Annotated in this window: 50 protein-coding genes (2 of these 50 only partly in view); 23 read left to right on the top strand and 27 right to left on the bottom strand. The window is 40.5% G+C overall.

The genetic code is table 11. The features are described 5' to 3' along the window. Nucleotides 1-403, top strand: partial view of a M48 family metallopeptidase gene (locus tag ACYQ28_RS03205; RefSeq protein ID WP_460048036.1) — the end only. The gene continues 1,088 nt to the left of window position 1, outside the view; 403 of the gene's 1,491 nt are visible here — the last part of the coding sequence; the start codon falls outside the window, past its left edge; it ends in the stop codon at nt 401-403. A gap of 49 nt (nt 404-452) precedes the next feature. On the opposite strand, the gene ACYQ28_RS03200 is transcribed toward ACYQ28_RS03205, so the two are convergent. Then, a complete protein-coding gene (locus ACYQ28_RS03200; protein ID WP_460048034.1) occupies nt 453-686 on the bottom strand; it encodes a SlyX family protein in 234 nt (77 codons plus the stop codon). Between the two features lie 226 nt (nt 687-912). Between ACYQ28_RS03200 and ACYQ28_RS03195 the strand changes: the two genes are divergently transcribed. The 9 genes from ACYQ28_RS03195 to ACYQ28_RS03155 all read left to right on the top strand — a co-directional run bounded on the left by ACYQ28_RS03195 (nt 913) and on the right by ACYQ28_RS03155 (nt 11,059). Beyond that, the gene (locus ACYQ28_RS03195) at nt 913-1,842 is read left to right on the top strand and encodes a UDP-2,3-diacylglucosamine diphosphatase (protein WP_460048033.1); all 930 of its coding nucleotides are present in this window, start codon (nt 913-915) and stop codon (nt 1,840-1,842) included. A gap of 836 nt (nt 1,843-2,678) precedes the next feature. Further along, the gene (locus ACYQ28_RS03190) at nt 2,679-3,437 is read left to right on the top strand and encodes a DUF975 family protein (protein ID WP_460048031.1); all 759 of its coding nucleotides are present in this window, start codon (nt 2,679-2,681) and stop codon (nt 3,435-3,437) included. A 16-nt stretch (nt 3,438-3,453) separates the two neighbouring features. After that, nucleotides 3,454-4,143: an RDD family protein gene (locus ACYQ28_RS03185; RefSeq protein ID WP_460048029.1), complete on the top strand. Its 690-nt coding sequence runs from the start codon at nt 3,454-3,456 to the stop codon at nt 4,141-4,143. Next, nucleotides 4,140-5,174: a stage II sporulation protein M gene (locus ACYQ28_RS03180; protein WP_460048027.1), complete on the top strand. Its 1,035-nt coding sequence runs from the start codon at nt 4,140-4,142 to the stop codon at nt 5,172-5,174. The genes ACYQ28_RS03185 and ACYQ28_RS03180 overlap by 4 nt, the downstream gene beginning before the upstream one ends. Continuing rightward, complete coding sequence (locus tag ACYQ28_RS03175) at nt 5,161-6,789, top strand: DUF4129 domain-containing protein (protein ID WP_460048025.1); 1,629 nt, start codon at nt 5,161-5,163, stop codon at nt 6,787-6,789. The genes ACYQ28_RS03180 and ACYQ28_RS03175 overlap by 14 nt, the downstream gene beginning before the upstream one ends. Continuing rightward, entirely contained in the window at nt 6,779-8,080 is a 1,302-nt protein-coding gene (locus ACYQ28_RS03170; RefSeq protein WP_460048023.1) for a DUF4350 domain-containing protein, read from the top strand. Before ACYQ28_RS03175 ends, ACYQ28_RS03170 begins: the two co-directional genes overlap by 11 nt. 8 nt (nt 8,081-8,088) lie before the next feature. Next, nucleotides 8,089-9,045, top strand: coding sequence for an AAA family ATPase (locus tag ACYQ28_RS03165; RefSeq protein ID WP_460048021.1), 957 nt, complete (start codon nt 8,089-8,091; stop codon nt 9,043-9,045). Beyond that, nucleotides 9,042-10,370: a DUF58 domain-containing protein gene (locus ACYQ28_RS03160; RefSeq protein WP_460048019.1), complete on the top strand. Its 1,329-nt coding sequence runs from the start codon at nt 9,042-9,044 to the stop codon at nt 10,368-10,370. The genes ACYQ28_RS03165 and ACYQ28_RS03160 overlap by 4 nt, the downstream gene beginning before the upstream one ends. 254 nt (nt 10,371-10,624) lie before the next feature. Next, nucleotides 10,625-11,059 carry a NifB/NifX family molybdenum-iron cluster-binding protein gene (locus tag ACYQ28_RS03155; protein WP_460048017.1) on the top strand — a complete coding sequence of 145 codons (435 nt, stop codon included), beginning with the start codon at nt 10,625-10,627 and terminating at the stop codon, nt 11,057-11,059. A 69-nt stretch (nt 11,060-11,128) separates the two neighbouring features. Here the strand turns inward: ACYQ28_RS03155 and ACYQ28_RS03150 are convergent, their stop codons facing one another. Both ACYQ28_RS03150 and ACYQ28_RS03145 read right to left on the bottom strand, forming a co-directional pair. Continuing rightward, complete coding sequence (locus ACYQ28_RS03150; protein WP_460048015.1) at nt 11,129-11,488, bottom strand: DUF3192 domain-containing protein; 360 nt, start codon at nt 11,486-11,488, stop codon at nt 11,129-11,131. A 483-nt stretch (nt 11,489-11,971) separates the two neighbouring features. After that, nucleotides 11,972-12,844 (bottom strand): ion transporter, encoded by an 873-nt coding sequence (locus ACYQ28_RS03145; RefSeq protein ID WP_460048013.1) that lies wholly within the window; start codon nt 12,842-12,844, stop codon nt 11,972-11,974. A gap of 269 nt (nt 12,845-13,113) precedes the next feature. On the opposite strand from ACYQ28_RS03145, the gene ACYQ28_RS03140 reads away from it, so the two are divergent. The 3 genes from ACYQ28_RS03140 (at nt 13,114) to ACYQ28_RS03130 (ending at nt 14,521) form a co-directional block, all read left to right on the top strand. Then, nucleotides 13,114-13,425, top strand: a complete 312-nt coding sequence (locus tag ACYQ28_RS03140) for a hypothetical protein (protein ID WP_460048011.1) — start codon at nt 13,114-13,116, stop codon at nt 13,423-13,425. A 119-nt stretch (nt 13,426-13,544) separates the two neighbouring features. After that, on the top strand, nt 13,545-13,859 hold the full coding sequence (locus ACYQ28_RS03135) for an SUI1 family translation initiation factor (RefSeq protein ID WP_460048009.1): 315 nt from the start codon (nt 13,545-13,547) through the stop codon (nt 13,857-13,859). A 128-nt stretch (nt 13,860-13,987) separates the two neighbouring features. Next, a complete protein-coding gene (locus tag ACYQ28_RS03130) occupies nt 13,988-14,521 on the top strand; it encodes an energy transducer TonB (protein WP_460048008.1) in 534 nt (177 codons plus the stop codon). A gap of 92 nt (nt 14,522-14,613) precedes the next feature. On the opposite strand, the gene ACYQ28_RS03125 is transcribed toward ACYQ28_RS03130, so the two are convergent. The 4 genes from ACYQ28_RS03125 to ACYQ28_RS03110 all read right to left on the bottom strand — a co-directional run bounded on the left by ACYQ28_RS03125 (nt 14,614) and on the right by ACYQ28_RS03110 (nt 18,948). Next, the gene (locus ACYQ28_RS03125; RefSeq protein WP_460048006.1) at nt 14,614-16,629 is read right to left on the bottom strand and encodes a methyl-accepting chemotaxis protein; all 2,016 of its coding nucleotides are present in this window, start codon (nt 16,627-16,629) and stop codon (nt 14,614-14,616) included. Nucleotides 16,630-17,234: 605 nt separating this feature from the next. Beyond that, the gene (miaE, locus tag ACYQ28_RS03120) at nt 17,235-18,056 is read right to left on the bottom strand and encodes a tRNA isopentenyl-2-thiomethyl-A-37 hydroxylase MiaE (protein WP_460048004.1); all 822 of its coding nucleotides are present in this window, start codon (nt 18,054-18,056) and stop codon (nt 17,235-17,237) included. Nucleotides 18,057-18,226: 170 nt separating this feature from the next. Then, entirely contained in the window at nt 18,227-18,676 is a 450-nt protein-coding gene (locus ACYQ28_RS03115; RefSeq protein ID WP_460048003.1) for a DUF1289 domain-containing protein, read from the bottom strand. Between the two features lie 125 nt (nt 18,677-18,801). Next, on the bottom strand, nt 18,802-18,948 hold the full coding sequence (locus tag ACYQ28_RS03110; RefSeq protein WP_460048002.1) for a hypothetical protein: 147 nt from the start codon (nt 18,946-18,948) through the stop codon (nt 18,802-18,804). Nucleotides 18,949-19,013: 65 nt separating this feature from the next. Between ACYQ28_RS03110 and acnB the strand changes: the two genes are divergently transcribed. Next, on the top strand, nt 19,014-21,638 hold the full coding sequence (gene acnB, locus ACYQ28_RS03105) for a bifunctional aconitate hydratase 2/2-methylisocitrate dehydratase (RefSeq protein WP_460048001.1): 2,625 nt from the start codon (nt 19,014-19,016) through the stop codon (nt 21,636-21,638). 91 nt (nt 21,639-21,729) lie between these two features. On the opposite strand, the gene yfbR is transcribed toward acnB, so the two are convergent. After that, complete coding sequence (yfbR, locus tag ACYQ28_RS03100) at nt 21,730-22,425, bottom strand: 5'-deoxynucleotidase (protein ID WP_460048000.1); 696 nt, start codon at nt 22,423-22,425, stop codon at nt 21,730-21,732. A gap of 267 nt (nt 22,426-22,692) precedes the next feature. On the opposite strand from yfbR, the gene ACYQ28_RS03095 reads away from it, so the two are divergent. Further along, nucleotides 22,693-23,559: a helix-turn-helix transcriptional regulator gene (locus ACYQ28_RS03095; protein ID WP_460047999.1), complete on the top strand. Its 867-nt coding sequence runs from the start codon at nt 22,693-22,695 to the stop codon at nt 23,557-23,559. A 27-nt stretch (nt 23,560-23,586) separates the two neighbouring features. On the opposite strand, the gene ACYQ28_RS03090 is transcribed toward ACYQ28_RS03095, so the two are convergent. Next, nucleotides 23,587-24,204 (bottom strand): TetR/AcrR family transcriptional regulator, encoded by a 618-nt coding sequence (locus tag ACYQ28_RS03090; RefSeq protein ID WP_460047998.1) that lies wholly within the window; start codon nt 24,202-24,204, stop codon nt 23,587-23,589. Nucleotides 24,205-24,754: 550 nt separating this feature from the next. Between ACYQ28_RS03090 and ACYQ28_RS03085 the strand changes: the two genes are divergently transcribed. From ACYQ28_RS03085 to ACYQ28_RS03075, 3 genes are all read left to right on the top strand, one after another. Continuing rightward, complete coding sequence (locus tag ACYQ28_RS03085) at nt 24,755-25,981, top strand: efflux RND transporter periplasmic adaptor subunit (RefSeq protein ID WP_460047997.1); 1,227 nt, start codon at nt 24,755-24,757, stop codon at nt 25,979-25,981. Nucleotides 25,982-26,205: 224 nt separating this feature from the next. Then, nucleotides 26,206-29,382 carry an efflux RND transporter permease subunit gene (locus tag ACYQ28_RS03080; protein WP_460047996.1) on the top strand — a complete coding sequence of 1,059 codons (3,177 nt, stop codon included), beginning with the start codon at nt 26,206-26,208 and terminating at the stop codon, nt 29,380-29,382. A 492-nt stretch (nt 29,383-29,874) separates the two neighbouring features. Continuing rightward, entirely contained in the window at nt 29,875-30,663 is a 789-nt protein-coding gene (locus ACYQ28_RS03075; RefSeq protein ID WP_460047995.1) for a 2OG-Fe(II) oxygenase, read from the top strand. 55 nt (nt 30,664-30,718) lie between these two features. Here the strand turns inward: ACYQ28_RS03075 and ACYQ28_RS03070 are convergent, their stop codons facing one another. Together ACYQ28_RS03070 and topA are read right to left on the bottom strand one after the other, a co-directional pair. Beyond that, entirely contained in the window at nt 30,719-31,285 is a 567-nt protein-coding gene (locus tag ACYQ28_RS03070) for a DUF6586 family protein (RefSeq protein WP_460047993.1), read from the bottom strand. A 240-nt stretch (nt 31,286-31,525) separates the two neighbouring features. Further along, complete coding sequence (gene topA / locus ACYQ28_RS03065) at nt 31,526-34,180, bottom strand: type I DNA topoisomerase (protein ID WP_460047992.1); 2,655 nt, start codon at nt 34,178-34,180, stop codon at nt 31,526-31,528. 293 nt (nt 34,181-34,473) lie between these two features. On the opposite strand from topA, the gene ACYQ28_RS03060 reads away from it, so the two are divergent. Continuing rightward, a complete protein-coding gene (locus ACYQ28_RS03060; protein WP_460047990.1) occupies nt 34,474-35,277 on the top strand; it encodes a hypothetical protein in 804 nt (267 codons plus the stop codon). Between the two features lie 133 nt (nt 35,278-35,410). Here ACYQ28_RS03060 and ACYQ28_RS03055 read toward each other — a convergent pair whose 3' ends face one another. Next, nucleotides 35,411-35,902: a hypothetical protein gene (locus ACYQ28_RS03055; protein ID WP_460047989.1), complete on the bottom strand. Its 492-nt coding sequence runs from the start codon at nt 35,900-35,902 to the stop codon at nt 35,411-35,413. Between the two features lie 118 nt (nt 35,903-36,020). Between ACYQ28_RS03055 and ACYQ28_RS03050 the strand changes: the two genes are divergently transcribed. Then, nucleotides 36,021-36,464 (top strand): universal stress protein, encoded by a 444-nt coding sequence (locus ACYQ28_RS03050; protein ID WP_460047988.1) that lies wholly within the window; start codon nt 36,021-36,023, stop codon nt 36,462-36,464. Between the two features lie 119 nt (nt 36,465-36,583). Here the strand turns inward: ACYQ28_RS03050 and ACYQ28_RS03045 are convergent, their stop codons facing one another. After that, a complete protein-coding gene (locus tag ACYQ28_RS03045) occupies nt 36,584-38,512 on the bottom strand; it encodes an ATP-binding cassette domain-containing protein (protein ID WP_460048120.1) in 1,929 nt (642 codons plus the stop codon). 598 nt (nt 38,513-39,110) lie between these two features. Here ACYQ28_RS03045 and ACYQ28_RS03040 point away from each other — a divergent pair. Continuing rightward, a complete protein-coding gene (locus ACYQ28_RS03040) occupies nt 39,111-41,159 on the top strand; it encodes a transglycosylase SLT domain-containing protein (RefSeq protein WP_460164687.1) in 2,049 nt (682 codons plus the stop codon). A 31-nt stretch (nt 41,160-41,190) separates the two neighbouring features. Here the strand turns inward: ACYQ28_RS03040 and ACYQ28_RS03035 are convergent, their stop codons facing one another. From ACYQ28_RS03035 to ACYQ28_RS03025, 3 genes are all read right to left on the bottom strand, one after another. Further along, nucleotides 41,191-42,135: a chemotaxis protein gene (locus tag ACYQ28_RS03035; protein ID WP_460047984.1), complete on the bottom strand. Its 945-nt coding sequence runs from the start codon at nt 42,133-42,135 to the stop codon at nt 41,191-41,193. Nucleotides 42,136-42,199: 64 nt separating this feature from the next. Continuing rightward, nucleotides 42,200-42,592 (bottom strand): glutaredoxin family protein, encoded by a 393-nt coding sequence (locus ACYQ28_RS03030; RefSeq protein ID WP_460047983.1) that lies wholly within the window; start codon nt 42,590-42,592, stop codon nt 42,200-42,202. Between the two features lie 40 nt (nt 42,593-42,632). Beyond that, a complete protein-coding gene (locus ACYQ28_RS03025) occupies nt 42,633-43,541 on the bottom strand; it encodes an FHA domain-containing protein (protein WP_460047981.1) in 909 nt (302 codons plus the stop codon). Between the two features lie 215 nt (nt 43,542-43,756). Between ACYQ28_RS03025 and ACYQ28_RS03020 the strand changes: the two genes are divergently transcribed. Continuing rightward, the gene (locus ACYQ28_RS03020; protein WP_460047980.1) at nt 43,757-44,536 is read left to right on the top strand and encodes a PP2C family protein-serine/threonine phosphatase; all 780 of its coding nucleotides are present in this window, start codon (nt 43,757-43,759) and stop codon (nt 44,534-44,536) included. Nucleotides 44,537-44,547: 11 nt separating this feature from the next. Beyond that, the gene (locus tag ACYQ28_RS03015; protein ID WP_460047979.1) at nt 44,548-46,845 is read left to right on the top strand and encodes a bifunctional serine/threonine-protein kinase/formylglycine-generating enzyme family protein; all 2,298 of its coding nucleotides are present in this window, start codon (nt 44,548-44,550) and stop codon (nt 46,843-46,845) included. A gap of 347 nt (nt 46,846-47,192) precedes the next feature. Here ACYQ28_RS03015 and uvrB read toward each other — a convergent pair whose 3' ends face one another. From uvrB to ACYQ28_RS02960, 11 genes are all read right to left on the bottom strand, one after another. After that, nucleotides 47,193-49,190, bottom strand: a complete 1,998-nt coding sequence (uvrB, locus tag ACYQ28_RS03010; RefSeq protein ID WP_460047978.1) for an excinuclease ABC subunit UvrB — start codon at nt 49,188-49,190, stop codon at nt 47,193-47,195. A gap of 120 nt (nt 49,191-49,310) precedes the next feature. After that, nucleotides 49,311-50,393, bottom strand: a complete 1,083-nt coding sequence (locus tag ACYQ28_RS03005; RefSeq protein ID WP_460047977.1) for a DNA-binding protein — start codon at nt 50,391-50,393, stop codon at nt 49,311-49,313. A gap of 775 nt (nt 50,394-51,168) precedes the next feature. Then, a complete protein-coding gene (locus ACYQ28_RS03000) occupies nt 51,169-51,558 on the bottom strand; it encodes a hypothetical protein (protein WP_460047975.1) in 390 nt (129 codons plus the stop codon). A gap of 1,011 nt (nt 51,559-52,569) precedes the next feature. Beyond that, on the bottom strand, nt 52,570-52,830 hold the full coding sequence (locus tag ACYQ28_RS02995) for a hypothetical protein (RefSeq protein ID WP_460047973.1): 261 nt from the start codon (nt 52,828-52,830) through the stop codon (nt 52,570-52,572). A 75-nt stretch (nt 52,831-52,905) separates the two neighbouring features. Beyond that, nucleotides 52,906-53,694: a DUF2071 domain-containing protein gene (locus ACYQ28_RS02990; protein ID WP_460047971.1), complete on the bottom strand. Its 789-nt coding sequence runs from the start codon at nt 53,692-53,694 to the stop codon at nt 52,906-52,908. Nucleotides 53,695-53,802: 108 nt separating this feature from the next. Continuing rightward, the gene (locus tag ACYQ28_RS02985; RefSeq protein ID WP_460047970.1) at nt 53,803-54,462 is read right to left on the bottom strand and encodes a hypothetical protein; all 660 of its coding nucleotides are present in this window, start codon (nt 54,460-54,462) and stop codon (nt 53,803-53,805) included. A 95-nt stretch (nt 54,463-54,557) separates the two neighbouring features. After that, the gene (locus tag ACYQ28_RS02980; RefSeq protein ID WP_460047968.1) at nt 54,558-54,860 is read right to left on the bottom strand and encodes a hypothetical protein; all 303 of its coding nucleotides are present in this window, start codon (nt 54,858-54,860) and stop codon (nt 54,558-54,560) included. Between the two features lie 520 nt (nt 54,861-55,380). Beyond that, the gene (locus ACYQ28_RS02975) at nt 55,381-55,914 is read right to left on the bottom strand and encodes a metal-dependent hydrolase (RefSeq protein WP_460047966.1); all 534 of its coding nucleotides are present in this window, start codon (nt 55,912-55,914) and stop codon (nt 55,381-55,383) included. Nucleotides 55,915-56,063: 149 nt separating this feature from the next. Continuing rightward, nucleotides 56,064-56,711: a class I SAM-dependent methyltransferase gene (locus tag ACYQ28_RS02970; protein ID WP_460047964.1), complete on the bottom strand. Its 648-nt coding sequence runs from the start codon at nt 56,709-56,711 to the stop codon at nt 56,064-56,066. A gap of 9 nt (nt 56,712-56,720) precedes the next feature. After that, nucleotides 56,721-57,380: a hypothetical protein gene (locus ACYQ28_RS02965; protein ID WP_460164686.1), complete on the bottom strand. Its 660-nt coding sequence runs from the start codon at nt 57,378-57,380 to the stop codon at nt 56,721-56,723. 104 nt (nt 57,381-57,484) lie between these two features. Then, nucleotides 57,485-57,671: the 3' portion of a carbon-nitrogen hydrolase family protein gene (locus ACYQ28_RS02960; protein WP_460047960.1), read on the bottom strand. The gene runs 329 nt beyond the window's last position; only the last 187 of its 516 coding nucleotides appear in the window; its start codon lies off the right edge, out of view; its stop codon occupies nt 57,485-57,487.

Below are 57,671 nucleotides of genomic sequence, written 5' to 3'. Positions count from 1 at the left end.
GGCAAAACTTGAATCGAAACAAGGTAACGCAGAACAGGCAATTACCCGACTCTATGACGCCTTGCAATCGCGGCCACAAAGCCACCCACTCAATGTTGCCTTATCAGAAGTATTGATGGACGCCGGACGCTATTCACAGGCCGAACTGATATTAACAAACCACAGTGAACGTCGCCCAAAAGACGACTACGTTTGGTATTTACTGGCCGAAGTTCGAGGTTTGGCGGGTAATATTTTGGGTTTACACGAAGCTCGCGCGGAATATTTTATTCTTAATGGTATTTACGACAAAGCTCGAATCCAGCTTAACAATGCTCTAAAAATCGCCGATTCCGACTATAAAAAAGCCTTACTGGAACAGCGACTTGAAGATGTTGATAGGCTTGCGAATGAGAAAATATAAAAACAATCTACTTTAAGATAAATATATAAGATATTGTTTTTATTAGAATTTAATAGTGCGGCGGTCGCTCTTCTAAAGGATCACCGCCCTGTTGCAGCTGATCACGTAAATCTTTAACTCTTCCAACCAGCATATCTAACTTTTTATTCAGTTCGATAATCATTCGATCTTGCTTGGCTATCACTTCATCCAGTGCGGTTAAGTTATCTTCTTGAAAAGCAACACGAGCTTGTAGGTCGTCGATTTGCTGCTGCAAAGATTCGGTCTTTTCAGATACGTTCAAAAATGTCTCGCTTATATCCTGTGGAATAAACACCTATTTTGCCAAACGGGCGCCAATGTAGAAACCCAAAGTCGAAATATTCACGACCAAGGCATCCATGTCGCCAGAATTAACTATTTGGTAAAAATACTGCAACTTTCCTGCAATACACCGCGTTCAATATTCATCCAGCTCAAAAACACCACCCTATTTTTGCTTCCCAGACTCCGGGATATATTTTGACCTGATGAAAGACAACTCTTCCAAGCCCGCCGCCAATTATCGTTCAATTTTTATTTCAGACGTTCATTTAGGCACCAAAGATTGTAAAGCCGAGCAATTAAACCAATTTCTCAAATCACACCGTTGTGAGTCTTTATACATTGTGGGTGATTTTATCGACGGCTGGAGAATGGCGAAAAAGGTGTTTTGGAAGAAAAGCTTCACTCGCGTCATTCGACGCATTTTAAAAATGTCCAAACACGGCGTTAAAATTTATTACATTACCGGTAACCACGACGAGTTTTTAAGAAAATTTGCAAACAACCGTTTTGATACCATTCAACTCATCAACAAAATCACGCACATTACCGCCGACAAGCAAAAATTATTAGTAATGCATGGTGATCAGTTTGATGGCGTAACGCGCGCCCACAAGATATTAAAATGGATTGGCGATTGGGGTTACGACCTATTGATGTTTTTAAACCGCCAGTTCAACTATGTTCGTGCCAAGTACGGATACGGCTATTGGTCATTTGCCGGGTTTCTGAAAACTCATATTAAACGTGCGCAAATGCATATCTCTGACTACGAAGATGTCGCAGCGCTGTATGCAGCCAAACAAGGCTTTGATGGCATTATCTGCGGACACATTCACCATGCAGCAATGAAGCAGCTTCACAATGTGAGCTATTACAATACCGGCGATTGGGTTGAATCTTGTACAGCATTGGCAGAGAACTTTGACGGCAGCTTTGCTTTAATTGATTGGAAAAATCTGGAGAAAGAGTCTAAGACTTCTGGCAAATCCAGTCACCTTGCTCTAGAGCTTAATTTGTTGTCCAATCAATCCGTAAAGATACTTGCCGAAGACTCTTTGGAGCCCACAAACTCCCAGATTTGTGTAAAAACGGAGAGTAAAAATAAAACAGCAAAACAACTCGAAACCGCCTAAAAAAACAGCACACCGTTTTCGTCTAGCCATTCGTAATTTTTAATATGTGAATGGCTCACTTTTTAGCTCACAGAATTTCTCTCACAAACCTTTCCCTTTCTCAGACGCTTTAAAACATCCCTCTTCCAAAGCTATTAATTTAGAAAGCTCCAAACAACCCAAAATACATACAGACGCAATAATAAAAAACTCCTTTTAACTCACAGTGTTCTGAGGCAAGTGCATTTATCATTCACGCAAAGAGCAATAAGCGTCTAAAATTTTAAAAGATTTGGAGGTGGATCTGCTCATTCTGCCAACAATCAAAATCACACAGTATTTATTAGAAGCAACTAGTTGAGCAGATAAAGTCCCTCATCTGCACAGCTAAACGTTGCAAGCCTCAATGTAAGAGTTTTTTATCAAATCCGAATTACTAAAGAGAACTCTGATTAACTCATTCATGATTTAATCAGAGGGCAGAAATTGACAATGCGATTTCCAATGTCTTCACAATTTCAATCACCTACAGTTTTTGAAATTGGCGACATATCCATGTGTCCCTGTGTCGCGAGAGACTCTAGGTTAATCAGAGTTTCCTAAATAAAAGACAAGCACTGGTGAGATTATGTTTTTGATCAAACACTAAAACTGCATAAGAAAATAATTTTTGAGTACAAATTTACATCAATCGTTGCAAAAGAATAAACATTGTAGCTTTATTCAAACAATTAGAAGCCTTACGCCCTGATTGAAAAATTTTGAAAAGCAGGAATGACTTAAAACATTTTCAGCGTATTATGGTTGAGAATAAATTTATTCATCAACTTTAGTATTAACCTAACACGGAGGTTTTTATGACTGACGTTTATCAAGCCCCAAAATCCGAACTTTCAGATGCAGAATTTTCCCAAAACAACGGCTCCATTGAAAATGGAATTACAGGCAACTACAACTTAGAAATTGGCGAAGTACTGAGCGAAGCTTGGGCCAGAACCAAAGGTGCCAAAATACCCATTAATGTCGCAGCATGTATTTTCAGTATTATTGCGGCGATAATAATGCTCGCAATAGGTTATTCATTTTTTGAGCAAATTATAGAAAGCGAAAATTCAGAGTCTTTTTTCTCGAGCATGATTACTTCATTTATTTTTGGTGTAGTCCTGACTATTTTGTACATTCCTATGTTCGGTGGCCTACTGATGATGGGTGTAAAACGTGCAGTTAATGCCCCGTTGCAAGTTGGTGAAATTTTCGCGTACTTCCCCAAAATAATACCTCTAATTTTACTGGTCATAGTATCCAATTTATTTATTCAAATCGGATACTTTTTGTTCTTTATTCCAGGAATCTATCTAGCAATTGCTTACAGTATGTCTACCCCATTAGTTTTAGACAAAGATATGTCTTTTTGGACGGCAATGGAAACATCGAGAAAAGCGGTAACGCGTAAGTGGTTCCCAATGTTTGGATTAATAATCATTTTATCCATCATCAACTTTATTGCAGCAATTCCATTGTTCATTGGTCTTTTTTGGACGATGCCTATGTCTCTTATCGCGTTAGGTATTGTTTACCGCAATATGTTTGGTGTAAGTTCAGTATCTGCTAATTAATCGCTAAACTTGCCTTATGAATTTAATCGATGTCCAATACCGCGTCGAAACACCCGAAGGAATTGACCTAATTGCTAAACCCGCGGGGCCTATGGTTCGAGCTGCGGCGTTTGGCATCGATATTTCATTTCGATTTGCGATTTGCTATGCCGTCGCCCTAGCTTTTGACGTTTTCGAATGGTCTATAGGGGTAGTTTTCATTACCCTTTTTATTGTCGAATGGTTTTATCCCGTCCTATTCGAAGTTCTCTATCACGGGCAAACTCCCGGCAAAAAAATCACGGGGATTGTTGTAGTAAACGATGACCTTACCGCGGTTAGCTGGGGGCCTTCAATTATCAGGAATTTATTAAGAACCGCCGATTTTTTGCCGTTTTTTTATATCGGCGGATTAATATTTTCGTTATCAAACGATTCCTTCAAGCGTCTTGGCGACCTCTCCGCAGGAACGGTTGTGGTTTACAAAAATCGTGATACGAAGAAAAAACTCACACTGCCCAAAGTTGCACCCACGGCTCCAGCTAGCGCATTGGATTTAGAAGATCAAATTGCTATCATCGATTTCACGGAACGTGATTCAGAGTTGTCTCAAGGCCGCAAAATTGAACTTGCGAACATTCTTGCGCCCATTCATGGTTTAAAAGACAAAAAAGCGGTTGAACACATACAAAGTATTGGACGCTGGTATTTAGGTGGCAAGGATTGAAACAGCAAATTTTTGAACAACAAAATACAGAGCTTTGGGACGACATTGAATCACTGATAGAAGCAACCAAAACGCTCTCCATTAAAAGTTGGTTTAAATCTTTTAAGTCAAAAAATAGAGCCGTTGATAAAGATTTAGAAACTCGAATTGCAGCACTAAATGCAGAGTTTCCTTCGCATTATCGATCTCTATGCCAGCACTTGGCGACAGCTAAATCTCGGGGCTACACATCTGCACTTGTAGATCGTTTAAATGATTTAGTTCTTTCTTCTCATCATTTACTGTATCAAGAACGAGTTTATTCACAACACCAGTGGCTTAACTTTCTCGCTCACAGCTTTCCAAGCGCTATCCGTAATAACTCAAGATATGTCCTAATAGCGACATTATTTTTTATTGTACCTTTGTTTTTATTTGGTGTTGGTTGCTATCTAAATGAAGAACTCATTTACAGCATAATGGACCCTTTTGACGTTCGTAACTTTGAAAGCATGTACGATCCAAGCAACGACGCGTTGGGTCGCGAGCGAAACGCCTCAGATGATATAACCATGTTCGGTCATTACATCTACAACAATATCAGTATTGGTTTTAGGTCCTTCGCACTGGGTTTATTAGCGGGTGTAGGAACCATTTTCATCTTAATATTCAATGGCATCCATATTGGTGGTACTGCTGGCCACTTAACATTAGTCGGTTATTCAGAAACTTTTTACAGCTTTGTGGTCGGCCATGGCCCATTCGAATTAACCGCTATTGTATTTTGCGGAGCCGCAGGATTAAAAGTTGGAATGAGTTTAATTTCTCCCGGGCCTTTTACTCGACTAGAAGCAATAAGAATTGCATCAAAAGAAGCAGGAACAATAGTTTTTGGTTCCGCTATTATGTTGCTAATCGCCGCATTTATTGAAGCTTTTTGGTCATCCAGTTCTGCGTTACCCTTAATCGTTAAGTATGGTTTTGGTGCCGCTGGAACAATTATATTAATTTTATATTTTTGTTTCTCGGGTCGACGTTATGCAACTCGATAAACTGTGTATTAACACCAAAAAAAGAAGCCCATGGGAAGCCATTGATCTAGGTTGCAAACTTGCGATTAATTGGTTTAAACCGCTATTTCTACTTTATGCCATTCCGTTTTATACAACGGCATCGATTGTAAGCATACTGTGCTACTGGCTAATTCCAGAATACTTTTGGGTATCGTTTATAGGCATGTGGTTTCTGAAGCCTATTTTTGATCGCGCCCCGCTCTACTTTGCCAGTCGAGCACTTTTTAGTGAATATCTTTCTGTAAAAACAGTATTATCAAATCTCGTAAAAATAAATCGCTTTGATGCAATTAAATGGATTTCATGGCGACGCCTTAGTCCCACTCGTTGCTTTGATTTACCTATTACCGTTTTAGAAGGCTTAACCGGCAGTGACCGCAGCAAACGTTTGTCAATAATGCACGTTCGTGGTAGTGGAGAAGGGATTATGTTGAGTTTAATCTGTTTTTTATCCGAAATTTTATTGGCAGGCGGTTTAGACGCGCTCATATCATTACTTCTACCAGAATCCTTGTACGACAAGTACAGCATACTCACTTCCGATATTGCAGGCGGCCATTTTAACTTTTTTATACTGAGTTATTTTTTTCTTGCACCTCTTGTCTCACCATTCTTCGTCTGCTCGGGATTTATGATTTATATCAATCGACGCGTTCAGTTAGAAGCCTGGGATATAGACATTCAGTTCCAAAAAATGGCTAAAAAAGATAAATACAGGTCAACAGGAAACTTATCGTTAACTTTAGCGAGTTTATTACTTGGCTGTGCTTTATTTTCATCATCAACACCAACCTTAGCAGAGCCGGATAGTTTTGATACACATTTATCGGTAGAAGAATTTTCGGAAATAGAACTTGAAGACGAAGTTGTTGTGGAAGATTTGAGCTCCAAGCGACAAATTTATCAACAAGCAATCATTGAGATCTATGAATCCCCTGATTTTCGCCAAACAAAAGAAGTCACCAAATGGCGTTGGAAGCAATCTTCACAGAACTCTGATTCCTGGTCGGATGGATTACTTCAAAAAATCCGAGATTTTTTTCAAAAACTGTTTGAAAGCTCCCCAAAAGTGGATATAGGTGAAGCACCTGATCTAAATATTATCGCCGTGCTGGTGAAATATTTATTGATCGGCGCTTTAATCACTGCCGTTGTTTATTTATTAAATCGTTATAAAGAAAATTTCGCTTTTCTGACGCGTCACATTCAGTGGAAAAGAAAGTTTCGCGCACAGCAACCTAAACCTGAAATACTATTCGGTTTAGATGTGACTAAAGAAAATCTACCCGAAGATATTCCACAGGAAGTTTTGGCTTTATATGACCAGAATAAACCTCGACAAGCCGTAAGTCTGCTTTACAGAGCCTGCTTAACGAAACTCATGCACCAAAAAGGATTTCATTTTTACGAAAGCCAAACCGAAGGCGAATGCCTGCAAACAGTTATGCGCTCAGGTAATCAGAAAGAGTCTGATTATTTAAAGAAAATCACACAACTTTGGCAATCCGTAGCCTACGGACACACACTTCCCAATCGCTCGCCAATAGAAGAATTGTGCTTATCGTGGCAGGGAGTTTTCCCAAATGAAAATTAAAGTGAAAATCCTGCTAGCGATTATTGTTTGTATCGCAGTCCTAGTCACAGCATTCTTTTTCGTATTCATGGAATCATATACGGAAACAAAAGAATTAGGTTGGAGCGAAAAAGCTAGAATTAATAGGTTTTTGGCCGCACAACAATTTTTGGAAAAAAACAATGCCACAGTAGAGCAAGCAAACAGCTTGCAACAAATCGAAAACTTGGCAGATTCCGACACCATCATTATTAATCGGTATGCGGATGTCGTTTCTGAACAGCAAAAAGAAAAGTTACTAAATTGGCTGTCCGGTGGTGGACATTTAGTCATCGCGTTAAATGACACTGATGATCAATCTCTCGGCAACGATCTACTGAGCGACTTGGGTTTTAGTGTTTATTATGAAACCTACGATTATGACTCTACAGATAATACTGAACCTGATGATATTGACACACAAAATACTCTAGAGTCGGAATTAGAAAAAATTGAATCCGATGAAGTCGTAGTTATTGCCGGGGATGTAGATACTAGCGACCAAAACAGTACCAAAGAAGAATACATAACTAAACTCAACTTCGAAGGTATTCCCGATGAATTGAGTATTAATTTTCCGACATTGGCAATTATAGACCATGAATATTTTTACGCTGACGAAGGAAATTACGACGATTATAAACCTTTTTATTGGGCCGGCGATAAATACGGGGTAAGGTTTATACAAATGTATGTAGGCGACGGTTTGATTACTGTTGTCTCATCTACCGAAATTTGGTCTAACAATTATCTCTCCGCCGATGACAATGCATATTTATTAGCGGTAATGACATTAAACTCATCAAAGGTAACTTTTTTATTAGGTTCGAACTTTGCTTCGTTGAGTACATTAATGTGGAAATTTAGCTACGAACTGATTATTTCAATAACATTTATTGTTTTGTTGTGGTTAATTCATCTAGGTAAACGCTTCACACCGCCAGTAACGGTAAATAACCATCAACGTAGATCTCTGATTGAGCATATAAAAGCTGTTGGTAATTTTCATTGGAAAAAGAAGCAACCGCTATTACTGGTCGCATCACTAAGAGAAGAAATCTTGCGCTATACAAGTTTTCAAAGAATTGGACCAAGCCACTCTTTGAACAAATCAAAATCCAAACAAGATATTACAAATTGGCTTTCTAAAACTTGCAACATTGACCCTCAATTTGTGTATAAAGCCATTTATCAAAATGAAATTAGCTCTGAGGCTGAATTCATCGAAATTATTCGCACATTACAAATTGTAAAACTAGAATTATCAATTTAGGCAAATTCATGGAACTAGAAACAGCATTTAATTTAATCAACACAATTAAAAATCGCTTAAATTCAGTATTACTTGGACAAGAAACAGTAGTTGATGAGGTATTAATTGCCCTACTTTCAAACGGTCACATTTTAATTGAGGGTGTACCTGGATTAGGTAAAACTTTACTTGTGAGTGCTTTGGCTAACGCCTTTGATGGTGATTTTAAACGCATTCAATTTACTCCAGACCTAATGCCATCTGATATTACCGGTCATGTTATGTTTGATACCGAGAGTAATAAATTTCGATTACGCTCAGGTCCCGTGTTTACTAATCTATTATTGGCCGATGAAATTAACCGCGCTCCGGCCAAAACCCAAGCCGCATTACTTGAAGTAATGCAAGAACGTCAAGTGACTATTGAAGGCCAGTCAAAACCCTTGTCGAAACCATTTATGGTTTTAGCTACCCAAAACCCTATAGATCAAGAAGGTACCTACCCTCTACCTGAGGCTGAACTTGATCGTTTTTTAATGAAGATATTTATTGATTACCCATCATTTGATCATGAACTCTTGTTGGCAAAAACGTTAACAACTGGTTCGGTTACTGATCAACAACAAAAACAATCAAATGATGTTATTAATAAAGAAGATTTGTTAAAACTTCAGCAACTTGCCAGCGAAATTACCATCGATGACCAAGTAATTGATTACGCGGTTAAATTAGTTCGTATAACCCGCGAGAGTGCCGCAATTCAACGCGGCGCAGGCCCTAGAGCAAGTTTGGCATTATTGAGAACCGCTCGTGCCAGAGCTTTGATTAATGGCGGTAGCTTTGTAACGCCCGATGACGTAAAACAGATGGCATTTCCGGTAGTACGGCATCGTATTCAAATCGCTGCCGAAATGGAAATCGATGGGCTTACGAACGACCAAGTTTTGATGCAAGTATTTAATCAGGTAGAAGCTCCACGAGTATGAGACCCACCGAAAAACTCTTAAAAATTCTACTCGTTTGGGGTTTACTGGCACTCATTACGGCCGTTTTACGTATTTTCTCGGTATCCGCTGCGGATCTACTGAGCTCTGTGTGGGTGGTAGCGGGTATATTTATTGTGATTGTTGCTTTCGTTGATTATTTCTCTGTAGGGAAAATCAGAAGACTGGGCATTCGACAACAGATTCCAAGCTCTTTAGCACTTGGTAACAATACAAAATGTTCATTGAAAATTACCAATACCTTAGCTCGTGATATTGATATTACTGCCGCGTTCGCGCCCAACACAAAAATAAAATTTGAAGGTTTTCCGCTACAGTTTTTGTTAAAAAAAGGCACGTTCAATCTTATTAATTATCATATTAAACCTGTGGACCGTGGCAATACCACCATTGCAGCGCCTGTTTTCCGAATAAAGTCTCGCAATGGTTTATGGGATTACAAAACGTCACTTGGTAACGATACTGATGTAAAAATTTATCCGAATTTCTCTCCTATCGCCCAGCTATCAAATATGGGTGTAGAACGACAAATACAACAATTAGGTATTCATTTGTCTCAGCGTCGCGGCGAAGGCATGGAGTTTAAGCAATTGCGCGAATTTGTTGAGGGCGATTCTCTCAGGCAAATTGATTGGAAAGCAACTTCGAAAGCTAGAAGGCCTATTTCACGTGAATATCAGGACGAAAAAAATCAAGAAATTTTCTTTTTACTCGACTGCGGAAGACGCCTACGCCACAAAGACGATGAATTGAGTCATTTTGACTACGCTCTGAACGCCATTTTACTTACCGCTTATATTGCCATACGCCAAGGTGATTCCGCCGGATTTTTCAGTTTTGCGGGAGACAATCGCTATTTAAGTCCGGTTAAGGGCGTAAATGGCGTTAATACTCTACTCAATAACCTGTACGACATTCAAAGTACACTCGAAAATACTGATTTTTTGAAGCTAGCAGAAGACTTTACCGTGCGCCACAAACGTCGATCGTTAGTTGTATTGGTTAGTAACATTCGTGAAGAGGATCATGACGATCTTATAAAGGCAACTCGATTACTGTCGAAAAAACATATTGTCTTGGTTGCAAGTCTCAAAGAAGCCTCGCTTGAGCATCAACTCCAAGAACCTGTCGTAAATTTTGATTCTTCGATTGCATTTGCGGCCACGCATAAGTATTTGCATGAACGCAGCTTAGTCATTAAGAAATTGCGTTCAGCCGGAGTGTTTGTTATAGACACATTGCCTGAGTTTTTACATGTTCGTCTAGTAAGTGAATATTTCCGCTTAAAACGCAGCCACCTACTTTAAAATTCGACATTAATTGTTCTGCTAATCAAAACCAAACTTAAATTTAGAACCAACACACTTCATGAAATAGCGAAGCTAAGGTTACAAACCTCGCGATGACAATGCGTAAATACGCACCAAAAGACAGGTACAAATTTACCAGAGCGGCTTAATCTTTCTAGGCTTAATCTTTCTAATTGTCAATTGTGATAGATCAATTCGACCAGATGCTTATAAATTAAGCTAGCAAGAGTTAAACATCGGAGGTCGTAGTCATGTCCGTACTTCATGCTTGTACAAAAAATCCTTCTCAATTGCTTGTTGCGGTCGCCACAGATGACGAGTTAACCTTGTCTTCTCATGCAGGCCGAGCCAAACACTGGGATATTTACACAATCTCTAGAGATAACGCTCAATCGAAATTCTTGTGGAGTATTGCCTTAAACTCATCAGGCACTTTGCACGAATGGCATGTTAGCGACGATGGCAATCGCCACCCATTGCATCAGGTTGATTATGCTATTGCCGGATCGGCGGGAGACGGTGTAAGAAATAAGCTAGCTTTACGAAACACCGAACTCATTACTACTAACGAAGCCGATGTACAAAGTATTTTGCGTTATTTTATTGAAGGTCAAAAACCACCTTCAAATCACGCTCATGAGCAGATTTGTTTAGATCCAGAACACCGAGCAGCCCGCTCAGCATAACTAAAACTAATACAACATTGACCAGTAGCAACTGGTCAATGTCTTCTTTGTAAATCTATTTTAGATTTATTACTGTCGGTAATCGTCCAAAACTTCTTGACCCCAACCCAGTAATTTTCCAGATTTAAAGACCAGCGGCGTAGTTATCTTTTCACCATCTTTATCATCGGAATCAGTCGTAGAATAATAAAGCACGTAGATTTCCGAGTTATTGATTGTGAATGCTTCGGATTTTTCTGGACTTCCCAATTTTTCAACAACTGAATCTCTACTTTGGCCTAAATCCAACAGACTGATTTTTTCGGCAGTAATATTGTGTGATGCACTCCAATCAGATGCTGTATTGCCTGCTACAAAAATGCATCCGCTCAGCAAACTGGTTAAGCCAAGGCTCAATACACTAATACGGACCAACTTTAGTGTTTTCATAATCTCTCCTAATCGGTTTCTCTATTTAATCATCTAAGTTTCAAGCTCAGACGCAACGGCTCGAATAATGGTTGCAGTAAATATAGGAAACTCTGATTAACCTAGAGTTTCTCGCGACACAAGGATGTGTCGCCAATTTCAAGAACGGTAAGTGATTGAAATTGTGAAGAAATTGGAAATCACATTTTCAATTTCTGTCCTCTGATTAAATCAGGGATGAGTTAATCAGAGGTTCCTATAGATATTTTTAAAGATCATTCTTAATTAGACAGATAGAAAACCCTAAATTGGCTACAGTTTTAGCGAACGACAACAGATGTCACGGCAACAAAAGCCAACAACACTTTGATTTTATTTAGAAATTTTACCCGAGCAAAGACATTCGTTACTGAAGAATCTTGAATTTTCTGTGCAATGCTTCCACATTAATTACACTGTTAAATATCTCTTTTAGAAGTATTTCACACAATCCAAAACACATAATTAAAGATGCTCAGGTAAAGGGGCGCCACATTCTTTACAAAATTTAGAATGGCGCTCATGGCCGGATTTTTCACAGTTTGAACAAACAATACGAGTTCGCTCTAAGAGCATTTCTTGGTTGATTTCAGCGGTTAAAATCCCTGTAGGTACCGCAATAATAGAATAACCCGTTAACATTACAAACGAGGCAATAACCTGTCCCAGTGAAGTTTGTGGCGTAATATCGCCATAACCAACGGTTGTAATAGTAACAATCGTCCAGTAAACGCTGGTTGGAATACTGGTAAAGCCATTTTCTGGCCCTTCAACCACAAACATTAATGAACCAAATACGATGGCCAAAATTAATACGGTACCAAAAAAAACCAGTATTTTTCTTCTTGATGCAATAATTGCCCGCAGCAGTAAATTCGCCTCTTGTAGATAGCGAATTAATTTTAAGACCCTAAATATTCGCAAAACTCTTAGCAGGCGAATAACAATCAGATAGTTGGTATTTGCTAAAAATAATCCGAGATAACTGGGTAAAATAGCCAGCAAATCAATGATGCCGTAAAAACTGGTCATATAACGCCAGCGATTAGGTGAACAATACAAACGTAAAATGTACTCGACAGTAAATAGAATCGTAAAAGACCACTCCAGAACCCATAAATAGCCGCGAAAATTTTCCGATAAGCTGGAAATAGAGTCAAAAATTACGACAAATACACTGATAAATATCGAATAAATTAAAAAAAGATCGAAGGCTTTTCCGGCCGGAGTCTCGGTACCAAAAATCACCCGATATAAATACTCTTTTCGAGACTCTTTCTGTTCATCTGAGAAGGTGTGTTGAGCATTTTTAGCCGCGTTATTCTCCGAATTTTTCACTTTACCTTCCGCATTGCTTTCTCAAGATTGTTAACCACGCAAAAATTTAACTGTTGAGAACCGTAACAAAATGATTTTGGTTCAAAATACAACTACTTGTTCGTTATCAGTACCATCACATACTCTAGTGATTTGCAAACAGAAGCAAACAACTTTTAGGACCGCTGGAATGAGCTCGAATGAGCACCCAGCACAACCACCCATAAGAAAATTGATGTACAAACCGCGATAATAATATAATTACAAATTTATAATCCAGTGAGTGACTCATGATCTCTTTAGTGAAAACGCTAAGATGCCCTTATTGTGATGTTCCAGTCAGCAAGGAGTTATTAAAAACCCAAGGCTCACTAAAGGCATACCTAAACCGCAAAGAATTTCCTTGCCCTCATTGCACCAAAGCCATAAAACTCCCAGAAAACGCTGAGTCCTTAGTGTCGATTGGTCTGTTCACCGCTGTCATTCTTGCTCCGTTGCTACATGTATGGCGATTTGAAGGTTTGAATCCTCTGTATGCGTTTGGAATTGGTTGCGCTTTGATCGTTTTAGGAATGTCCAAACAAAAACTGGTCAAATCTTAAACTCTTTGTAGGTCCGTTTGTAAACCTTTAGGAACTTCTGATTAACTCATCCCTGGTTTAATCAGAGCTTCCTAAACCCACCTTGAATATTCACTTACTTTTACATTGGAATATGCTGTATGGCTAAGGAATCAAAATTAGTTTACTCAACAGAAGTCGGGCGAGTAAAAGAAGAACCTGAATCCAAAGAGGCGCCGCCTAGCGATGGAATTGTGCGAATTTTGCGAGAAACCAAGGGCAGGAAAGGCAAAGGAGTCAGTTTAATCACAGGAATTCCTAACAACCACAAAGATATCGCCAAATTTTTGAAACAAAAACTCGGCGTTGGTGGGGCGGTTAAAGACTTTACTATCGAAATGCAAACCGATGATCGAGAAAAAATAAAAGTATTATTAGAATCAAAAGGTTACATCGTAAAAATTGCTGGAGGCTAATTTGGCTTAAGTGTTGCTCTATTACTCAACATCAATAGAACTGTGCCAAAAAACTGTCAATTTGGCGCGATTGAAGTTTTCTTTAGTAATTGATGTTAATAGATAGACGAGTATTTACGGAGTAAGGTATGGACCAATCTGTTATTTGGCAGCTCATCGATACGAGTGTAAAAGTCTCTTTAGGCGCCCTACTAACTGGCTCTTTTGTTTGGTTACATCACTGGCGAAAAGCTCACCCCAACGATAACGCGTTTCTTAATCGAAGAATCGAACTGCTTGAAAAAATCGCCGCTGATGTAGGCAGCGTAAGCCACGCGTTCTCAAAATACTCTTCCTTAATATCTGAATCCATAAAGTTTGGCGACCGCTGGCCAAATAGTCGCAAAGATGAACTAAGTTTAATTAACAAAGAATTAGTACAACAATTTAGTAAACTCGCCGAAGCAGAAGCAACTCTGTTAATGCTTGGCGAAAAGAACATGGAAAAAACATTACGATTTTACGGTGCTAAAATCGCCATTTTTAGAAAAGAAGCTTATGTTGGAAGACAAGACATTAGCACAGAAGAAATTAACAAAATAAAGCTGGAAATCAATCAATTAAGAGAGAATTTTTACGATATTTTAAGTCGTAAATACGACAAACTTTTAGGTCCCATTTAAGAATAGGCAGATTAAACCTTGCAAAAAAAAATGAGCGCATAAAGCGCTCTAAATCATTTGTTAACTCCCAAATTTAATACGTATTAAATTTGTTACTTTAGACCTTTTAGTCTTTGGATAGCTTCAACATCTTGATCAATCTTATCCATTTGTCGAATCATGTTTGAAATATATTCACTGCTTTCACGCACCTCATCACCAGCAGAAATGGATGATTTTACTAATATATCAATCTCTGAGCTTAGCATATTGTTACTTTCAGAAATGCGCTCTAAAAATGTCTCGGTATGTGAAATTGCAGATTGAATAGAGCCAATTGAGCTGGTTACGGCATTAATGGTATCGCCTGTTTTATTAAGACTATCTTGCGTAGTATGGGACAGCTGTCTAACCTCATCGGCAACAACCGCGAAGCCTCGACCCGCATCACCCGCCCTAGCCGCTTCAATCGCAGCATTTAATGCTAACAAATTGGTCTGATCGGCAATACCAGAAATAACACTTAAAATATCCAAAACTTCTTCAGAGTTATGTCGCAACTCATTAACCTTTGTGTGCAGCTGATGACGCTCTCCAGATTGTTGAGCAATATCGTTAGAAAAACCCGAGAATTTTTGCTGTACATCCGACAGTATTGTGCCAGTTTTATCTGCGTATTGAGAGACATTGTCAAAAATTCCGGTAACTCGCTGAAGCACATCTCGATACTCGTTAATATAATTAATCAAAGTATTTTGCAGGCTTGATATTCGTTCCATGCTATTGATTTTACTAATAAAATAATATTCTCTGAAATTCGCATAATGAATTGGGAAATTGTCAGCAAAATCGTCTGAAAAACTGCTGCCACGCTCTACTTGAAAAAAGAATAACGCAGTTAATGTTTGATTCATGTGAACGCCAAGCAACTCACCAAACGTAGAAAAACCGGCGACAGGGATATCGCTAAATTCTTTTAGCGAATTTAACTTATCTGCATTATTTAATCGTCTCAAAATACAGTCGTTTGCGATCATCGCCAAAGGCTTACCCGGCTTACTGTTCATCATTTTCTGATAAGCATTATGGGTAGACTGAACAAAATCTTTGGCTCGGACTAAGATTAACTCGTCACCCATTTGTAAATCGCAGAAAAAACTAATCGTTTTATTTTCTATGTCTATATTAGAGACTGACCGTATAAATAGCTCGTTATTGATATTAATAGCAAACGAGCTTTTACCCAAGGTTGCAGCCAAGTTTTGCGGCGTGCAATTTAGATATTCACACAAGGTATCGACCGGATTAACAATTTCCATTGTCTGAGGTTTGATAATGCTGTGTACTGTTCTCGTATGTACGTCGGATTCTGCAATGGTAAGATGAAAAGGCGTAGCTTCGAAATTATGAGATTTTAGCAAACTGTAACGAATATTTTTTGCCAACTTCACAAAGATCATCACTGCTTGGTTATGGGCTGTTTTATTACCGTCATATACATACGCTTTTTGGAAGTCTAACTTACCACCGGCGGAGCCACCTATAAAATAACAAGGAAAACGATTGCTGGCATACAAACCGCGCATAAAGAAGCTTTCACTGGCTGAAAGCCCATCAAAGAACGTAATGGCTAAGCAATCTTGATAATTTACTTTAAAAGGTACATCTAGGCGTAAAAACTCAGATTTTATTTTATTAATTCGTTCTTCGGGCGATAATTTAATATTTCCCGAACGGATATCTTCGCAATGTAAAGGCACAGTTTTAATAGCAACCTTATCGAAAATAGCGCTACTAAAACTTTGCACAACGATATTATCCCAGCTCGAATCTGCTCGATGATACAGATTAGAATCACAAGAACTCAATTCGCCGGCGGTCATCACACCAACCACATTTCTTGCAAAAGGCATTGCAGACTTCAACCGTTGTATGGTTTGCTCAAAATCCAGATGCGGTGAGACAAAAGCAATGACTAAACTGCATTCATGAGGAGCGTGATCTAAGCTCGCTAGCTTTTGTGAGGAAATTTGACCAGAGGCTAAACTCAACACCTTGACGGGTTCGACGAGCACGCCTTGCTTCTTAACGGTTAGATCAGAGTTTTTACCAAAGCCAAACCAACCCATGTGGATATCCTGATGCGAAGAATTAAATGTTGAATTTTATTTCGGCTGAACACAGGATAACTATAGACATTGGGTAAAAATTTGCAGAGATTTTACCTTAAAATTACATGTACGCTAGAGCGCTATTGCTAACTATAGCATTCAAATAATGCATTTTTACGCACATACCATTCCACATAGAAAACAGTATTGTGAAGTAAAAACAGAGTTTAGTCAGTAAACCTATTAAAGGGAACTCTGATTAACCTAGAGTTTCTCGCGACACAAGGATGTGTCGCCAATTTCAAGAACGGTAAGTGATTGAAATTGTGAAGAAATTGGAAATCGCATTTTCAATTTCTGTCCTCTGATTAAATCATAGATGAGTTAATCAGAAGTTCCTAAAGTTAAAGACGTTTGATATCTTAAAAAACCATCTCGCTAAAACAGGTATTTTAGCAATATTAATTAGAATATCATTTTATGCAATTAAAACTGAATCAATAAGGCTGTTGTTGCTGCTGTAATTACCGCCCTACTTCAGCCTCACGAACCGTGGTTGCTATTGAAGAATATCAGCAATTAGTTTTCTTTAAATTTCTAATATTATCGACTCATTGTATTAATTACCTAGGAACACCACTATGAAAGCGAAAATCGTCATCTTCCGATAAAATCAATTCAGCTTCTAATTGCCCAAATTTTTCAATTCTTTCATCAATTAATTTTTGCTCTTTCTTTGATGTAGCCGCGACCTTGCGAGCCAAGGCTAGATAATCTTCGTAATGGCGCACTTCCGATTTTAATAAACGCAAATAAAAGGTTTTTAAGTCTTCATCAAGTAACGGAGCCAATGAAGCAAAACGTTCACAGGAACGTGCTTCAATGTAGGCGCCAACAATTAATTTATCAATCATTGCCGCAGGCTCATGGGTGCGAACTTCTTGCAATAATCCTCGCGCGTAACGAGAGGCAGAAATTTCTTCGTAAATAATTTCTCGACTTTGAATAATATCCAGTACCTGCTCAAAATGCTGAAGCTCTTCTTTGACTAGCGCAACCATTTTTTTGACAATATCGGCATTAAGTTCGTCGTCGTTTTTTAGTTCTAACTCAATATTAAATGTGTCTTGCTTGGATGTATGGTTATTGAAGTCTTGACGAAAATACACAAAGTTTTCGTAGGGTTTTACCCATGCTTCAATCTGTCGTTTACCTTCTTCAGAAAGCGCGTAGCGCCGCATCATTAACATGCCGGTTTGGGCGGCTTTTAACTCGCACTTACAGTGATCAATCAGCAATACTGGTAAATTTTCAGGTTTTGCAGCTTCCTCAAGCCATCGCTTAGGTGTCTCACACTTTAAGAAACGATGAATAGGTTCGAGTAACGCTAGGAAACGAGGATGAATCGCTGTCGTTGGTGTTTGAAGGTTGGAGCTCATAATCATAAAAAATAATCGGATTTTAACATTAAATATTCCAGCAACATTTTAACTACTGTTAAAGCACATCGTTATCGTGTGCTTAAAAAAGATTATTTTTTAATGAGTACATTAATTAATCTGAACACAATTGTCACAAATGTAAAAATCAAAGCCTAATTGATAGCTCTTATCAGTTAGACTGAAGGCTGAAAGTATCGATCAAAGTGAGCGCATGATAGCAAATAAAAGTCTTGATCAATAAATTTGCGAATATCGACCAAAGTGCAATTCCTAAATTCAGGTAAAACTTTTATACCGTAGTCTTCGGGGAATAGAATTTGACTAGCGCCTGCTTTTAGCAACGCAAAAACCCAACAATAAGGGTTTTGCTGCATGTCATAGTTAATTTGTTGATGCCTCATTTGAGACACTAGAAGATTTTGATTGACGATTTCGATTTTGTTGGCCACAGTTTGAGCAAGAAATTTCTCAAGCCTTGCGATTATTATCCGCTGTTGTTCTTCCGTATATGAATTCCACTCGATAACTTCGTGATGAAATCTTTTACATCCGCGGCAAACTTCGTCACCAATTCCTGTAGAACATATACCAACACACGGTGTGCGCACGGGTGTAAACACCATTTATTTAGGATCTCCTTGGTTTAACGAGTAAGATTCGAATCGATAAATCAGATCTTTTATGATCAACTTGAGCAGTTTCTATTCGTTAGCAATTTGCAATTGCTAACTTTGACAGACGCTGGAGTCTACAAAGGCCGCCAAATTCTTAACAGTTTAGTGGAATTCTTGTAGAATTGTCGCCCCGATTGACCGGCGGATTTGTGAACAGCATCTAGATGACTGCGTTTATCCGGTGTTTTCACACTGTCGAGCAGTCGATCCATGTGTGTCATGGATAGCCTCCGGCAGCAGAGATCCTGTAGTCAGGAGTAACCCATATTAAAAGAGGATATCAACCGTGCTTGAAGCTTACCGTAAACACGTAGAGGAGCGCGCTGCTGAAGGCGTACCTCCAAAGCCACTAAACGCCGAGCAAGTTGCCGGACTTGTTGAGTTGCTAAAAAATCCACCTGCAGGTGAGGAAGAAACCCTCGTCGATTTGATTACAAATCGCGTACCTCCTGGTGTTGACGAAGCGGCCTACGTAAAAGCTGGATTCTTGTCTGCCATCGTAAAAGGTGAAGCAACAAGCCCACTAATCTCAAAAGAATACGCTGTTAAATTGCTGGGCAACATGCACGGTGGTTACAACATCGAAACTCTTGTTGAGTTACTCGACGACGCAGAGCTAGCAACATTAGCTGCTGAAGAATTAAAACACACCCTATTAATGTTTGATGCTTTCCACGATGTGGAAGAAAAAGCGAAAGCTGGCAATGAAAACGCGAAAGCTGTTATGCAATCTTGGGCCGATGCAGAATGGTTTACCAATCGCGACAAAGTTGCCGAAAGCATCAAAATGGTTGTTTTCAAAGTAACCGGCGAAACCAACACTGACGACCTTTCTCCTGCACCAGACGCATGGAGCCGTCCAGACATCCCACTTCACGCGCGCGCTGCGTACAAAATGACTCGCGAAGGTCTTGAGCCTGAAGAGCACGGCGTAACTGGCCCAATGAAGCAAATCGAAGACATCAAAGCAAAAGGTTTTCCTGTTGCATTCGTTGGTGATGTAGTTGGTACCGGTTCTTCACGTAAATCAGCAACCAACTCAGTACTTTGGTTCTTTGGTGACGATATCCCAGGTGTACCTAACAAGCGTGCTGGCGGTGTTTGTATCGGTAGTAAAGTCGCTCCGATTTTCTTCAACACCATGGAAGATGCTGGCGCGCTAGTATTCGAAGCTCCTGTTGATGAGCTAAACATGGGTGACGTTATTGAAATTCGCCCATACGACGGCAAAATTTTGTCTGAAGACGGTACCGTTCTTAGCGAATTTGCGTTCAAGTCAGACGTGATTCTTGATGAAGTTCAAGCTGGTGGTCGTATTAACCTGATCATTGGCCGTGGCTTAACCACTAAAGCACGTGAATCTCTAGGTTTACCGGTAACTGACATTTTCCGTGTACCAGCAGCCCCTGTTGATTCTGGCAAAGGCTTCTCTCTTGCGCAGAAAATGGTTGGTCGCGCTTGTGGTTTACCAGAAGGTCAAGGCATTCGCCCAGGAACCTACTGTGAACCTAAGATGACTACCGTTGGTTCACAAGACACCACTGGTCCTATGACTCGTGATGAGCTAAAAGACCTTGCGTGCTTAGGCTTCTCTGCTGACCTAACTATGCAGTCTTTCTGTCACACCGCCGCTTATCCAAAACCAGTTGATATCGATACTCAACACACCCTTCCTGATTTCATCATGACCCGTGGTGGTGTATCTCTGCGTCCAGGCGACGGTATCATCCACTCTTGGTTAAACCGTATGTTGCTTCCTGATACCGTTGGTACCGGTGGTGACTCTCATACTCGTTTCCCAATGGGTATCTCCTTCCCAGCTGGTTCTGGTCTTGTAGCGTTCGCAGCTGCAACCGGTGTCATGCCATTGGATATGCCTGAATCTGTATTGGTTCGCTTCAAAGGTGAAAGACAACCTGGCATCACTCTTCGTGACCTTGTACACGCTATCCCTTACTACGCTATCCAAGAAGGTCTTTTGACTGTTGAGAAGAAAGGTAAGAAAAACATCTTCTCTGGTCGTGTATTAGAAATTGAAGGCCTTAAAGGTTTGACCGTTGAGCAAGCGTTTGAGCTTTCTGATGCGTCTGCTGAGCGTTCTGCGGCAGGTTGTACCATCGAGCTAGAAGAAGCGGCGATCAAAGAGTATTTAACCTCTAACATCACCCTACTTCGCTCTATGATTGCTGATGGTTACGGTGATCCACGTACTCTTGAGCGTCGTGCACGCAAAATGGAAGAGTGGCTAGCTAACCCATCACAATTGAAAGGTGACGCCGACGCAGAATACGCTGCTGTTATCGAAATCGATCTGAGTGAAATTAAAGAACCTATCGTTTGTTGTCCAAACGACCCAGACGATGCCAAATTGTTGTCTGAAGTTGCGGGCGACGCAGTTAACGAAGTGTTTATTGGTTCTTGTATGACCAACATCGGTCACTTCCGTGCAGCCGGTAAACTACTAGAGCAACACAAAGGTGCGATGAGCACTCGTATGTGGATCTCTCCTCCAACCAAAATGGATGAACACATTTTGATGGAAGAAGGTTACTACAACATTTTCGGCCGTGCTGGAGCACGTACTGAAATGCCAGGATGTTCATTGTGTATGGGTAACCAAGCACGTGTAGCGCCAAACTCTACCGTTCTTTCTACCTCTACCCGTAACTTCCCTAACCGTTTGGGCGATGGTGCAAATGTTTACCTAACCTCTGCCGAACTTGCTTCAGTAGGTGCGATTTTAGGTAAATTACCAACTCCTGCTGAATATATGGAATTTGCTAAGAATTTGGATTCAATGTCTGACGAAATCTATCGTTACATGAACTTCAACCAAATTTCTGAATTCCAAAAGAACGCAGAAGAAGGCAAGCGTATCGCTGCCACACAAATCGATGAAGTTCGCGTATAAGAACTGAATCAATAAAAAAGGCGACCATTTGGTCGCCTTTTTTGTTTATACAACGTTAGTTATAAAAATGTTACCAATAGAAGTACAACTCTTAAAAATTAGAGACTTTATTGGTGTCGGTACGAGGTGCACGTAAAGTTTTGATGATATCTAAGTGACTCATACCGCGGAAATCGATTGGCACACCAGCAACACGCTGGTTCTTTGCGGCAAGTAACTCTTCGTGTGATTTCTGTTTGGTTTGCAGAAATACCTCTAAAAAGTAATCGACCTCACGTAAACCACACTCTTCAATTTGCTCTTCCAAATTATTAACGGTAAGAATGTATTCCTCATTACCATTTGCGAGCTCGGCTTTAGCCTTAATGTACGCTGATAGATTGTCAGCCGCTTTTAGAAACTTTTTCTCGTCTTCGCTGATACCATTACCACAAATAAGCGGACGAAACCGCTCTTGTAGCTCTTTGGGCAGCATAGCCACTAAAGAGTCTTCAGCATCTTTCTCTATCGCCTTATAGGCTCTTTCAATATCTTTTGAGTAATACTTTATAGGTGTTGGCAAGTCACCGGTGATTGCCTCTGCGCAATCGTGATACAACGCCAAGGTAGATAACCGGTCAGCATTAATATTGCCGCCGAACAACTGGTTGTTAATACAGCCTAAAATATGGGCTATAACACCAACCTCCCAGCTGTGTTCCATCACAGTTTCTTTTAAAGTGTTACGTTTTAAGCTCCAACGCTGAATCCAGCGCAACCGACTTATAGTCGAAAAAAAGCCACTCACACCAAAACCTCCGTCAAAATAATTACGTATTTTATGCAGGGATATGTACGCAAGAAATCAGCCATGAATATACAATTAATTTTTGATCATAAACACTGCTTAGGAACATAGTGAGTCATAATTTTACGAGTTTCAAATTCTAAATCAAAAAAACCTGTAGCTTTTTAGGCTACATTCGAATTCTGTGATCAAGCACTCGTTCAACTGGTAGCTAGCCACAACAACATACAGGTTAAACACCCTACATATAGTATGACTCTAAAAAACATGCCTGAAAACACGACATATAAATTTGACACTCTACTGCGCTATAAGCTCATTGAAATCATTTCATTATGGGAAGGACGCTTAACTACCAATCATTTGTGTCAGACTTTTGGCATAGGAAGACAACAAGCATCTAAAGAAATTAACACCTACGTCAAGAACATCGCTCCACGTAATCTAGAATACGATTCTTCGTTAAAAGGTTATAAAATTACTAAACATTTTCAGCCCTTGTTCAGCCAAGCCGTTGTTGAAGAATATCTTAACTATTTAAGTGAATTGGGTTTAGGTGAAAGTTTAATAAAACATTCATATGATCAAAATCATCTTTTAAATTTTGAAATTATTACGCAACCCTCTAGAAATATTTCTCCCGTTATTCTTTCTGGATTAATTAGAGCGATTCGTGAGAAAAAAAGAATAGAACTCGGATACATTTCATTAAGCAACCCCAAGATTGAAGATCGAATTATTGAACCGCACTGCTTAGTGAATACTGGCCCTAGATGGCATATACGTGCCTATTGTGAAAAAAACAGAGATTTTAGAGATTTTGTATTAAGCAGATTTCGAGGAGAGGTTGATGTATTAGATGACGCTTTAGTTTCTAGCTTAGACGATGAGTCGTGGCATACTGAAATTAAAATTAAATTAATTCCCGATACTAGGCTTAGCAGCCAGCAACGTAAAATCATTGCCCAAGATTACAATATGACTCGCAACAAATTAATTATTAAAACCCGAGCAGCATTGGTTTATTACGTATTAAAGCAGTACCAGATTGATCCAAAAAAAATCGAAGTAAAGCCAGAGGCGCAACAATTAATGATAGAAAACATTAATGAGCTAGAAAAATGGTTTTATTAAAAACAAACTCTATACATTCGTGCTAATTTAAGTTGATTGAACTCCAAGTTCTTTATCTAAAAGATTTTCGACAATCAATCTTACATTAGCGCCCGGCCATTGTTGCTCGGAGAAAGTCACTTTAGATAAAACACAACCTTCAAACAATAAAACCAAGGTGTTTGCCAAAATTTTAGGGTCTTTGGCACCCGCCGATTTTGACAATTCGAATAAAATATCCCGAAACGATTCCCTGATCTGAAAAATTGGTTCTAGAGCCGGATGAAATTGCCCTCTAAGCTCGATCGCAATATTCGCAGACGGGCAGCCATGACAAGTCTCTTCTTTAGGACGCTCGGCGAAATTGGCAAAAATAGCCACAATTGCAGCGCGGGCATTGGTATCGTTTTCAGAAAGTATGCGATTAAGCTCAAATTCAAATCTAGCGTTTAATTGTTTAATGTACTCAACAACCAGTTCGTCCTTAGACTGAAAATTCCTATACAAGCTCATTTTATTAGTCTGAGCTTCTTCAACGATTGTATCGATAGCGACATTATGAACGCCCTGCCGATAAAACAGCTCAGCCGCGGCTTCAAAAATGCGGTCTCGTACACGAATTTTCGGAGACTTGCCTTTACAAGCTTTATTATTAGATTCAGTCATAAAATCTCTTGACGAACAATGTTACTCATCAGTAACATAACAAAATGTTACTCCATAGTAACATTTTTCAAAAACGTAAAGATAGAGGCAAATTGAGATTAAGAAATCTTAATTCAATGATCAAATTCACTAAATAACATTGCCGGCAAAGTGTAACTATTATCTACTGCTTACGTTAAAGCATTCCGTTAGATAAGCTTATTAATTTTAAAAGGTCTTGTTTTTAGAACAAACGCTTGGATTTGTTAAATTGCTACATACAACATTTTCTAATGTAGGCAATATATTAAATTATTTTAATGTAGCTTTGCCCAAAGTCCGTATGTAGATTTTTAAAAATACGCTTTCTAAAAAGTAATTTTATCTGATCTGTTTTTTAGTACAAAAATTCGAGAAAATAGTCGAATTCGCCCGCGATCACCTTAATAAGTTTGAACGAGTACAGAGAATACTCGATCACATTTTAATCTTAGGCTGTTATCTTTTACAGCACTTTCAATTTAAGAACTTACACTAAATTAAGAGTAACCGAGCTCAAGGTAACAAGCTTATGTCCGCTCAGGATCAAATTTCACAGACATTCCTACCACGTCTTTCATTGCGCAAAAAATCTCTCAATAGCGTTGCTGTTGCTGTATTTAGCTGTTTATTGCTCAACGCATGTAGCGATGCTCAAAGTGAAACAACCCCACAATCTGCACCGGCCTTACCTGTTGTTAATGTCGATACTATTGAATATGAGTACGTCTCTGATTGGTCGGTTTACACCGGTGAATTTCAAGCAATAGAAACAGTTCAACTGCGTCCACGAGTTGATGGCTACATCAACAAAGTTACCTTTGAAGAAGGCAGTATCGTTGCTAAAGGTGATGTGTTGTTTGAAATAGACCCAGATCCCTATCAACTCGAATTAGAACGTGCTCAAGCGGCGGTAACCAGAGCAGAAGCTCAGGTGCAGCTGGCAAAAGCCGAGTTAAAACGCAGTGAAAGACTTGTCAAAGGCCAGGCTGTATCCGAAGAAGAATACGGTCGACGTTTGGCGCAAAGCCAAACTGCTGAAGCAGAATATCAAGGTACGATAGCGCAACTGCATGAAGCCGAGTTAAATATGGGCTATACCCAAGTTAAAGCGCCTATATCTGGTGTTATTTCCCGAGCAAACATCACAGCCGGTAACTACGTTACTGCTGGCTCAACGGTGCTGACTTCTATCGTTTCTCGCGATCCAATGTATGTTGTCTTTGATACCGACGAACATACCTACATCAACTCTATTAGCCGTCTCTTTACCAACAACAACGTGTTTGAGTCAGAAAAATCCACTTCTATTTTTGTGGGTTTTGCCGGTGATGAACAATATCCAATAACGGCCCAATTGAATTTTATCGACAATCAATTAAATGCAGGTACCGGGACAATTCGAATTAGAGCCTTAGTAGACAATCCTAACGGTGTTATTTTACCGGGCATGGTTGCACGCGTAAAAATGCAAGTAACTGAGGAATATGAAGCTGCTCTAATTGAAGACTCCGCAATTTCAACTGACCAAGACAAAAAATATGTTTTAGTTGTAAACGATAAAGGAGTTATCGAATACCGCCCGGTAAAATTAGGTGGCTTGCATGATGGTAAACGAATTATTCGTGACGGTTTAACGCCCGGTGATGCTGTTGTTATAGGCGCGGGCTTAAGAATTCGCCCAGGAATGATGGTAGATACCAAAGAAATTGCTGAGACAAGCGCAGAGAAAAAACCCACTCCTCTAGCAAAACACTAATCTAGCGAAAAAATAGAAAGAGGCTTAACTTCTTTCTATTTTTTAAATCATATATTTTTTGAAAAATTTGTATTTTTACAAGCTTATATTTTTTGAAACTTGGTTTTCGAAATTTCGGTATTACCATTTTTTTTCGCGTTAATTAAAGTCCGCCGTTAATAAAATTACGTTAATTCATTACGTTATTTGAATGTAATTGCAAACCACCAGACTATGTGCATTTTATGAACTTTACTCACTTTTTTATCGAAAGACCTATCTTTGCTGGTGTTTTATCGATACTTATTTTCTTGTCGGGTGCAATTGCAATATTTGAATTGCCAATTGCCGAGTATCCCGAAGTTAGTCCGCCAACCATTGTTATTTCTGCTCGCTATCCCGGTGCAAATCCAGATGTTATTGCGCGCACGGTCGCAGCACCTATTGAACAAGAACTTTCCGGGGTCGAGGGTCTTACTTATATCGACTCTAAGGCTCAACAAGATGGCACTCTGCAAATTTCGGTTGTATTTGACCTTGGCGAAGACATCGATCGCGCACAAGTTCAGGTACAAAACAGAATTGCCCAAGCCCTGCCCAGATTACCGGCCGAAGTACGAGCCCAAGGCGTTACCGCCAATAAAAGCTCACCCGATTTAACCTTGGTGGTGCACTTATATTCACCTGATGGACGCTACGACGGCCTTTATTTACGCAACTATGCTCTTATCCAAGTAAGAGATACCCTACTTCGGTTACCGGGCGCAGGTGAAGTTCGTATTTTTGGCGCCGGTGATTACGCAATGCGCGTCTGGTTAGATCCTCACAAAATGGCCTCTCGCGAACTTGCAGTCAGCGACGTTATTGGTGCCCTACAAGAACAAAACGTGCAGGTGGCGGCTGGTTCTGTTGGCGCATCGCCCATGAGCAGTTCGGCTCAGTTCCAGCTTGCCATCAATTCCCAAGGTCGCCTTAAGTCAGAGCAAGAGTTCGAACAGGTTATTGTCAAAGTCTCTCCAGACGGACAAATTACCTATTTAAAAGATGTTGGACGCGTAGAACTTGGCGCCAGCGAATACGCATTACGCAGCTTCTTAGATAATCAGTCTGCGGTTGCCCTACCCGTGTTTTTATTACCCGGAGCTAACGCATTAGAGCTTGCCAGCAGTGTCCGCTCGACCATGGCTGAGCTAAAAACCCGATTTCCAGATGGCATAGACTATTCGATTGTTTACGACCCAACCGTATTCGTTAAAGATTCAATCAAATCCGTAATCAATACCCTTCTAGAAGCTACTCTGTTAGTGGTAATTGTAGTCTTGCTGTTCTTACAGACTTGGCGCGCGGCGTTAATTCCAATTATTGCTGTTCCTGTATCTATTGTTGGTACCATGGCGGCATTAATGGCATTTGGCTTCTCAATTAATACGCTAACGTTATTGGGATTAGTTTTAGCCGTGGGAATTGTGGTCGATGATGCAATTGTTGTGGTCGAAAACGTCGAACGCGGTATTAGTGAAGGATTAACGCCAAAACAAGCGGCGCACCGTTCCATGGATGAAGTAGCCGGTCCTATTGTGGCGATTTCACTGGTACTCTGCGCAGTATTTATTCCACCCGCCTTAGTTGGCGGCTTTAATGGCGCATTCTATCAACAGTTCTCTTTGACCATTGCCTTTGCTGCAGTGCTTTCTGGCATAAACTCATTAACGTTATCGCCAGCGCTTTGCGCGGTAATTTTGCGTGATCATCGCGAAAAACCAGATTTAATTCAGCGTGCAATCAATGGTGGTTTAAATTGGTTCTTTACTCCTTTTAACAAATTCTTCCTTAAATCTTCTGAAGGTTATTTGAACTTAATTAAGCGAACCTTCCGCATCAGCATTGTAATGCTCGTGGTGTATGTTGGCTTAGTCGGACTTGCAGGATTTGGATTTACTCAAGCACCGAAAGGATTTGTCCCTGAACAAGATAAAGGCTATTTAATCAGTATTATCGCTCTACCTCCCGGCGCCTCTATTGAGCGAACCGAAGAAATTGTGCGACAAGTTGGTGAAATCGCCCTGAGTACTCCCGGCGTGAAAAACGCGGTTCAGTTTCCCGGCCTTTCTGTAAACGGATTTACACGTACATCAAACAGCGCCATTGTTTTCTTACCACTGAACTCTTTTGAAGACAGACCACCTGAGCAGACCGGACAAGCGTTAGCAAATACTCTAAATCGCAAAATGTCTGCGGTTGAAGGTGCCTTTGTCTTTGTGGCCGCAGCTCCACCTATTCGAGGCTTTGGCCCTGCCGGTGGTTTTAAATTACAAATTGAAGATCGCCTTGATCTTGGCGCCGATAAACTCTACCAAATTACTCAAGAGTTTTTGGCTAAAACCCGAGAAAGACCCGAAATTGTTGCTGGATTTACCAGCTATGAAATTAACTCGCCGCAAATTTTGGCGGATGTAGATCGCGAAAAAGCCAAACGCATGGGAATCGACTTACAAGATCTGTTCCTAACACTGCAAACTTATTTAGGCTCATTCTACGTCAATGATTTCAATCAGTTCGGCAGAACTTACCGTGTAATCGTTCAGGCTGATCAGCGCTTTAGATCACAACCAGAAGATGCCCTGATTTTGCAAACCCGTAATAATCTTGGCGAAATGGTTCCTGTAGGCTCGGTAGTAGAACTAAAACCGAGCTATGGCGCGAACACAGTACAAAGATACAACGGCTACCCCAGTGCAGACATTAACGGCAAACCGGCTCCGGGCTATAGCTCTGGCCAAGCAATCGCGGCAATGGAAGAAATTGCCAAAGAAGTATTGCCTCCGGGAGTAACCTACAGCTGGACTGAAATTTCGTACCAGCAAGTTAATGCCTCGGGCAGCTTGGCACCCATTATGGTACTTATCGTACTCTTAATATTCTTGGTGCTAGCCGCTCAATACGAAAGCTTAAACCTGCCTTTCGTAGTTATTTTGATTGTTCCTATGTGTCTGTTAAGCGCCGTTGCAGGTCTTATTTTGATGGATTCGGAAGTGAATATCTTTACGCAGGTAGGCCTGTTCGTTCTGGTCGCCTTGGCAGCAAAGAACGCTATTTTGATTGTTGAATTTGCTAAAGAACAATTGGAAGAAGGAAAAAGTGTTCGCGAAGCAGCTCTGGAATCATGCCGACTGCGTTTAAGACCAATTATTATGACGTCGTTTGCATTTATCTTTGGCGTATTGCCATTAATGATTGCTTCCGGTGCGGGCGCCGAAATTCGGCAAGCACTTGGCATCACCGTATTTTTTGGAATGATTGGTGTAACCTTCTTCGGCCTGATTTTTACACCAATATTTTTTATGGTATTTCAGACGATGGTGCAAAAGTTTTCTAAACCCAAGAATGTGGTTTATGTCGAACAAAAAACTACAACGCCATAGATAATTCACCAAGCCCCAGTACCCTCACGTATCAATGTGAGGGTACTCATTCCATCCTCTACTCAAGTAACTCCTAAACAAATTACTGACAAATTCTCACCGAACTCTGTGTTAACCCCCACGTACAATTCCCTGTTAAGTTAAGTCTGCATTAAACTTTATATCCGTTACTCCGCCTATTTATGTTACATCTGTGTGACATTGAAGGCTCCTCAACATCAAGGCTATTGGCGGTTTACTCTTTTTTACCGACGACAAATGTCAAATTAACGGCTTCCACTTCACATTAATCTTTTGAAATTTGTCACATTAGAGTAGTATCTAATCAAGACTGCGCAAAAGTAGCAACTTACTCCTCGATTAATCATACTTCTATATGTATTCAAGATCTTCGATAAAGCCAGTCTATAAGTTTCTGTTCAACCAGGTTCAGATTAACGACTATTCAATGTTCGTATTTTGCACGGCGTTAGTTATTAGGGAGAATTATCAATGCTTGCAACTATCAACCACAATGAAATGCTGCCACTAACGCGATTACGTGAGCTTGCAGACTCAGAAGCTGAAGCCTATCAAACCGCCGCACCATTTGCGCACGGCGTTTATGACAATGTTTTTTCACCGGAACTTTTAGATGCCGTTATCGAAGAGTTTGAAGAAGGTGAAAAACAATGGCGTCAGTTCGAATCAAAATACGAAAAAAAGCTGCAAATGAATCAGGACGAATTTATGCAGCCTATTACCAGAGCATTTATTCATAATCTCAATTCAGAGCCTTTTCTTAGATTTCTCGAAAAATTAACCGGTATTGAAGGATTAATTCCCGACCCTTACTTGGTCGGTGCTGGTCTGCATAAAATACCACCAGGCGGAAAACTCGGCGTTCACGTTGACTTCAACAAGCATTCACACATGGATGTTGTACGCCGAATTAATGTTCTAATTTATTTAAATAAAAATTGGAAAGAAGAATACGGCGGTTACTTTGAACTTTGGGACGAGAAGAAAAGCGGTTGTCAGAAAAAAATTCTACCGGTTTTTAATCGTATGGCTATTTTCAGCACCACTGCCACCAGTTTTCATGGTCATCCAGAGCCACTTACCTGCCCCGAAGACCGCTGCAGAATTTCTTTAGCTTTGTATTACTACACTTCTGCTCGTGGCGAGCAGCAAGCAAAGGCACACAGCACTCAGTTTTTGAACGAAGACGGCAAGCGTGAAGAATTAAAATTTGAAAATAGTTTTATGGATAAAATAAAACGCAAATTAGGTATTCACTAAAAAAGGCGAGTTTACTCGCCTTTTTTATTGTCCGAAAACACGAACACTAGAAAGATTACTCTTCTCGAATCAGCTCTCGGTTTGATTCAACAAATTGACTCAAACCATCGTATATTGTCTTTACTAAATTAATTGTAATAATTAATTTTTTATCAACACTCTTGGTTTCACCAATCTCTTCAAACAATGGAATTAACGTAGATTGGCTATCGGAATTAGCCTTAAAACCATGCTCAAAAACGGTTTTATAAGCTTCGGATAAGTATTGCACTAGAGAATTAAACCAAGACCCAGGAGTACTTTTTAGTTGATACAGCTCCGCTAAAATAAAATGCTCTTCTTCACCACTATTCAGATCACAAGACTCATAAAACATCTTATCAACAGACCGTCGGTACGACTCTGGGTCAGCTAAAATTCCTCTGGTTGGTGCCGAGTACACTTCTGCAATAAAAGATTCAAGAGCGATTTTAAGTAAACTTAATACGGCTTCTGTTTTCGCTTGAGTAATTAGTTGACCGTCTGCTTGTATTGCTGACTTACTGACTTCAAGCTCATTAATCAGAAGCTTAGCGAATGAAAGCTTCTGATTAACCACTCTCGAAAATTGATTTACACTCAAAATTTTACTCGAAAATAAGATGACGTTTACGATTTTATTTCACTTAAACACGCTTAGGTTAACACCTGAGATTCTCTTGTCAAAAGCACGTTTTGTTTAGACAACTTCACTAGAGTGCAGAAGCTAAGTGTAAAACCCAAGTACTAAGCGTAAGTGCAAAAGCGAAATAAATAACTAACACCTGAATTAAAAGAAGAAGCTCAGATTTACTCCGAGCTTCTTCTGTAGTTTACGAGTGTATTATTTCTTCGCTTTTGTCTCGCGTTTCTGTTTTTTAGAAACAACCCACTTCCCACCTTCGTAATAAGCTTGCCAGCCGGTGGCCTTACCGTCTATTTCAGTTTGTACGTAATGCTCTTTTGTCTTGCGACTAAAACGTACAATAGTGCGGTTGCCTTCATCATCAGTGAGCGGGGCTGTAAATAAAAATGTATATTTAGAATCGATTTCGTTTTTATGTGGCAGTAGCTCGTCAACAAACGGAGCACGCGTTTCACGATTTTTCGGGAACTGACTTGCTGCTAAGAAGATACCCGATGCACCGTCACGCAGTACGTAGACATCATCTACTTTCTGACACTTTAGCTCGGGCATAGGCACTGGGTCCATTTTTGGTGGAGCCGCTTCGCCATTTTTCAGCAGTTTACGAGTGTTTTTACAGCTTTCGTTGGTACAGCCAAAATACTTACCGAAACGCCCAGTTTTAAGTTGCATTTCGCTGCTACATTTGTCGCACTCAATAACAGGGCCATCGTAACCCTTAATTTTATAACTGCCCTGCTCGATTTCATAACCTGAACAATCGGGGTTACGGCCGCAAATGTGCAGTTTGCGGTGATCATCGATCAAATAGCTGTCCATGGCTGTATTGCATTTGGCGCAGCGACGTTTAGAACGAAGTTGTTTAGATTCGGCCTCTTCGTCTTGCTCAACATCCACGACCTCATCACCCGAGACCAAATTCATGGTGTTTTTGCAACGCTCTTTCGGCGGCAGCACATAACCGGAACACCCTAAAAATACACCCGTACTGCCGGTGCGAATTTGCATGTGTCGACCACAGGTTTCGCACTTAATATCGGTATCCGTTGGCTGATTTTCACGCATACCAGCATCGGGATCTTGAGCTTTTTGCAGGTGCTCAGAGAAGTCTTTATAAAAATTATCGAGAACGTCTTTCCAATTCACCTTACCGTCGGCAACATCATCAAGGGTTTCTTCCATTCGGGCGGTGAAGCCGTAATCCATTAATTCATTAAAGCTCTCTTGCAGGCGTTCGGTAACAATATCCCCCATTTTTTCTGCGTAAAATCGTCGGTTCTCGGTACGAACGTAACCCCGATCTTGAATGGTAGAAATAATGGATGCGTAAGTGGACGGACGACCGATACCACGCTTTTCGAGCTCTTTGACAAGACTGGCCTCGGTAAAGCGTGCCGGAGGCTTCGTAAAATGTTGGTTGGGATCGAGCTTAACAAGATCCAGTTTGTCGCCGACTTTAATATCGGGCAGAACTTGATCTTCTTCTTTTTTACTCACCAACGGTTGTACTTTTAAATAGCCATCAAAACGAATCACGCGGCCACGGACTTTAAGTTCGTGATCTGCAGTTTTAATCGTCACCGAAGTGCTGGTAAATTCTGCCGGCGGCATTTGACACGCCACAAACTGCTGCCATATCAGAGCGTATAATCGCTCTGCATCGCGCTCCATACCTTTAAGCTGCGCAGGTTGCAAGCTTACGTTTGACGGTCTAATCGCCTCATGCGCTTCTTGAGCGCCCGCTTTACTGGAATATGATATTGGAGCTTCGGGTAAATATTTTTTTCCGTAGCTCTCTAAGATGTAGTCTCTACACGCAGCCACAGCCTCTTTACTCAAGTTCGTTGAGTCGGTACGCATGTAAGTAATATAACCCGCTTCATAAAGACGCTGAGCCATTGTCATGGTTTTTTTAACACTGAAACCTAAACGATTACTGGCCGCCTGTTGCAGTGTTGAGGTGATGTAAGGCGCAGACGGTTTTGATTGCGTTGGCTTGTCTTCACGGTCAGTAACCGTGAAATCGGCACCGGAGAGAATATTTACGGAGTGATCTGACTGCTCTTTGTTGGTAGGACGATAATTCTCACCCTTGTATTTTTTTACTTCAAATCTAAAAGCATCTTTTTGTTTGTTTTTTAGATCGGCAAACAAAGACCAGTATTCTTCAGGAATAAATGCCCGAATTTCATTCTCACGCTCAACGATCAGCTTAACAGCCACCGACTGCACACGACCGGCGGATAAACCTCTGGCGACCTTCTCCCACAACAAAGGCGAAACCATGTAACCGACGATTCGATCTAAGAAACGTCTGCTTTGCTGCGCTTCGACTCGATGCATGTCTAGAGGACCTGGTGATTTGAAGGCCTCTTGAATAGCTGACTTGGTAATCTCGTTAAACACCACTCGACGGTAGCGCGATTCGTCGCCCCCAATGGCTTCACGCAAGTGCCAGGCAATGGCCTCTCCCTCTCTATCCAAGTCGGTTGCGAGATAGATGGTGTCTGCCTTACTGGCTAAAGATTTTAATTCAGATACGACATTTTCTTTTTTGGGCAGAATTTCGTACTCAGCCGCCCAATCGTTGTCGGGATCAATACCCATACGTTTAATAAGCTGTTCTTTGGCTTTGCGTTGTTTATGAACAACTTTTTCTTCAGGCGATAGTTTACGGGTTATAGCTGCCTGACGCGCACGCTCTTTTGCATCGACGACGGTACTTTGGCTTCCACTGGTGGGCAGATCGCGAATATGACCAACACTCGACTTTACGATGTACTCATTGCCTAAGTACTTATTAATAGTCTTAGCTTTGGCAGGTGATTCCACAATAACTAACGATTTTCCCATGTGATCCTTCTAGAGCGTACTGTTTGTTTTATAGTCAGTTGACGAAATTTCAGCGTTCAGATGCGCATATATAAGACCTGAATCTGCAAGGGTCAAGTTTGGTTATAGCAAAAATGTATGAAAGTACTTAATAAAAGACCCAAAATTCTTGCAAAACCGGTCGTTATTTATGTTATCGACCGGTAAATAAAGTAGTTTATATAACTCTATGATTTTCATGAAAATTTATCATTAAAAAATACTCGCTCGCGGCCGATAACGGTTGTAATTACTCCATCAATTTCGGGTTTAAAATGAATGCTTTTTTCGCTTTCATTCTTTTTAGCATAATTTGCGTAGGTTCACTGTTAGTTGTCAGTTGGGCTAATCATATCGAAACTCGCAATCGTCTCATTCGCCAACGCATTCATATATTAAAAAAACAATACGAAGAGATACAACAACTCATCATCACTGTAGATCAAACAGTAGAACCTCGCGTGATTGCAAAATTACTTAATGAAGAAAGTTTGTCTATTTTAGCGTCAGCCAGAGAATTAGATAGTGATGATAGTTTTATCATCGCGGCAACAAAAAATGCTGAATCTTTAAACAAAGAGCTCTCTGAAGATAAAGAACCTGATAAGCGAATTTATCGTATACGCGAATCCGATGCACAAATAGCATTGGCTCAATACCATCTTGAAAAAGCAGCCAATGTGCTAATACACAAGCAGTCTAGAGGAGAAATCAGCTACGAAGAACTCACAGATTTTAAATTGGCATTACTGTGGGCAAAATTGATGCTCACCGTTTATTCCTTGATCGCACAGGGACATCAAGCGGTAAGCCGCGGCGAATTGCTTCCTGCAAGGGCATATTACCAAAAAGCAAGAGGCGGACTGACACAGTCGTCCCATCCCGATAAGCGGCGTAAATTACTCATAAAAGAACTAAAAGAAATTATTGATGGAAAAAAACAATCAATATCTGAAGATTTAATGCCGGAAAACGACTACAACCCAGACCGGAAAATCAAAGAAGATAATCTACTCGGCGAAGATTTTGACGAAGAAAATAACCTGGAAAACGCTAAAAAAGGTGCGGCGGCAGGTTGATTTAAACACAAAATGGCAGAACTTCTTTTTTATAGAATGACTTTTTATTGAAAGACTTTTTGCTGAATTCATTTTGAATTGCGATAAGAAACGTAACGCGATTCGATTTTCCCGTGTTTATAGAGCTTAAACATTATTTGACAGAAATTAAAACTTCTCGCAATTGCTCCAAAAATTCGCGAACGCCTTCTAATTTGGCAGAATTATTCTCGTTCCAGTCAACAAATACTCCCTGAGTTGTACAGCCAATAGATGCAATATTCTCCAGAATCTCGTTGTTCAGTAATAACGCTGTAAGTTTTTCTTCCGGTAAATTAATCGCCTCGACTTTTTCCCAAGTTTTTGCCAAATGAAGATCGTGTTCATACCCTTGTTTAAACAGAAAAAAAGTGCATTTCGGCGGATGTTGAGTATGCCAAGGTTGTTGATAACGCATGTAAGAATTTACTTTAACCTTGAATTTTGATGGCCAAACACACATTGTTACCATTAAACCCATCTTGCGAGCATCGTCACGTAATTTCGCAAGTCGTTGTTGTGTTTTTGTGGGTTGCATCATCATAATTGGGCCAACGGCAAGCGCGATGGCGAGTAGGACAAAAATTAACGGTGTCCAATTTTGCATTTTGTTGCACCAAATCAAATATTTTTTGTTATCAATCAGCTAGTTTATTATTTGCATGAGTTCGCTGCTACTACTAGCTTCTACTACAAAAATATCTATACCAATTTCGGAGGTCACCATGCCCAGCTATCAACACGTAATTGCAGGCTTAGACTTATCGCCTGAGTCAAAACAGGTCATGGAGAAAGCAAAATTTTTGGCAGATAATTCAAACGCAAAACTTTCTATCGCACATATTATTGAACCATTAGTGTTTACTTACGGTGGTGATATTCCTATGGATATCAGCTCCATCCAAGAACAAATCCGAGTGCAAGCAACTTCTGATCTGGAAAAAATTGGCGCGGAGTTTGGCGTTGCGACGGAAAACCAATTTGTTTTGGTAGGCCAACCCGCCAGCGAGCTGCACGATTTAGCCGCTAAACAAAATGGCGATTTGATCGTGGTAGGTAGCCATGGTCGCCATGGCTTATCGTTACTGCTTGGATCAACGTCTAACTCGGTACTGCACGGCACCGAATGCGATGTGTTGGCGGTTCGAGTGAAAAAATCTACGGATTAATACAGCGTTAACGATGCTGCTTTAAGTTTAAGGAAACTCTGATTTGATCAGAGTTTCCTTGGTTGAGGCCCATGCAGTGGGTTTTACCGAAACTCTCACAATCAAACGACTAGCTTGTCTTATGCTTCGCCGTTAGCCATTGCTTCGAGTTCAAGCCAACGCTCGTAATACTCGTCCAAATTACTTTTTAATTTTTCGTGTCGATCAAGAGCTGCCTGAATTTTATCTTGATCTTGCGAATAAAACGCTGGATCACCCATTTCAGCCTCAATCGATTCGATATCCCCTTCTAAGCTTTCTAGCTTACTGGGTAATCCGTCTAATTCACGTTGTAATTTATAACTAAGCTTGACCTTGGCTGCTTTGACTTCTTTTGGAGCTTCGACTTTCTCTGCATCTGCAAGCTTTGCAGGTTCCTCATAGGTCGATTCAGCAACAGGTTTTTCGGTGTTGGAAGGCCATTGACCGCCCTGGGCAATCCAATCGTCGTAACCACCAACGTATTCTCGAACTCGGCCGTTCCCTTCGAAGGCAATGGTGCTGGTAACAACGTTATTGAGAAATTTACGATCATGGCTTACAAGTAAAATCGTACCTTTGTAACCGCCCAACACCTCTTCAAGTAATTCAAGAGTTTCTACGTCAAGATCGTTAGTGGGCTCATCCAATACCAGTAGATTACTGGGTTTACTGAATAATTTAGCGAGTAGAACACGGTTACGCTCACCACCAGACAAAGCTCGTAACGGAGTTCTGGCTCTTTCGCCGGTAAATAAGAAGTCCTGTAAGTAACTGATGATGTGTTTTTGCTTACCATCGATTTCGATGAACTCTCTTCCCTCGGCAATATTATCCACCGGAGACGCATCCAGATTTAACTGCATTCTGAGCTGATCGAAATAACTCAGCTCAATGTTGGTACCCAGCTTCACCTTGCCTTGTTGAGGCGTTAAATCGCCTAAAACAATTTTCAACAAAGTACTTTTACCGGCGCCGTTAGGCCCAATCAAACCAATACGATCACCGCGAACGATCGTAGTAGTAAAGTTAGAAATGATTGCGCGGCCATCGTAAGATTGACTAACGCCTTCTAACTGAGCAACCAGCTTACCCGAGATAGAGCTATCGGTAACTTTTATGTCGGCGTTGCCAACACGATTACGGCGTTGGCTGCGTTCATCACGCATGGCCTTAAGGGCGCGAACACGGCCTTCGTTGCGGGTGCGTCTGGCTTTAATTCCCTGGCGAATCCACTTCTCTTCTTCAGCGAGACGTTTATCAAAAAGCGCATTGTGGCGTTCTTCTTCGGCCAAAAGCGCTTCTTTCTTTTCTAAAAATCGTGTGTAGTTGCCAGAGAACTGAAATAAATTACCGCGATCAAGCTCAACAATACGATTAGCGAGATGCTCCAGAAATGAGCGATCGTGGGTAATAAAGACAATAGCGCCGTTGAAATTAAGCAGCTGTTTTTCTAACCACTCAATCGTAGAAACATCAAGATGGTTGGTTGGCTCGTCGAGCATCAACACTTCAGGGTCGCGAACCAAAGCGCGAGCCAAAGCAACGCGCCTGCGCCAACCGCCCGATAACGAACGCATGATTTTTGTGCCATCCAAGTCTAATCGGGTAAGCACTGTGTCAATGCGTTGGTTAAGTCCCCAACCGTTAACCGACTCTATATCGTGCTGTAACTTGGCCAACACATCAAAATCTTTATCGCTTGAAGCCGTTGCAGATAAGGCCTCGTAGTCGGCAAGCCACTTAGCAAGCTCCCCCAAACCTAATGCAACAGACTCTCGTACAGTAAGTTCATCAGCGTCTGGTAGATCTTGCTCAAGTCTTGATAAAACTAAGTTTGGTTTACGCCACACACTTCCGTCGTCAAGCTCTACATCTCCAGCTAAGACCTTCATGAGACTCGACTTACCGGCGCCGTTTCGACCAATCAAACACAATCGATCGCCAGGGTTTACCTCCAAGTTTTGTTGGTCAAGTAAAATCGTTTGACCGTAGTTTAAGCTGGCATTTTCAAGTTTTATCAATGACATATTGTTCGATTCTAGGGGGTTTGGAAAACGCGCCATTGTAATGCTCAAAGGGATAAACCCCAAATGTTAAACACGTAATAGATAGCTGCGAGCTACAAATAAATACCTCCGCAGCTTTACCTAATGTTTATCGAGGTTTTTAGAGCAGTCTTACTCTCATAAATTTGAGAGTTAATCAGCCAATTTAAGACCAGGCTATTTTTGGCAGCTCGCGTTTTTTTGAACACCTTTTATACTCATTGAATCGCAAATCGAAACGAGCATCATCAAAAGTCAACTTTTTAGAAGTTTTTGTAAGTGTTCGATTGTCTTGATCAGATGCCGCTTTTTAGCGATAAACTGGGGTGGTCAGGTGAACGAAATTAATGAGTCAACAGATACGAATACAAATATCTGTCTTTTTAAAGGTTGCAAATCTACCTTTTTTACGTTTATGTTGGCGGATCTTAAAACCGAGATCGTCAAATAAGTGGCGAAAGCACATCCGTACTTGCGCAAATTCTCAACTCAGCAAGGCGCTTTAAGATTGAACGCAAATTTAAGAGCAAACCAATCTCAACTGAGGTTAATCATGCAGTGGTTTTCAACAGGAATGTTATTGTCAGTAAATAAAGGAATTAAAACTGGTCCCAGTTTAGCGTGTAACTCAAACGCTAAAACTTCTGCCCCTGGCCTTCAGATGAAAGCGGTGACTCGCCTTCGATCGAATACATCCATTGTAAAGATTCTGGCTACAGGTATTATTGCCTCCATTTGCCAACAGGCTGCAGCCGTAACAACACCAGAAGAACTGGTAAAACTGGCGGAACAACGCACGCTTTATTTGCAAATTGAAAAAGACCTTCAGTCTCGAAAAATTAAATACGAAGATATTGATTTCTCGAAACTCGAAGGCTATCCATTGGTTGCTTACCTAGAGTTTCAAAATCTCAACAATAATTTGTCAGCGGCAAAATCCGAACAAATTTCCGATTTTTTGTCTCGCTATCCTGATTCTTGGCTGTCCGGAAGATTAAGAACTAACTGGTTAAACTATCTCGCGAGCAAAAAACAATGGCAAACTTTCGCGAATTATTACGATAGCTCCCTCAACAACACAGAACTTCAATGTAAGTCGTTAGATTCTCGCTATCGTCAAGGCGATAAGTCTGTACTGAATGAAGTAGCGGCTGTTTGGAATGAAGGTAAATCGCTGCCCAAGTCTTGTGATTACATTTTTTCGACTTGGTTAAAAAGCGATGCCTTCGACGCGAAAATTGCGTGGCAACGTCATTTTAAAGCCATTGAAGAAGGTAACGCCTCTTTAGCGGAATACGTATCACGTTACATTAGCGCCGATTTACAGCCATTGGCTAAAGAACTTCGCAGTATTTATCACTACCCTTCGAAACTCGAACATCTTCTAAAGCTGACACAAGCTCCCAAAGAAATCGAAGATGTCATCCATTACGGCGTAAAACGCTACGCAAAATACAATCCTCAAGCCACTTTGAGACTTTGGGAAAAGTTTGACTCGGCCTATCTTTTAGAAACCGATAAACGTAATGAAACGACCGAGTTTTTGGCGTATCGACTTATCTTGAAAGACGAGCCAGAACTCGCTAATCGTCTACTCGAACGCAACAAGATTGCCAGCGAGCGAGTAACCGAAAAGCAACTTCGTGCCGCCTTGAGCAAGAAAAACTGGTCACAAGTAGATAGCCTAATAAGCAATCTATCTACCGAAGCGCAAAACAGTAATCGCTGGCAATATTGGCGACTACGTGCACAAGAATCGCTGGCAAAATTACCAAAAGAAGACATTCTTCGTGGTTACACCGCTATTTCTGGTGAGCGAGACTTCTACTCATTTTTAGCCGCCGAACGTTCAGACTCTACCTACAACCTAGGTCATCAGTCGATACCGGTTTCTCCGGCAATTGTCGAAAAACTGGATTTAAACCCACATTTGCAGCGCTCTAGAGAACTATTTCTGCTCGGTAAAGTTAATCAAGCTCGAATGGAATGGCAGTTTGGAACTCGCAATCTCGAAGCCGAAGATCTTATTAACGCCGGACACATAGCGCACTCCTGGGGATGGCACAGAAAAACCATTGAATCTCTCGGTCAAGCCAAATTTTGGGACGATCTGGACTTAAGATTCCCAATTTTATACAACGAAGAATTTCAAAAAGCCTCGCAAGCCACAACAGTTGCCCCAGAGTATCTGTTGGCTATTGCTCGGCAAGAAAGTGCCTTTGCGGTTGATGCTCGATCACCGGCAGGAGCAATGGGACTAATGCAGCTGATGCCCGCGACAGCCAATCAAACCGCTCTCAGTATTGGCATACCCTACCGCAAATCAGATTTATTGATTCCCGAACACAATATTCTGCTTGGTGGCAGCTATTTAAATCAGATGTTACAAAAGTTTAATGGCAACCGAATTTTAGCAACAGCGGCTTACAACGCAGGCCCCCATCGCGTGTCGGGATGGCTAAACCCCCAAGATAAACGCGTTGATTTTGACGTATGGATAGAAACCATTCCCTATAACGAAACGCGAAGATACGTACAAAACGTACTAACCTATTCGTTAATCTACAGTCATTTGATGGGTGTTGAAAAACGCTTGTTAGAGCAGAATGAATGGAACGAGCCGCTGTAATATTGGCCTTCAAAACATTGAAATGCCCACTTTAGTGGGCATTTTCTTGATGTCTGGCTACGAGCTTTTGAACCGCCTTGGCCACTTCGTCAGGTTTGAATTTAGATAAGAATTCATCACACCCTACTTTATCAACCAACGCTTGATTAAACGCGCCGCTCAGTGACGTATGCATGATGATGTAGACATCTGCTAGCTCTGGGTCACTGCGCACCTCGTGAGTTAACCGATAGCCATCCATTTCGGGCATTTCTGCATCAGTGATCATCAATAGCAAAGATTCGTTGATGGGTTTGTCTTTCGCTAATTTTTTGAGAACCTGTAAACCCTCTACGCCATTTTTAGCTTGGATACATTTAAGGCCTAAATTAGCGATCGTAGAGGTCAGCTGATTTCGTGCAGTCGCTGAGTCATCTACGGTAAGAACTTTTAAATCGAGAGATTGAGCATACGTCCTAAGATCTTGGTTTAAAACATCAGCGGAAATATCTGTTGTATAAGGAATTATTTCCGCTAGCACTTTCTCAACATCAATAATTTGTACCAGCTTATCGTCTAAATTGGTAATTGCCGTCAAAAAATTATTGTTGCCGCTGCTCAAGGGCGGTGGCGAAATCTTCTCCCAATTTAAATTCACAATTCGATCAACCTGCCCGACCAAAAAGCCTTGAACAGAGCTGTTATATTCACTGACGATGAGATTCGTTGGTTGACCCGAACCAAATAGCGGACGGCCACCCAAAGCAGACTGAAGATCGATAACCGCGAAGCTCATGCCGCGGATATGGGCCACCCCGCAGATTGCCGGATGACGATTAGGAACAGCGGTAAGTGGAGGAAGTTGAACAACTTCTCGTACCTTGAACACGTTGATAGCGTATATCTGACGGGAGCCTAACTTAAAGAGCAACAACTCCAGTCGATTTTCACCAACGAGTTTGGTTCTGCTATCGATAGTTTCTAACAGTTTGGACATGCTGCGTCGATTCCCAAATCAATGATGCTTTAAGTTTAGCAGTTCAATGGAAATCGGCTTTTTTTTAGATATCTTTAATTTGTGATAGCCAGTTTTCGATATCTTCCGTCGAAAAAGGCCAATAGAGGCAAGTGTCTTCCAATCTTATGGATTGCTGCACCACACCGACCGGGGTATCAACTAACGGAATTGTCTCAGTATCGTTGCCCGTAATTGACTCCAAAGGACTTTCTGGAATAAGCCAATTAAACCTCTTCAACACATCGCCAGAGACCAACACAGGAATATGTACCGAGAAGGTGTTCAGTAGATAGGCGTGATTGATAATATCCCACTCCAAAACTTTTAGTTGATGGCGGCTCAATACTGGCCACAACTCAACTTTTGCCTTTTCGCACAACGAGCAGCCCAGAGTGGTGAGCAAAACAACGTGATCTTGGTTTGGAACTACACTCATAAATTCACACATTCACATTCCAATCGGCCTTTAAAAAGGCTCAAAAAACAAACAGAAGCGCAGACACCAAAATAAGTGCTAGCACCAAAGAGCCTATCAAAAGTAATTTAATACCTACCCCGCCGTCATCATCTCTATTAACGGAAACGCGAGAATTAGTGCGTTCTACGTTACGCGCAGTTGAATTGGAAAAACTTACAGACACAGGCTTTGCGGGTTTTGGCTTGATATTTTCTGTTCGAACTGATGGCGCACCTGCTTGAATCATTTCTTCTGAAATGGCAGATCTAACCATAGTTTTATCGGAATCGTTCTGAGGTCCATTGACCTTAAATGTTAAACTGTCAAAACGAAGTTCATCACCGGGATTTAAAATAGTCGTGGAGATGGGTCTTCCATTGACATAAGTGCCGTTCGAAGAATTTAAATCAGACACCTCAAGCCGATTATTTCCTACCAATCGAAATTGCGCATGATGGCGCGACAAATGTGCCAGCAAAATTACAATGTCACAGTCTTTTGCACGCCCTACCGTAAAACCATCACGAATGTCATAGTGATTTTTCGATAAACCCACTTGTTGAGCGGTAATCGACCAACCCGAAGGTTTAGCAATATTATTTGTGTCAGATACAGAGGTTGCCGGATGTTTTATCGCCGCCTGATTTTTTGGATCGATAATTTTTAACCGCGTTGAGCCTAGGGTAATCTCATCATTAACGTAAGCACGCACTTTTAAACCTATGCGACTGCCATTCACAAAAATTGCTTGCTCACTTCGTTTATGAATGAGCAAATCTTCGCCACGAACAAAAATTTCTAAATGACAAGCATCTACATTTGGATCGTGAATGACTAAATTGTTGGTTGAGGAACTACCAACTGATACTTTTGGCTCAACTAACCAAATACCATCTTTGTTGTCTCCTACAACTTTAAGCTTGAGCATGCCTAATCTCTTAAAATCCTGTAAAAATTAGCGATTAATTTACCTTAACGGATAACCTGTTACCATAACTAGGTCTTGCATATAGGCTAAATTGATTTTAGGTTTATGATGAATCTTATTAAATTTAAACCGTCAGTATCTGCACGGTTATTTATTTTTCGGTGTCCTGTTAAATAAACTACAAGATAGCTAATTTGAAAACGTGAATAGTTAATATGCCATTAAACTACGCAGCCGAATCCCATTGTGGAGCTGTGAGAACTAACAACGAAGATTCTTTTTCAGCAGATGCTGACATGGGTTTATTTATGGTCGCCGATGGTATGGGTGGTCATAAAGCCGGAGAAGTCGCATCTGCGGTCGCAATTTATCAAAGCCGTCGTTATTTGAACGAAGGACTGAGTCTAGCCGATGCGTTGAACCAATCACATAAAGATATATTAGAAGTTGGAAGCGGTATTAACAAAATCGGGATGGGTTCAACCGCGGTAGCACTTCAAAATTACGGTAGAAGCTATGAAATCAGCTGGGTTGGCGATAGCAGAGCTTATCTTTGGGACGTAGATGATGGCAGCGGCAGATTATCGCGATTAACTCACGATCATTCATTCGTACAAACCTTAATCGACCAAGGCCAAATAAGCGAATTAGAAGCGCGCCATCACCCCCAAAGAAATGTCATCACCCAATGTTTGGGTAATCCTCAACAAGACCAAGTTTATCCGGGTTCACGTACGTTTAATTGGAAACCCAATCAATGGATTTTACTGTGCAGTGACGGCCTTACCGGTGAGTTACAAGATGAACAAATTGCGCACATTTTGGCGGGATCATCAGACTTACAAGAAGCCGTAAAGTATCTAATGAATCAAGCCATAGCCAATGGCGGTCACGACAACATTAGCATCATCATTATCGAAACACCTGCCAAGGCAACCAGACTGAGCAAATTTCGGTCACGAGTTAATGCTTTATTCAATCGCGATAAAAGTTGACCGGCACACTCATGGAATTACCTGGCTATAAAATTCTAAAAAAAATAAACCAAGGTGGAATGGCGACGGTTTATTTGGCCCTACAAGAAAGCTTAGACAGACGTGTCGCGCTAAAAGTAATGTCGCCAGTATTAAGCGCCGACAAGGGATTTACCGAGCGCTTTCGCCGCGAAGCCAATATTGTAGGTCAACTCTCACATCCCAATATTATTGCGATTTACGACATTGATGAATACAAAAAAATCAAGTATATCGCCATGGATTATTTACCAGCGGGATCGGTCACCGATCGAATCCACGAAGGTATTTCTGCCCAGGAATCGTTAGACATTGTTCGCCAAATGGCCTTAGCGCTAGAACATGCCCACGATAAAGGTTTTATTCACCGCGATATTAAACCAGAGAATATTCTCTTTAGAGCCAATGGCATTCCAGTGCTGTCGGACTTTGGTGTTGCCCGAGCCGTCTCAAGCAATACTCAAATGACAAATGCCGGCACTGTGCTCGGCACGCCCAACTATATGAGTCCTGAACAAGCGCGAGGTAAAGAACTTGACGGACGTTCAGACCTGTACAGCCTTGGCGTTGTTTTTTACGAAATGTTGGTTGGTCATCCGCCCTATCAAGCAGAAGAAGCGGTCGCTGTCGCAATACAGCATTTAACTGCTCCGATACCTAAACTGCCTGCTGAGCTTTCGGTGTATCAGCCGCTCATAAATCGCCTGCTCGCCAAAAAACCGGAAGATCGTTTTCAATCCGCGCGAGAAGTGATCGATTTTATTGACAGCTTTAACGCAACACTGGCAATCCATAAACGATCGTCTGGAAACGCTCCAGAAATTTCAACCTACGATTTATTTAAAGCATTAATCGCCACCAGTTACGCCCACATTACAAGCTCTATTAAAAAGAAAATAGGCGCAGGCCCTACAGTTAAAAAACTAGAGACCGAAATCAGTGAAATAACACCCACCGAAGTAAGGCCCCATATATTCGGTGCCGGCGGACTTGGCGTATTAGTCTACCGAAGAATTAATATACGATTAGCCTTAACAATAATAACCGTGGTAATTGCGGCCGCAATTGTAATTATCTGGGCAAGTATGGGTTCTGATTCAAGCAGTCAAGTTAATGACATAGATACCGTTATTGATAATCCTAAGAATCAAATAACATCTACTGAAAATAGCGCTAACTCAGAAAATACTCAGCCTCTTGATGACGGTATAAAACATTCAGCAAATGAGCCTCAAGAGCTAGCGATCGCGCCGGAAAACAACCCTGAGACATCTGTAAATACAGCGGCCACCTCTGGATCTGTGGAGCAGCCAACAACAAAACCGTCACCCCAAAAACCGACAAAATTTTCGGTAACGGTAAAAACACAACCTAAAGATGCGCTTGTTCGAATTATGAATATTCGCGAACGTTATCAAGATGGAATAAAACTCGCGCCCGCAAGATATCTTGTCAACGTCACAAAGTCTGGCTACTTTGATTTTCAACAATGGTACGAAGTGACCAATAACAATCTAACCATTGAAATTAATTTAACTAAAAAACCCACGGCGGGAAAAATAATTCAACACAAACTTGCTGACGGCACCAATGCTCCAGAAATGATTGTGATTGAACCCGGAAATTTCATCATGGGTAGTGTCAGTTTTCCAGACACACAACCAAGACGCGAAGTGTCTGTGGATCATTATTTTGCCGTTAGCACGACCGAAATTACCTTTGAAGATTTCGATAAATTTACGCAAGCGACACATTCAGATTTTATTGGTGACCAAGGCTGGGGACGAGAAAAGCGCCCAGTCATAAACGTTACTTGGTTGCAAGCCACAGCCTACACGCAATGGCTATCCAAACAAACCCAGCAAAAATATCGCTTAATTACCGAACTTGAATGGGAATATATTGCGAGCAATTACGGTAACCAAGAATATCCTTGGCCCGGCGAAGAAGAAGATGGACGCGAAAAAGCCAACTGCCGGTCGGGATGCAAAAGTACATTTTCAACATTTTTAACGCGAAAAACGGCACCAGCAAAAACTTACCCGCCCAATACACTTGGAATATTTGAATTAGGCGGTAACGTGGCCGAATGGACGCAGGACTGTTATTACCCTTCCTACGATTCTGCGCTCAATAAAAACACCGTAGATTGCGAATTTCACTCGGTTAGAGGCGGTAGCTACCTCGACAAAATCGATGAACTGAATGTGTTCAGGCGAGAAAGTTTTCCAGGTGATCAGTTTGAACGTGATTTAGGTTTTAGAATTGTGTTGGAATTACCCGGTATCTAAACTGGAAAAACAACCATGATCTAAAAACAAATTTGGTGCGATATTAAAAGCAGAAATACCGTCGTTATTAAAGACAGATACACCATAAAGAAAACGCTGACTAACTTAGAAGAACCTCTGATTAACTCATCCGAAAATTAGTCAGAGGGCAGAAATTGACAATGCGATTTCCAATTTCTTTAAAATTTCAACCACTTATAGTTCTTGAAATTAGCAACACATCCTTGTATCGAAAGAAACTCTAGGTTAATCAGAACTTCCTAGAGTTTCCTCTATTTAAATTAATACTGTTTTGCAAAGCTTATAACAAAAGCTACTGGCTCGGTTTAATTTGCCGAGCCACTTTGTTACATTTTATTTTTTAGCGTTTGAATTTTATCGCGATATTGAGCGGCTCGTTCGAATTCCAAGTCTTTCGCCGCCTGCATCATCTTCTGCTCAAGCTGGCCGATGGTCTTCCAAATATCCTGCCCTTCTTCAATTTGAATTTCATCTTTCGATTTTTTGCCACGCTTACTGGACTTAGAACCGCCACTCGCCGAGAAATGCGCACCTTCCATAATATCGGCAATACGCTTCTTAATTCCTTTTGGCGTAATTCCGTGCTCTTCGTTATACGCTATTTGTTTGGCACGGCGACGCTCCGTTTCATCAATAGCGCGTTGCATAGATCCGGTTATTTTCTCTGCGTATAAAATAGCACGACCGTTTACATTTCGCGCCGCCCGACCAATGGTTTGAATCAATGAGCGATCCGAACGCAAGAAACCTTCTTTGTCGGCGTCAAAAATCGCTACCAGAGAGACCTCTGGCATATCTAAACCTTCTCGCAGTAGGTTGATACCAACCAACACATCAAACTCACCCAAACGAAGATCACGAATAATTTCTACACGCTCAACCGTATCAATATCAGAATGCACATAACGCACACGAACACCGTGATCTTGCAAATACTCGGTAAGATCTTCGGCCATGCGCTTAGTTAATACCGTTATTAAAATACGCTCATCGGCATCCACGCAGCGTTGGATTTCACTCAAACAATCATCCACCTGCGACGTAGCTGGGCGAATTTCAATGATTGGATCAACCAGTCCGGTAGGACGCACCACCTGCTCAACAACCTGCCCTGCATGCTCAGCCTCATAATTGCCGGGCGTGGCAGAAACGAAAATAGTTTGTGGGGCAAGACGCTCCCACTCATCAAAGCGCAAGGGCCGGTTATCTAATGCAGATGGCAACCGAAAACCGTATTCAACCAAGGTTTCTTTTCGGGAGCGATCGCCGCGGTACATTCCGCCAATTTGCGGAACAGTTACATGAGATTCATCAATAACCAGCAACGCATCCTGAGGTAAATAATCGAATAACGTCGGCGGCGGCTCACCCGGATTACGCCCAGAAAGATATCTAGAATAGTTTTCAATGCCCGTGCAGTAGCCTAACTCCTGCATCATCTCTAGATCGTACTTGGTACGCTGCTCAAGACGTTGTAACTCAACCAATTTATCCATATCCCGCAGCTGAGCGCGGCGATCTTCCAATTCTTCTTTAATTAAATCGATGGCAGACAGTATGCGACTACGCGGCGTTACGTAATGAGATTTCGGATAAATAGTCACTCTTGGAAGCTTACGAAAGACCTCTCCTGTTAATGGATCAAAAACAGAAATATTATCGACCTCATCATCAAACAGCTCCACACGGATAGCATCACGGTCCGAATCAGCCGGATAAATATCAATAACCTCACCACGCACACGATAGGTTGCGCGGTGAAAATCGGCGTCGTTACGCGTGTACTGAAGCTCGGCTAAACGCCGAAGAATTGATCGTTGATCTATGTGATCACCGCGCACCAAATGCAAAACCATTTTCAAGTAAGAATCGGGATCACCCAAACCATAGATGGCAGAAACCGTCGCAACAACAATGGCATCATTGCGCTCCATCAATGCTTTGGTGGCCGAAAGCCGCATTTGCTCGATATGTTCGTTAATAGAAGCGTCTTTTTCGATAAAGGTATCGGAAGAAGGCACATACGCCTCTGGCTGATAATAGTCGTAGTAGGAAACAAAATATTCCACAGAGTTGTTTGGAAAAAACTCTTTAAATTCACCATACAACTGCGCAGCCAACGTTTTGTTGTGCGCCATAATCATGGTGGGACGCTGTATCTGTGCAATAACATTAGCGATGGTGAAGGTTTTACCTGATCCAGTAACACCCAGCAAAGTTTGGTGAGCAAGGCCGGCTTCAATACCTTCTACCAGTTGTTTGATGGCCGTTGGTTGATCACCGGAGGGCTTAAACTGACTTTCGACGACAAATTCTTTATTCATGTAATCTCTAATTAACGTTTTGCTCGAAATTTTATTCGAGCGAACCGAAAGCAAAGCAGCAAACATAACACAAAGCACCGGCAGGTTTCTGCCCAGTGTTTATTCCTTATTTTGCTTTTGTTACTCGGCAATCCCGGAACCCGAACCGTGCTCATTCTTATCTTGAATAGGTTCTACCTGAGATTTATCCAGCATTTTGACCATAACCGATTCTAAAGTGGTCTTTTCAGTTCTGAGCTCGACAATTGTAATCTCGCTTTGCCGTAGCTCTTGCTCTAAACGCTTTACAGTTTCACGCGCACTATTAAGCTCACGCTCACCGCGTTGATGGCTACTATGCAGCTCCGCCTGACTCTTCGACAACTGATCAGCCAAGTCACCATTGTTTTTTTCCAAACCCGCTACCCTGTCACGAGCGGCCGCAAGCTCCCCAGCTAAATTCTGATGTTGCTCGATCGCTTGCTTATACTGCAACTCGAGTGATGCCTTTTCAGCCACCAACTTGGTGTTTGCATTGGTTAAATTACTGATCTCAAGCCGCTGTAGAGAAATCGTTTCAGACAGAGCCTTGGCCTCCAACTGCCAATGCTGTACCTCAGCCTCGTGTCTACGCAAATCTTGATCGCGCTGTTCCTTTACTGAGGCTCGGTAGTGCTCTAACGCCTCTCTGCTGTGTTTGTGCTTTTCTTCAAGAGACTGAATTTGTGATTTCTTTTCATCCAGCGATACCGACAATCGACCGTGCTCAAGGTTGATAGATACCAATTGCTGCTTTAATGATTCGTAATCGGTAGATAACGCTTGAAACTGTTGCGTTAAATCATCAAACGCTTCCGTTTTAACGGCTAACAACTGATTTAAATGGCTCTCCGATTGTACAAGTGCGTCTATTTTTCCAACCAACGCATGCTGTTGGTCAGCAAAATCGTGCTCCACTCGAGTAATTTGCACCTCGGCCTGCTGCTGCAATTGCATCGACAGTTGTTTAACCAACTCTAAAATTGGCTCTGCAATACTCTCTTGCTCACTCAAAACAGCCGTATCTTGAGATTCAATCTCTCTCAAAAAACGATGGATTGTCGTTTTTGATCCCGTGTTTCCTAACTCAGCGCGAACCGCATCAATGGTTGGATTACCACCCTTCGAAATCACAGATTCTCTGGCCAATTTCACAGATTCTAGATCAATTCCCGGTCTCGCCATATTTCATAGCCCAAAGCAGTTTGTTTATCATATCGTACCATTACGTATTTGATATTACATACTATATTTAAGCGAAATTAGTAGTAAATAAAAATAAATATAAGATTAAATAATCTAATATTATTTAATCTTATATCAAGACAAGATCATTTTTTAACCAAAAATACTTCAAAAATACACCTCACCATCAAACCCAAACCAAACTACAAGCTAAGAATTCACCAGCACATGAGCTCGAATACTCCAAAAAAGCGTCTGGGAAACTTCTAATCCAAGATGAAAATAACGCCGGAGCTAGAGGCAGAAAAATACAGGGTCAAAAAGAGGCCAAACAAGCAAAGAAGAAAAAGACATTACCGCCGAAACCGCAATGTTGCTCACTAGGATCTGAAGAATGAGTAACGGGCAAAATATGGGACGCAAAAATACTAGATGTACGAAATATCGAATATCTCTGCTAATACAGATAAGTAACCTACAACACAGGCAGAAATATGGAGAACAAAAACAAACGAGAAGTTGCCGAAGTAGAACTCTTCAACAAAGCTTATGGAAGAAAACTCTAAAACCGCCTTCCCAACCGTTGAACGCTAAAAACTGAAATGAAGCCCTAACGCTAACGTCACATAGAAGCAGGATGTGGCGCAAATTTTAAGAACGGTAAATGGTTAAAATCGTAAAGAAATTGAAATAGCAGTTGCAATTTCTGCCTCTAATTAACTCATTTAAGAATTAATCAGAGGCTCTCAGAACATTCAGCAACGGCCCATCTAAATTACAACTCACCTTTTGTGTATGTACCCTGTAATAACTCACAACTCGATTTCAAACCTTCGGCTTCTTCTGGAGATCTTTTGTAATAGAAGTAAATAGCTTTTGCAGTTTGCGTGTTATCACATTTTGCTTGAAAAGGTTCTGGACAACTGGCGAGATAAGTAATTTTTGCGGCAGGCCCTCCCAGATCAACCGCCGCTTGAGAAAAGCCTTCGCACTGCGCTATAAAATTATCCTTTCCCATGCCGGCATTTTGAACACAATCTTTAACTTCGATATTTATTCCTAAAAAGACAGCGTTTGTCTCAAGAAGACAGGCTTCTTCAGCCAATACGTTCATGCTAAAAAATGATTGACAGATAAGTGCGATAACTAAAGATTTTTTTAACATACATTAAACTCTAACCTTAAAGATAGACACAACTAAACAATAGGAACCCCTGATTAACTCATCCATGATTTAATAAAAGGGCAGCACTCGCCCCGCCAACATTGGCAATACAAAAACTTGCACACAATGAATGCCGCCGAGTAATTTTGAGGTTTTTAATATATCCAGAAGCGGATAGATACGCACAAAGAATATACTTAAGCATTAAAAAAACAAGATGCTAAGTATTAAAAAGTGTTGGCCACCGAATTACCTAACTATGCACTTTTCTTATTAAAGGAAGCTCTGATTAACCCAGAGTTTCCAGCGACACAAGAATGTGTCGCCAATTTCAAGAACGGTAAGTGATTGAAATTGTGAAGAAATTGGAAATCGCATTTTCAATTTCTGTCCTCTGATTAAATCAGGGATGAGTTAATCAGAGGTTCCTAAAGGAAACTTAGATTAATCTGAACCCTATACAAGACAAGAAAGCATTGTGAACCGCATCAAAAAAACAACTAAATTTGCGCAACATTGAGAATTGTATTTTTATTTATTTGCCAAACAATTCACTAAAAATGAAATAAATCAATATTTTTGAAAGCCGTTTAGATCAGATTTTGAAGTTAAGATTTGTTGATTCCAGCTTTCCAGCGTCCGTTAAAAGTAAAGGAAACTCTGATTAACCTAGAGTTTCCAGCGACACAAGGATGTGTCGCCAATTTCAAGAACCGTAAGTGATTGAAATTGTGAAGAAATTGGAAATCGCATTTTCAATTTCTGTGCTCTGATTAAATCATGGATGAGTTAATCAGAGCTTCCTAAAAACACCAACATACAAACCGTAAAAAATAGTTAAGCCATCATACACGCTATTATTGCAACGCAAAAAAATGCTTGGTTTCTCTATCAGCCTAGGGGAATTCTTTTTCATAAAGTACCTTATCACAAGCCTTGCAAGATGTTCTTATTCTTAACGTATAATCCACAAATAAACTTATAAACTTATAAACTTATAAACTTATAAACTTATAAACTTATAAACTTGGCAACTTTACCTCCAAACAGTAAAAAATAAACTACTGTAAGAACCATTATTATCAGCTCTTGAAATACACCTAGATCGTATTCAAATGAACTTATAATCACGGCAACTATAAATGAAACAAGCCATACGGGCACCATAGAAACCAGCAACAGGAACACAAAACCAACCGCATCTATCGGAGCAACCCTAAAACTAAAACCTATTCTTCCTCGTTTGCCACAAATATCACATCTATGAATCATATTACTCTCATTTAATAGCTCAAACCAAAGCACGTACCAATGGGTTTCGATGATTGGTTATTGTTATTCAGATATTCACTCAATTACGGTTGAGGGCAAATAAATCGTAAACTCATTTATCGGCTCGATTAAAACGCTGTACGGTGAGCTTTGTTCTGCTTTTTCTACAAGACCTAGATTCGACAACAGCTTAAATTCAGCCGACTTTAATCTACCCGGTTTAACGTCTAACTGCTTATGCCAAACTCGATAAGTACCTAGTTTATTGTCTCGTCGATAATAAAAACCCGCCAAAGGATGCGTAAGATAAACAAGTGCAGATTCAACATCTGGAAACCCCGGAAAATTAAACGTATCAGACTCGGATTGACTCAACTCTACCGAAGCCGCCGCCCATTCAGACGTTGTTTCCATTTGGTACTTGTCGTACAAACCGCTGGTCTCGTTTAAGACGCAGTTGAACCTAACCCTGCCCGCATGCCATGGCAGATTCCATAGATATCTAGGTACCATGAGCGTCCACGAATCCAAGGTCGTACCAAGAAACCACACACAACGCTCGCCCGTTTCGGTATCGATAATATAAATTCGATAGTTTGTTTGTCCCATGGTAAATTTTGGAAACGGAAATACCGCCGATGTAAAATCGACATCGACAAAAGGAACAACTGAAATAAGTCCCATTGATTGGCCATTAACCTCAACCGTATCTAATTTAAAACGTTTTGGAAAAATATCGTCAAATCGCTCTTTGGGTACAGCGTAGGTAATAATGGCAAAATGCTTTAAACCACACAAAACGTCTATTCCGTGTGGTTTTGGTCTTTCCGTTAAATAGTCTTTTATTTTTAAAGATGTTTGCACAAAATTTCCTCTAAAATAAGCGTTACAGAAAATTTTGATTTTCTGTTAATTATTAACTTACCACGACCATAAAAGACCCAACAATATCGCCATTATAACACTAGTCGTTTATTCATTATTTTTATACCTCTCAGCCGTTATAAGCTGATACGCCACAGAAAGAGCAGCCACTTCATAAACAAATAAAAAGGCAGATATTGCGCTAGATAATAAAGCACTGTAGGGAACAAAACTTAAAATATAAGTGGGAATTGCTAACACTGTTGGAAATACTATTACCACTAAAAACATTAGAACTTGATGACTTTTTGTAAGCTCCCAAGATAACTTAAAAGAAACGCCTTTATCAACGGCAATGCCCGGAAAAACCAAACAAAACCGACCCGCAAACCAGCAGATAATGATTAACGATGCAAGACTGCCTAAAATTGGTATAAAGTTAAGCAACACCATTGGAATACCCATAAGCACGATTCCAACAGCATGAAGAAAGAAAAAGGTTTCTCGTTTCGTCCATGCAGTAATTCCCCACCTAGAAACCGAATTAGGCCCCAACAATATAATTCTATGGGTTGTAATAGCAAAAACAGCCAAAATTGCTAAACGCACTACCTCAACCACAACAGCCAAAACACCGGTAACTGCCATATATTGTGTAACACCCAGTAAAACGTACGCTAAAAATGGCAAAGCCAATGCTCTTAAAAGCACCCTTTTGTATTCATCAACAAAATAGAAAGCTCCTGCAATAACCTTTTTAAATTCCATAAATCATCCTAGCAACCACTCGGTAATAGCCTAATATTGAATAGTTCTACAGGTAAAAATACCGATTTCAACCGAAAAAAGACGTTATTTACCAGCTACTCGAAATCACCACGCAGCCTTTTAATACCATTTTCAATATCTATATTTACCCTTGATGTTTTAAGCATTGCTTTTTCTTTAGGAATACGAACAAATACATAGAAATCAACTTCATTATGAGCCATTGATTGATAATGTAACTCTGTACCCTTAGGGAGCCGCCCGTTTTCACCATCCACCATAATCTCTATTGGTTCATTGAGTAAAAACCTAGAACCGTTAACAAATTGCCAACTGGCAGTAACATAACCAATAGAGAAAACCAGAATTAAAACAAATAACCTTACAAATACTTTCATCAAGTTAAATTCCTTGATAACACAAAAACACCCCGTTAAAGACAAGTACAACTTTAAAACAAAAATCAAATACCAATAAGATAAAAACTTACCACACTTTTATGTAATCAAAGAAGCGTATACGGATGGAATTCGGGCAAAGAGCGAGATCTAAACTTAATACTTTAGTTTATAGAAGCTCAAATTCGTGAAGATATAAAATAACCGAAGAGTGATTTAATACTGCTAGAAGGGATAAGGTGCTGAATTTTACCAGTCCTAATTATTGGAAATTTAAGTGGAGTAATTTTTCAGGCGATATTAATGTTTAGATAATAAAACGAGAAATATTGGTTACTGTATTAACTATTTAGCACTTTAGGTTACAAAAACTTCGGCTACCAAGAACATTGAATTTCTATAACAATGCAATATTTAAATTTACCAAGAACAATACAAAGAACACACATAACACCCTAACCAACGCTAGGTCGTAACAAGATCAAAGTCCAGCTAGCTGGACTAATACTGCTTTGCCCAGTTATGTGATTTTACGTACGACTTGTATAAATGCCTCATTTGCTCTTTTAGAAACTATTTCAAATGGCGACCTTAGATATACCTTTGCGAAGAAAACTACGCACACTAAAAGCGATAGACCTATTAAAATATTTGGCCATGCATTTAGCTCCCATTGATATCGCCAAGTAATGGCCAATTCGTTTGAAAATGGTTGCAAGTAAGGAATCGGCCACTGGTAGCCATCTGGGCCTTTTGAACCTATTAGATCGCAGAATAAATGCAAGTGAAAGACTGCGAACGATAAACATGCCGCCTGTATTTTGTTTGTTTTAGCAATAAAATACGTAAATACAGTTACAGTAATGCAAAAACCGATATTATGTAATGAATGATGAAATTGCCCCCAATAATTTGTAGCGTTCTCAGTATGTTTCATTATCAGATCTATAAACAGACCAAAACCATCAATGTCAGGTGCAAGGCCTGACAAGGTTACCAATGTCCGCTCTCGTACATTACCTTTAATAAGGTTTGACGAAAGCCAACTCATCATTAAATGGCTACCGGGGCTAATAATTCATACTCCTTCTCAAATAACGCCGTGGTCAGTGAGCCAGTGTAGTGGAGCAATTTTTACGATAAACAGGGTGAAGCGATATTATAAAAATTGCAGAGCGTAACTAACTCCACTGCACCACTTTGCTAACAATCTGCATGTGCCTCGGTAAAAGTGCTTTCACCAATAACCCAAGTACGGCGAATACTGTAATAGTTTTCCTTTAGAAGGCATTCAATTCGCTCGCGATCTAAAATTCCGTAATAAGAGTCGCACCTCTTGCCACTGTAAAGGTAACCATAAAGCCACTTCTTTCCTAAAGTATATTTTTTGAAATATGAACTTCTGTGTTGATTTACAAAAAAAGCATATCCATTTTCCTTAAGTAATTCACGTATTCTTCTTAAAGCATCTTCTAAAGCAATATCACATGGTATTGCAGAGAGCACATTGGTACACGTTACGATGTCATACCTTTTCTTGTGAGTTTCTAATTTTTCCGCAGCTACCGTTTTACATCCAGCGTAGTTTTTTTTCACATATTTTCGCACACTAGTAATTTCGCCACGGATAACTTGCTCCCGGCCAATCTGTATTTCAGAATCAACGAATGTCACTTCAGAGGCGACTTTAACGAGCGTATCAGAATAGCGTAGTTTGCCACAGCCATAATCAAGAATCGAAGGACGGCCAGATATAGTTTCAAGGTAATCGTTCACTGGCTTTGATTTTTGGGTGTGCGGTTTTGCCGCGTTCTCATATCTTATTTCGGTATTTTTTATAATGTAACGCAAAACTATTTCCTATTGCCTCATGAACGCTCTTATAGCAGTTTCAGGTATTTGCTTAGCTTGATCCGTAGACTTGTTTGTCGTTACAAAAAACCAATGCAGAACTGTGACAATAAACACTAATACACAATACCAAAGAAGTTTATCAGAAGGCAAACTCCCATTGCCAATATACAGTGTAATTGTTACCACTAAGACAACAATAAAATGTTCAAACATGCCCCAAAATTGAAGCGCATAACGCCAAAAAACATGAATATAATGTTGATCGATATTTTTGACCTCAGGGTAATATAGACCTGTCATTATCTCTCTCACTTTTTCTCGAGAAAGTTGTGGCGTAGGTCCTATTCTTTTTAGCATAGGAACAACTATAAAATACTTGTCCCATAGGTATCGCAACTGAATAACTTTAGATATTTTATTATGTACCTCAAACACGCTACTCAAAAAAAACGCTAGAAGTGCTCCTCCAAATGGAATAACTCCAAATGATAACATCCACTCAATTAGTTCTTTGTAATCTTTGATTGGCGGTATCAACTTCCCATCGATCTTTACCATAGGAATTACTTCTAACACTCTCAATACTATTAAATATACTAGAGTTGTAAAGAAAGTTAGTCTCCCTAACTTAGAAAGCATTTGGTTATAGTTCTGTGGTGATACCATGTTACTATCTCTTTAATATGCCTGAGGACACGTTGCAATTATTTTGTTAACGTCTCTAAAAAAGGAGGGTCAATCCCACGAAATGGGCGACGTTGCCTAGCTTGTTAAGTGAGACCGCAATTGATAATTTTTGCGTTGTCCAAATTTACCTCACTTTTTTTAGTTTTAATACCGTCTGGACCGGAAATAAAAGATGAAGGTCCGTTTACACAGCCATTGGACAACACAACATAATAGCCGTGTAAGTAACTGGCCAACGTATTACTGCTAAACCATGAACTATCAGTCATG

This window comes from Sessilibacter sp. MAH1, from assembly GCF_054658315.1.
The sequence above is the reverse complement of the archived record's forward strand: the minus strand, read 5'-3'. Positions and strand labels throughout refer to the sequence as shown.

Coding starts and splice junctions, on each gene's coding strand:
- ACYQ28_RS03195 (WP_460048033.1), top strand. CDS start 913: ATGAAAGACAACTCTTCCAAGCCCGCCGCCAATTATCGTTCAATTTTT.
- ACYQ28_RS03190 (WP_460048031.1), top strand. CDS start 2,679: ATGACTGACGTTTATCAAGCCCCAAAATCCGAACTTTCAGATGCAGAA.
- ACYQ28_RS03185 (WP_460048029.1), top strand. CDS start 3,454: ATGAATTTAATCGATGTCCAATACCGCGTCGAAACACCCGAAGGAATT.
- ACYQ28_RS03175 (WP_460048025.1), top strand. CDS start 5,161: ATGCAACTCGATAAACTGTGTATTAACACCAAAAAAAGAAGCCCATGG.
- ACYQ28_RS03170 (WP_460048023.1), top strand. CDS start 6,779: ATGAAAATTAAAGTGAAAATCCTGCTAGCGATTATTGTTTGTATCGCA.
- ACYQ28_RS03165 (WP_460048021.1), top strand. CDS start 8,089: ATGGAACTAGAAACAGCATTTAATTTAATCAACACAATTAAAAATCGC.
- ACYQ28_RS03160 (WP_460048019.1), top strand. CDS start 9,042: ATGAGACCCACCGAAAAACTCTTAAAAATTCTACTCGTTTGGGGTTTA.
- ACYQ28_RS03155 (WP_460048017.1), top strand. CDS start 10,625: ATGTCCGTACTTCATGCTTGTACAAAAAATCCTTCTCAATTGCTTGTT.
- ACYQ28_RS03150 (WP_460048015.1), bottom strand. CDS start 11,488: ATGAAAACACTAAAGTTGGTCCGTATTAGTGTATTGAGCCTTGGCTTA.
- ACYQ28_RS03140 (WP_460048011.1), top strand. CDS start 13,114: ATGATCTCTTTAGTGAAAACGCTAAGATGCCCTTATTGTGATGTTCCA.
- ACYQ28_RS03135 (WP_460048009.1), top strand. CDS start 13,545: ATGGCTAAGGAATCAAAATTAGTTTACTCAACAGAAGTCGGGCGAGTA.
- ACYQ28_RS03130 (WP_460048008.1), top strand. CDS start 13,988: ATGGACCAATCTGTTATTTGGCAGCTCATCGATACGAGTGTAAAAGTC.
- ACYQ28_RS03125 (WP_460048006.1), bottom strand. CDS start 16,629: ATGGGTTGGTTTGGCTTTGGTAAAAACTCTGATCTAACCGTTAAGAAG.
- miaE (WP_460048004.1), bottom strand. CDS start 18,056: ATGATTATGAGCTCCAACCTTCAAACACCAACGACAGCGATTCATCCT.
- ACYQ28_RS03115 (WP_460048003.1), bottom strand. CDS start 18,676: ATGGTGTTTACACCCGTGCGCACACCGTGTGTTGGTATATGTTCTACA.
- ACYQ28_RS03110 (WP_460048002.1), bottom strand. CDS start 18,948: ATGACACACATGGATCGACTGCTCGACAGTGTGAAAACACCGGATAAA.
- ACYQ28_RS03095 (WP_460047999.1), top strand. CDS start 22,693: ATGCCTGAAAACACGACATATAAATTTGACACTCTACTGCGCTATAAG.
- ACYQ28_RS03090 (WP_460047998.1), bottom strand. CDS start 24,204: ATGACTGAATCTAATAATAAAGCTTGTAAAGGCAAGTCTCCGAAAATT.
- ACYQ28_RS03085 (WP_460047997.1), top strand. CDS start 24,755: ATGTCCGCTCAGGATCAAATTTCACAGACATTCCTACCACGTCTTTCA.
- ACYQ28_RS03080 (WP_460047996.1), top strand. CDS start 26,206: ATGAACTTTACTCACTTTTTTATCGAAAGACCTATCTTTGCTGGTGTT.
- ACYQ28_RS03075 (WP_460047995.1), top strand. CDS start 29,875: ATGCTTGCAACTATCAACCACAATGAAATGCTGCCACTAACGCGATTA.
- topA (WP_460047992.1), bottom strand. CDS start 34,180: ATGGGAAAATCGTTAGTTATTGTGGAATCACCTGCCAAAGCTAAGACT.
- ACYQ28_RS03060 (WP_460047990.1), top strand. CDS start 34,474: ATGAATGCTTTTTTCGCTTTCATTCTTTTTAGCATAATTTGCGTAGGT.
- ACYQ28_RS03055 (WP_460047989.1), bottom strand. CDS start 35,902: ATGCAAAATTGGACACCGTTAATTTTTGTCCTACTCGCCATCGCGCTT.
- ACYQ28_RS03050 (WP_460047988.1), top strand. CDS start 36,021: ATGCCCAGCTATCAACACGTAATTGCAGGCTTAGACTTATCGCCTGAG.
- ACYQ28_RS03045 (WP_460048120.1), bottom strand. CDS start 38,512: ATGTCATTGATAAAACTTGAAAATGCCAGCTTAAACTACGGTCAAACG.
- ACYQ28_RS03035 (WP_460047984.1), bottom strand. CDS start 42,135: ATGTCCAAACTGTTAGAAACTATCGATAGCAGAACCAAACTCGTTGGT.
- ACYQ28_RS03030 (WP_460047983.1), bottom strand. CDS start 42,592: ATGAGTGTAGTTCCAAACCAAGATCACGTTGTTTTGCTCACCACTCTG.
- ACYQ28_RS03025 (WP_460047981.1), bottom strand. CDS start 43,541: ATGCTCAAGCTTAAAGTTGTAGGAGACAACAAAGATGGTATTTGGTTA.
- ACYQ28_RS03020 (WP_460047980.1), top strand. CDS start 43,757: ATGCCATTAAACTACGCAGCCGAATCCCATTGTGGAGCTGTGAGAACT.
- ACYQ28_RS03015 (WP_460047979.1), top strand. CDS start 44,548: ATGGAATTACCTGGCTATAAAATTCTAAAAAAAATAAACCAAGGTGGA.
- uvrB (WP_460047978.1), bottom strand. CDS start 49,190: ATGAATAAAGAATTTGTCGTCGAAAGTCAGTTTAAGCCCTCCGGTGAT.
- ACYQ28_RS03005 (WP_460047977.1), bottom strand. CDS start 50,393: ATGGCGAGACCGGGAATTGATCTAGAATCTGTGAAATTGGCCAGAGAA.
- ACYQ28_RS03000 (WP_460047975.1), bottom strand. CDS start 51,558: ATGTTAAAAAAATCTTTAGTTATCGCACTTATCTGTCAATCATTTTTT.
- ACYQ28_RS02995 (WP_460047973.1), bottom strand. CDS start 52,830: ATGATTCATAGATGTGATATTTGTGGCAAACGAGGAAGAATAGGTTTT.
- ACYQ28_RS02985 (WP_460047970.1), bottom strand. CDS start 54,462: ATGGAATTTAAAAAGGTTATTGCAGGAGCTTTCTATTTTGTTGATGAA.
- ACYQ28_RS02980 (WP_460047968.1), bottom strand. CDS start 54,860: ATGAAAGTATTTGTAAGGTTATTTGTTTTAATTCTGGTTTTCTCTATT.
- ACYQ28_RS02975 (WP_460047966.1), bottom strand. CDS start 55,914: ATGATGAGTTGGCTTTCGTCAAACCTTATTAAAGGTAATGTACGAGAG.
- ACYQ28_RS02965 (WP_460164686.1), bottom strand. CDS start 57,380: ATGGTATCACCACAGAACTATAACCAAATGCTTTCTAAGTTAGGGAGA.